This window comes from Brevibacillus sp. BC25, assembly GCF_000282075.1.
Classification (GTDB): domain Bacteria; phylum Bacillota; class Bacilli; order Brevibacillales; family Brevibacillaceae; genus Brevibacillus.
The window spans coordinates 115,343-164,771 of sequence record NZ_AKIX01000016.1; the positions used below are offsets into that span (position 1 = coordinate 115,343).

The window sequence follows — 49,429 nt, forward strand, 5'->3', positions numbered from 1 at the left end:
TCAATGCTTTTCGATTTGACGAGAGTGTCAATGGCGAAGAGTCCATCGCCGCCAAAGATATCCTCCATTTCAACATTCATATCAATTTTCAAGTCCTGCATATTACCAAGCGTAATGACTTCGACGCCATTTCCATCCTTGGAAGCGCGTTTGGCAAGAAATTGACCGACACCTTTGATAATCATTTTTTTAGACAATGAAAGTCACTCCTTCTAGATAGGGGATTTGGTTGCTGTTGCTGAATCGTGTTGGAAAGGGAATCGCGATCAGCTTGTCATAGGATAGACGGGGTTTTGAAATGTCTAACAAACTTGCAAAGTAAACTTCGTGATCAGTGTGAAGCAGTACGCAGAGGAATGGCCGGTATCGGATTCCTGCTGGGAGACAACATACGTGTCCAAACCTTCTATTCCATTCATCGATAAGCTTTTGCCGTCTAAGAGATGGAAAAGATGGTTCGCGATTTGATGCGCCAGCTCGACATCATCGGGCGTGATCACATCTAATCGGAAGAAGCTGGTGAGAAGGAGGGGATTATCGGTGTCGCGCTTTCCGGAAGTTGCGTAGAAGGAAAGGAGAGGCTTCGTAACATCAGATAGCTGAGCGAGCTTTCTTCGTTTGATAATCTGCTTGGATAGGGAGTCCTTGTCCTCTGGAGCAATTCCGAGTAATGCGAGCAACTGATTATCCGTAGACAGTAATTCATAGAGATGATGATAGAGGTCGACAACCACGAATGATTCACCCCCTTTTGCTGAGAATTTTTGGAACAAAATGTGCTCCTTCTACGTTCATAGGTTAGACAGATGAGGAAGATGTCTCCCTTGGAATACATATTCGGTCGTAAATAAGCCAGGAGGTCATAACATTGCGAAGTGATAAGATACAAATCATCATTCAACAAACGAAGGAAAAAGTTTCTGCGAAGGTGCTCGAAGATCATGAAGCCGTTGTTGGGATTATGGCGATGGCCAAGAGCTTCATGCTAAATGAAGAAAGTGTGCGTCACATTATTCACGAGGTTTTTGATGGAGATAAGGAACGAATGGCAAAGGCATTGACAGTAGCCAGCCATTTGATTGATGAAAGTTTGATTCAAAAAATCATCTCAGATGTAAAGTAAGCCCCGCAGAGGGCTTTTTCTTTTTGTAGGGAGAAAACTCATTCAAAACGGTCTATCCTATCTCAAACGAAAAAAGTGAGGGGATAAGAATGAGAGATTCCAAAAAAGCCGTATTGTATGTCGTAATTATTGCCGCATTAGCTGAATTTCTACTAGGAGAGGACATCGATCGCGAAGGCTGGGAGGAGCTTAGTGACGCGCTTGGTATGGTGGGAATGGATCTGAACGAGGTTTTCACAGAGAATGATTCATTGCTGCTTGGATTTCAAAAAGTTTGTCAGGAATTTGGGAAGATGAATATAACAAAGGAAATGATAGAGGAATTATACGTAGAGGACCAGCTGGAATAAACGGCTGGTTTTTTTTTTCGTGTAGGAAAGTTTAATCGCTTCACAGTGTGAAAGCAACCATATTTAAACTTTCCGGAGCGCATAAAAACTTTCCGTTAAAACGCGGTCGCACCTCCATGAAGAGGCCTCGATAGAGGTTTTTTTATTTTCAAAATCCGCTTAATACATCTCAATTCGCTTCGTATAGATTCGACAAGAGGCAAAAGGAGGGGAGAAACCATGTTATATCAGATTAGTTTTTCGGCAGATGGACAGCAGGTGCAGGTCATGAAATATACGTCGACCCAAGACACCCCCATAGCCGTTTTGGAAGAGTTCTTTCGCGAGCATGTTCAAGTGAATCCTGAGTCCCTAAAAGGAATCGGGATCGTCAGGATCGGTGGGTAGCATGGCCTGTCAGGGATGTGATTATGAAAATGCCTGCCAAAAGAAAATGACAGTCAATGACATCGTGATGTCAGCAAAGGAACAGGATGTTGTGCCCATGACTTGTCGTTGTGTGGTTCATGACATTTGCCGCGATTGCCACTGGTACATCAAGCGTCAGTGTGCTTCATGGAAGATTTTGAATGGAAAAGTATTCACGGCTGGTACCTTGCAAACTTGTCCGAAAAAAGTTTTGAAAACTGGTTGCTAAAACCCTCCTCCAATTACCTAGTGTGATAGAGCAACTGTGAATAGGAGCATGAGGAGGGGATGAAGTACATGACAGATCAACTTCACCAAATGGACGAGTTATTTTTCGCAGGGAAAGTCGATGATTTTTTGCAGAAGGCAAAAGAAAACTGTGAAGCCAAGCTGACCGGAATGACGTTTGCTGGAATGACCCATGATGATGTCGTTCAGGAGGTTCTCTTAAAGGTGTATCGCACGATGAAGGATTACGATCAGGAAAAAGCTAGAGTGACTACCTTTGTCGATCATGTGATTACGAATAAAATTCGCGACTGCTTGCGGAAAGCCGGCACGCAAAAAAACCTGACAAACAGTAATGCAGTTCTTGTCTCTGGTGGAGATGAGAATGAAGAGGAAACGATGATCAGCCGTATTGCTGCTCCGAGCGAGGAGTTTCGATATGAGGAAGTAGAGATGATGATCGACATCATGGAGTATATGAAGCTGTCCACGCGAGACAAGCTAATTCTCCAAATGAGAAGTGAAGGCTATTACCATGAGGAAATTGGTCAGAGATTCAATATCAGCAAGGAAAGAGTGTGCCAAATCATCAAGGCGATTTTGAAGCAGTACGGTGAGTTGTAGGCATACACAAATAATCGATGAAAAGGAATGATCCAGCATGGCAGTTTTGTTGAAAAAGATGAATGAGGAATTGACCGAGGAGCTCTCTCATCAGGTCATTGGAAAATATGTACACGTTCCGACCAATATGCATACAACACCTACAGCTGAAGGTGGAGAAGAAGAGGTAAATATTTGGTTCGGCGGTTGCGTAGCGGGCATTGAAAAAGCAGTCATTGCCTTCGATTACGAAAAGCAGGAGTTTCGTGAGGAGCCGTTGACCTACACTAACTTTTTACTGACCGACGGTATGGGATACACGGTGAACCGACTCCATTCCGAGATTTATGAGATTACAAAGGAAGAATTCGAGCAAATGCTAGCAGAGCATTTGGCTACTCAGGCTGCTGAGCTTGAAGCAGAGAAACAGCTTCGTGAAGCAGCAGAGGAAATCTCGACAAATGAGGAGACGATGTAGTGCCATGAGACAGCCCACGATTGTCGCTTTTGAAGGAATTGACGCCAATGTGAAGGAAGCCCAAGCGGCGTTGCTGGAAGAAAATTTGAGGTGCCTCGGATATAAAGTGCGGAGAGTATCGTTTCCACGTTTAGATACCCCAATCGGAGCGGTCATTGGTATGTGGCTTCGCTGCGAAATTGAGCTAGATGAGAAAGCGGTAGGAAAGCTTTTTGAAGCGGATTTTCTGGACTATCAGCGAGAAATGGCGAGGATTTCGAAGGAAAACGTTGATTTTATCATCATTGATCATTACGAACTGTCCAATTATTACTACTTCTATATAAAGGATACTCCTCTTTCCTGGTATGCCACCATGAGTGATTTGACGAAGCGACCCGATGCAACCTTTTTTCTGCGGACCGAAGTAGATACGAATAATGCCATGCTGCTAAAGGTGCAGGATGCCTATCTTTCCCTTGCCCACGCTTCACGCCGATCGGTACGTACACTGGATACAGCAATCGGGGTGGAGAGAATGCAGAAAAACATTCTGCAAGCAGTCCATCAGCTACATTTGAAAAAGCGAGTTACGTGCTAACAAAACTAATCGGCATTGTTGCCGCAGTGTTCATTCCCGCAAATGCTGTTCTGCCAGCCGTAGAAAAGGGGCTGTCGGAAATTCATCCTGTGATGAAACTGGCCAGGGACACAGATAGGCAGTTGCATAGAAAAAAGGAACTTGCAAACGTAATCACACAGGTTGCGCCGAGACTTGATAAAGCTACAGTCGAGCTTTATACAGAAACAATTTTTGGATTATCCGAGCAATACGAAATAGATCCGGTATTGATCATGGCAATGATCTGGCAGGAAAGCCGTTTTCAGCACGACGCGATTTCTGGCAAGGGCGCTAGAGGATTATTACAAATCATGCCGCGCACAGGAAGATGGCTGGGAGCTCATCCTGATGACCTGTTTGATCCCGTGATCAATCTACAAACAGGTATCAAGTATTTGGATCTCTTGCAAAAGAAATATGGAAACCTTCGTTTAAGTATCATCGCCTATAACCAAGGTGAGGGAAATGTTGACCGAAATCGTTATCACGATGGCTACTATACAAAAGTCATGACCCATTACAAAAAAATGAACGGCTTATTAAGAGAATCAGAAAGATAGGCTGGGAGGAGGTATTATGAGTGATCATGTCATGTTCATAAAACAGAGAGTTGGCAAGAATAAAGAACAATACTCCTTGTATAACATGGAGAATATTCGCCGCTGCAAGGAAGATAGTGAGTATCTTGGTGAAGTGATAGTCGCAAATGAAGATCTCATTTGGCATTCTGTGCACAAATATATCGGAAAGCCAGAGACATTAGTGAGGCAATATTGCTTGGAAAAAGCGGATATCTTGCAATTGGGAAGAATGGGAATCATCAAGGCTATCAAAGCCTTTGATATAGCAAGAGGCGTGAAGTTTTCGTCCTTTGCAGTCATAACGATTGTGAGGGAGATCAACTGCTTTTTGCGAGACAGCGGAAATATTGTACGGCCGACTAGAACGGCCACAACGATTCTCCAACACATCAGTAAAATAGAAGCAGACCTGGGATATCTCCCTACAATAGAAGAGTTATCGATACTGTTGGGTGAAAATGAGGAACAGATCAAAAAAGCGCTAGATGTCGGGAGACCTGTGAAGTATTTACAGGAGCCATACTTGAAGGCATCCGCTTCGAGCAATGAAGCTGCCACCGTTATGGATGTCTTGAAGGACGATGGACGAGACGTGGAAGAGTACGTGCTGGACAAGCTATATGTTTCTGCTTTGCTTGCGCAACTGCAAAATCAAATCTCATTAAAAGAGTGGCAAGTCCTGCAACTAAGGATGGCAGGCTACAATCAGACGCAAACAGCAGATTTTTTAAATGTATCCCAAATGTGTGTATCAAGAACCATGAAAAAAATTCAGAATATTTCGAAAAATAAACTTTCTTAATCTTATTTTTCAATCCCCACCCAAATAGGAGATAATGGAAGAGCACTCCTATTATGAAAAGAGGTCGATCACAATATGAAATACTACCGACTTGGTGGCAGTGGATTGAAGGTATCAGCATTGGGATTAGGCACGAACTCATTCGGAGGGCGTGCGGATGAGCAAACGTCAGTAAGCATCATTCATACCGCAATCGAAAACGGGATTACCTTTATTGATACGGCAAATATTTACACGCAAACAGAATCGGAGCGAATCATCGGGCTGGCGCTGGAAGGGAAGCGGCACGAAGTCGTTTTGGCGACGAAGGCTGGCTTGGTAAAAGGCGAAGGACCGAATCAGAGAGGCTCATCGCGTTACCACCTGATGCTGGAGCTGGAGAACAGCTTGAAGCGTTTGCGCACCGATTATGTGGACTTATATCAAATTCATACGTTTGATCCAGAGACTCCTTTGGAAGAAACACTCCGCGCACTAGATGACATGGTTCGATCTGGGAAGGTGCGTTACATTGGGGCTTCCAACTATGCGGCTTGGGAATTGATGAAGGCAATTGGCATCAGTCAGCGGGAAGGGTTGAATCGTTACGTATCGACGCAGGTCAGCTACTCGCTGGCAGATCGGACACCGGAGCGTGAACTCGTACCGCTATGTCTGGATCAAGGGGTGGGGATCATTCCGTACTTCCCGCTTGCTGGCGGAATTTTGACAGGCAAATATACCTCCGCAGAACAGACCCCGACTGGTTCGCGGGCAGATAAGGAGCCGCGTTTCGTACGGCTACTAAGTGAAGACAAGCTGGAGTTTGGACGTAAAATCAGTCAGGTAGCGGCGGAGGTTAGTGTATCCTCTAGTGTGCTGTCCTTGGCTTGGCTCATGCACAAGCCGGCTGTCTCTTCGGTGATCGTGGGCGCGACCAGTGTAGAGCAGCTTACGGATAATTTGCAAAGTGCAGCTTTGACGTTGGATGAATCGACCTTGGCAGAGCTGGACCGATTGAGTGATGCGTACCGAAACGGGGAACCATTTGCCGTCTATCGTTTGCCGTAACAACCGTGACAGTTGTTGATTAATATAGTCAGTCCAAAAGCCTCCATTAAGGGGGCTTTTTTGTGTACAGCATAGACCCCAGAGCCATGAGGGATAGTAAACATATCCCGAACTGGAAAAAGAGTGATTTGAAATGAGCCATTCAGCAAAACAAGCTGCGCCCTTTCTTTGCTCGTTGGACGAAAATCTGGAAAAGGTGAAGCGAGAGCTGGGTAACAGCACAGACCTTGTAACGCGCCAAGTGCGTCTGGAGGCTGTCAATCAGATGCAGGTGGGGATTTTATACACCGAGGGTCTGGTCGACAAAAATATGATTAGCGGCTTCATGGAGTCTCTCATGCTTCATGCCAATAAAAACGCCTTCCTTGTAGAAGCCGATCCGTTGATGTTGATGAAGGACTTCTTGCTCACGATCGGTGGAGTGGAAGAGGTCTATGACTTTGACCATTTGTATGATGCGATATTGACGGGGGATACCGTTATTTTGGTAGATGGGTATTCGTACGGCTTTATCGCAAATACGAAGCAGTGGGAAGATCGTGGTGTTCAGGAGACTTCTGTGCAAACCGTGGTTCGGGGTTCCAGAGAAGCGTTTTCGGAAAACCTCCGGACCAATACGGCTTTGGTGCGCAGACGGATCAATAATCGCAATCTTTGGTTGGAGACCGTACCGATTGGGGAGATGACCCAAACCAAAGTCGCCATGATGTATATAAAAGGAGTCGTGCAGGATAGCGTAGTAGCAGAAGTGAGAGAGCGGCTGGGGAAGATTAAGATCGACGGTATTTTGGAGAGCGGAAACATCGAAGAAATGATTCAGGATCATACCTTCACTCCATTTCCGACGATTTACAATACGGAGCGTCCAGACTCGGTGGCAGCTGGGCTGTTGGAAGGGCGCGTCGCCATTCTGGTGGACGGTACACCGATTGTTTTGTTGGTACCAGCAGTCTTTGTCCAATTCTTCCAGTCTCCAGAGGATTATTACATGCGTGCGGATTTTGGGATCCTGCGTATTTTGCGGCTCATTTCTTTCTTTATCGCTTTGCTAGGTCCATCCCTTTATGTCGCCATTACCACCTTTCATCAGGAAATGCTGCAAACCAACCTGATCATGAGCATTGCTGCCCAGCGTGAAGGAGTGCCATTCCCTGCTGCAGTCGAGGCGATGTTAATGGAGTTTACTTTTGAAATGCTGCGAGAAGCAGGGGTACGCATGCCGAGGGCGGTTGGGTCCGCGATTTCCATCGTGGGAGCACTCGTGTTGGGGGAAGCTGCCGTGCAGGCAGGACTGGTTTCACCCGCTACCGTCATCGTCGTTTCCATAACGGCTATCACCAGCTTTGTCTTCCCTTCCTTTTCCATGTCCATTCCGATTCGCCTGTTGCGGTTCGGCTTGATAGCACTTGCCGCCAGCTTTGGTTTTATCGGCATATTTGTGGGAATGATCGCCTTGTGCATTCACCTGTGCACTTTGCGCTCGTTTGGTGTCCCGTATATGGCTCCGCTTGCCCCTGTGAATCTGTCTGATCAAAAGGATACGCTGCTTCGGATTCCGATCTGGATGATGCATACGCGTCCCCATTTTTTGCGCCAGAAAAATAGCGTCAGAGAACGAAAAAGTAAAATATAGCGCAAGTATCGTGCCGATGTGATGAGAAATTAATAGCCGAGGTGGATACGGCATGAAGCGAATAGGTATGTTCCTCCTGGCCCTGACTCTTCTCGTTTTGTTGACAGGCTGCTGGAACCGCAGAGAATTGAATGATTTGGCGATCGTCATGGGAACAGGTATTGACAAGATTGACGGGCAATATGTGATTTCCGCCCAAATCGTCAATCCCGGAGCGGTAGCATCAAAAGAGAGCGGGAAGATAAGCCAATCAGCTGTTGCCACTTACAGCATGCGGGCATCGAGCATTTTTGAGGGAATTCGGAGAATGACAACGGAAACGCCCAGAAGGCTGTATTTTTCCCATATCCAGGTGCTGGTTTTGGGGGAGCAGGTAGCAAGAGAAGGGATAAAAGAGTCGCTGGACTTATTATTTCGCGATCATGAGGTTCGACCTGATTTTTATGTCATTCTGGCGAAGGATACAACAGCGCTTCAAATCCTCAGCATGATCGACCCGTTGGAAAAAATCCCTGCAACGAAGCTCTATAAAAGCTTGGAAACGGCAGAAAAGTCCTGGGGATCGATTGTCTCTATGCAATTGGATGAAGTTATTGCTGATTTGCTCCGGGAAGGTGTAGAGCCGGTACTGGTAGGTGCTACGCTGAAAGGCAAGGTACATATGGGTACATCCGATATGAGTTCCCAAAAAAATAGCCAGCCCAATCTGTTGAAGTATCAGGACATTGGGGTCTTCAAAAAAGATAAGCTGCTGGGTTGGTTGAACGAAGAGGAAAGTATCGGATTCAGCTATATCACAGACAGAGTGGACAGTACAGTAGAAGAAATTCCTTGTGACAAAAAACATAAAATCGTCATTGAGATTATTCGGAGCAAAACAACGGTCAACGGGAAGGTGAAGAATGGCAACCCGCAAATAGAAGTGAGTGTTTCGGCAGAAGGAAATGTAGGCGAGGTGGCGTGTCCGAAAGATTTGTCCAATCCCCAAACCATGTACAAATTGGAGGAGGATGTGGAAAAGAGAATCAGAGAGAAAATCGTAAGTGCCGTTCATAAAGCGCAAAAGCAATATCACTCGGATGTTTTCGGATTTGGGCAGTCGATCTACCGAAATGACCCCAAAGGGTGGGAAAAGGTGAAAGAGGATTGGGATTCTCAATTCTCCAATCTGAAAGTGAAAATCAAAACAGACGTGAAGCTCAGGCGGACAGGAAAGGTGGGTAATTCGTTTATTCCTTTCATAAAAAAGGATTAGAGCATAACTTTTTCCATCTGGGGAAATGGTAAAGGTATTCCAGCGAAAAAGTAGGTGCACTGCACAGCATGTGGATCATCATACTGATTTTGCTGATCAGCCTACTCATTGCCCTCTTTGAGGTGCCTTATATGAGAAGGAACGCGATGAAAAAGGAAATGCTGGTTTTCTTCATTTTCCTTGTAGTTGGGACGGGACTTGGCATAGCCGAATCGCTTGAGGCGAATATTCCGAACCCGTTGGACTGGATCACATTTGTCTATAAACCATTCAGCGACTTCATTTTTGGAACTGTGGAATGAAACAGTATCCAGCAATGAGGCGGGGGAGCGAGAGGAATTGATAGACAACGGTCATATTAGCGCAAGGCAATTCATGATAATCGTGGCGCTTTTTGGGATTGGTGATGCGATTTTGTACGTACCATCCCTTACTGCTACCGCTGCCAAGCAAGACGCCTGGATCTCCGCCCTCATCGGGTGGGGGGAAGGCTTTCTTTTAACCTATCTGTATGTTTCGCTGAGTATGCGGTATCCGAACAAGTGGATCTTTCAGTACAGCGAGGAAATATTGGGAAAGTGGATGGGGAAAGTGGTAGCTGTTCTGTTCATCAGCTATTTCTTCATCGACGCTTCACTCATGCTGATGGAAATTGGCGATTTTGTCACGACGCAGATTATGCAGGAGACCCCCATTGAAATTATTCTTGTCCTTTTTCTAGTGATCATCGTCATGGGGGTCCGCAGTGGAGCAGAAGCCTTTTCTCGAGTGAGCGAGCTGTTGTTTCCGTATTTTCTGTTGCTTTTTTTTATCTTGATTGCATTTATCTCCCCCCAGATCAAAATAGAAAATGTGAAGCCCGTGCTTGCGCATGGATTTGCTCCTGTTTTCGGGGGGAACTTCAGGTACATGGGTTATTTGCTGGAAACAGTCATTCTGATCGTGCTGTTTCCCTTGGTAAAAAGGCCAGCGCGTGCGGCAAAAGCTTATATCTTGGGCATCCTCTTGGTTAATTTCTTCCTTGCGGTGATTACTGCTGTGGCAATCTTGGTTTTAGGTGCCGATATTACCGTACTGCTCGCCTACCCAAGCTACACACTTGCGCAAAAAATCAGTATCGGCAATTTTTTGGAGCGAATAGAAGTGATGATGGCCGTCATCTGGTTTATCACGCTCTTTGTCAAAATTACCATTTGCTATTATGCGACGAGCTGTGGGATCGCATATACAGTGGGGTTGCGGGATTACCGCCAATTGACACTGCCACTGGGGATGATCATGATTGTGGTGGCATTGTCGACGATGCCTAACCGCTCTTATTTTGATACTTTCGTTTCAGAAATTTGGATGCCTTATTCCTTGACCTACGGTTTGTTCTTGCCCGTTCTCTTACTGAGTGTGGGTGCCCTAAGAAAAAAACCAATCTGCTAGCATTGTGAGCTGCAGACTGGTTTTTTGTGTTTACGCGTCGATTGTATTACTCAGCAGCCATGCTGCTTTCTTTCAAGATAACGTCATGTGCGCCGCCTTCTACCAAGCTAGTAGCAGAGATGACGGTGATTCGCGCTTTTTGCTGAAGCTCTGAGATGGAGAGCGATCCGCAATTGCACATGGTTGATTTAATTTTGCTCAAGGTACGGTCGATGTTCTCGCGCAGGCTTCCTGCGTATGGTACGTAGGAGTCTACGCCTTCTTCAAAGACGAGACTGCTTTTGCCGCCAGTGTCATAGCGTTGCCAGTTGCGAGCGCGGTTGGAGCCTTCTCCCCAGTATTCTTTCACGAAGTTGTTGCCGATCTTCACTTTTTTGGTCGGGCTTTCGTCGAAGCGAGCGAAGTAACGTCCCAGCATGACAAAGTCTGCACCCATAGCCAGAGCCATTGTCACGTGGTAGTCGTGTACGATTCCGCCGTCGGAGCAGAGCGGAACGTAAATGCCTGTTTCCTTGAAGTACTCGTCGCGAGCTGCTGCCACTTCAATGAGGGAAGAAGCTTGGCCGCGTCCGATTCCTTTTTGCTCGCGGGTAATGCAGATGGAGCCGCCGCCAATTCCTACTTTTATGAAATCTGCGCCCGATTCCACGAGGTAGCGGAAGCCTTCCTTATCTACTACGTTACCTGCACCGATCGGAACATTGAAGTTTTCTTTTACATATTGAACCGTCTCGCTTTGCCATTCGCTGAAGCCGTCGGAGGAGTCGATGACCAGAATATCAACGCCTGCTTCTACCAACGCAGGGACGCGCTCTTTGTAGTCTTTTGTATTGATACCGGCACCTACGATATAGCTCTTGTTCGCGTCCAAGAGGGACAGCGGATTGTTTTTGCGGGAATCGTAGTCCTTGCGGAAAACGAGGAAGTCGAGATTTTGATTTTCGTCTACGATTGGCAAGCAGTTCAGCTTGTGCTCCCAGATCAGGTCGTTGGCTTCGGAGAGTGAGATGCCGGATTTGCCATAGATCAGCTTCGAGAATGGCGTCATGATGTCGCTGACGAGTTTGTCCTGAGAGTCGCGGCTGATGCGATAATCGCGACCTGTTACGATTCCGAGCAGCTTGCCTTTTGCCGTACCATCTTCCGTAATGGCAACGGTGGAGTGGCCTGTCGCCTCTTTCAAATCCAAAATGTCTTTCAGCGTATGGCTTGGTGTCAGGTTGGAGCGGCTAACGACGAAACCAGCCTTGTAGCCTTTTGCTTTGCGAACCATGGTTGCCTGGCTCTCGATGGACTGGGAGCCAAAAATAAACGAAATACCGCCACATCTAGCCAATGCGACCGCCATATGATGGTCGGAAACTGCTTGCATGACTGCGGATGAGAACGGTATGTTTAGTGAGATGGCAGGCTTTTCACCTTTTTTATACTTGGTAATCGGAGTGGATAAGTCCACATTGTTCGGAGTGCATTCTTTTGTGGTGAGATTTGGCAACAACAAAAATTCATTAAACGTCCGAGATGGTTCTGTGTAATAAAAAGCCACGATTCTCTCCTCCTAGGTGAAGTTGGTCTCGATTTTTTGAATTGCCTCTTTAATAGAGAAATTTTTACCATGGTAACCGTGAAGTACGACAACGTCAATAGGGAATCGTTAGAAGGAGTGATTTCTTTGCTAAAATTGCGAACAGGTCATGAACAACGCAAGCTTTTGGAATAAAATTCGTTAGAAAATTCGTGCATTTTATACGGGAATATGTACTTGCGAACGGACAGGCGCGGCGTCGTAGCGGACAGTGTCCAAGGAGAAGTAACTGCCATCGGGTCTTACTTGAAAGGGATGCCGTTTCACGCGTTTTCTCTTCATGTGGTAGAGAGGGGGGAGAATTACGAGGTGGTGCAGATGCTCTCCTATCTGAAAGAAGTGCTAGATGGCAGCCTGCCAGATGGACAAAAGGGCGTGATCGCATTAGCAGAGCCTCTCCTGTCGCGCGTACAGATTCCGAATATACTTGCCACACGTACCATGTATTTGATGAAACTAACTAATCCTGAGCGTCTTTTACCTGTGGGAGAATCACGAATACTAGAGTTATCCGAAGCATAGATCGTGGAGAATATGGCGGCAGAGCTCGGCATGATTAGTTTTCGAGCAGAGGAAGTAGCAGAAATGCCACACATCACACTCTTTTTGGAAGGAAAGGAACCGATGGCTGTAGCAGGCTTTCATGTCTATGACGAAGCCTACGTAGAAATCGGGACATTGGAACATCTGTTCATCATCGGCAAAAAGGGTTGGGTACGCAAATCAGCTCAGATATTTCCCGGATAGGCTTGGCGAAGTCTGCGAATGTTTATTTGATGGTCTTTGCCGATAATCCTACGGCGGTACACGTGTATGAGAAGCTCGGTTTTGTCACGGTATCTTCTTACGCTATTATTGAATTTCTTTTTTAGAATAGTAAAAGAGAGGACAAGTGTCCCCTCCTGTAAGTGCAATCGTCATTTGAGCTCTTTAACGAGTATTACCTGAAGAGAGAGTTGAGAAAAAGGATTTTTCTGTCTCCCTAGTTACATTTTGTATGTTGAGAGTCCGATTTGAAACATAATCGAAACTACTGATGATAAGCGTATTTATCTTGTTTACCAGCCGGGATCAGGGTAGTAACTTGGTTTTGTTGGTTGTGGTTCCATTGATGGTTCAGCCGTCAATGGCACTACAAATAGCGCAGAAAAGACACATAAAGACAGAATCAATTTTTTCATGAGTACCCACCTTTCATGATTGGAAATTGATTCCATTATACACTTTTGACAAATTTTGGAGTAGATCAAGAGAAAATTTCTTTCCGTTTATGATGTGGTATTCCAGAAGTGTAGTGAAGCTCCGATTCACTTCTTCCAGCGCACCGATTTTCCCAAAATAATTTAGGCTTTCTATAAGACTGTTCACGCCCAACTCTTCAGAGTCTTGTTGAAGATAAAAAACACCTTTAGCTCGGTAATATAAGCCCAATTGTTCATATTTGCTTGGAGTGTTTGGGGCTGCAGGTATCAACGTAGACTCTGTTGAAAAAATATTCTGCATACCTTCTTTGTTGTTCATCGTTAAATAGATTGCCAGTAGGTCATTTGCGATAGGAAGTCGGTCATTTTGATCTTGGCGCTCCAAGCACTCTTGTAGAGCGGGTATCGCTTTAGTGAACTTTTCAGTCTTTACATATAGTTTCGCTCGAAGATATTGTGCGTTTTTACGCACTTGAGGGAAATTGAACTCATCGTATTTGTCTAGGTACACGGTCGCGAGGATATAGTCTCCCAGTTCCATATACGATGTGATAATTGTTAGGATAGCCGCCGCTTTTCTCTCACTCTGACTCGGATCTTGGTCTATTCCTTGTTTGCAGAGCTGGATACATTCTTCGTACAATTTACGGCACCATGCATGTACTCCTAACTTGTAATTAGCAAGAATACGCTCGTCCCTATGTAAGTAGCCCATGTAATGCAGTAACTCTTTACCCTCTATGTAGGTTTGATCTAATTCTTTGAAATTCTCGCGTCGAATCATGTACTTTTGGTACAAAGAACGGGCTAAATATACAGGAATTCCATGTTCACGGGAGTAGTGAGAAATGATATCGTAGATCGCCACGCGCAATTCTCCCTTTTCCATGTTGCCAGCTAGTTGGTATAGGTAATCCAGTGACAAAAACGTATTATTTTTAGGGCATTCAAGGAGTCGCAGTGCGACTTTTTGTATAAGGCTGGTATTCCCCTGTTCTAGTACAATTTCTAATAAAAATTCAAGAGTTTCTATACGCTTGATCTTATCTAAATACGGTGTAATTGCCTGAAATAAAGGTATCTTTAATTCTTTCGCTAACTCGATAACATTACGCATGTTTGGACGAGTGAGAGAATCTGTTTCGATTTTACTAATTGTAGCGGTCGATATCTCTGTCTTGTTTGACAATTCAGCCAACGTTAGATTAGCTCTTTCTCGATAAGTTTTTAGTACGTTGCCAAATGTTTTGACTTCTAACACAACTACATATCCCCCCTTAGTAAATTTCTTTTTATGGATACTATAGCATGTGGTTTTGACCAAAAGTTACATATTTAACCATTTTTTCTAATTGGATTATATTTTCTAGAAAAACCGAAATAAGGTTAATATTGGAAATTGCGATATAGTTATTCCTATCAATATAATAAGGAGTGAAAGGCTATGAAAAGATTCAAATGAGTGTTAGTTCCTTTTGTCACGTTCTCAATGTTACTAGCTCCCGTATTAGTAGTATCGACACCTGTGTCTGCTGAAAGTGCAGAGAAAATCGCTAAGATCTCGGAACATGTAACTAAGAGTACCGAGGACGCAATTGATTTTGAGAAATTAGCAGAGGGTGTAAGCTGAGATGTATACGGAATTGAATGAATTTTTATAATCGACATTAAGTAAATGAGGATTGTAGTTTGAAAAAATGAAAAAATATAGGAGGTAAATTTAATGTTAACCAAAAAAATTATTACATCATTTTTGGCTGGTATTCTATTGGTGTCTGGAGGAAGTTCTGCGTTTGCAGAAGCGCCAACTATCAAATACGAGAAAGTAGGAAACGTGAAAGTTAAAGAAATAACTTGGAATACGCCTGTCGAGTATGATTTTGAACCGTTACCCATTAATAATGGGAGTGCAAAGCCTACGGCAATTCCTGATGAAATTGTATATGAAGTAGATAGAAACGTAAGATACAAAGTTCCAGGTAAAACATTCGAGTTTAGGAACGAGGGTTCATTACCGGATGCTTTAAGTAGGAGTGTTTCAAGGAAAACATTCCTAACTTTTAAGGGAAGTGCACAGTATGAGGCTAAGGTTAATTGGGGATTAATTGAGGGGAAAGTTGGGGTCAGCGCAGAGGTTTCATTCGGAACAGAGACTACGGAAACCACCACAATGACTTGGAATATTGCGCCTATGACGATCACTACTATCGAGTACGGTTCAAAGGCAATACAATCTATCGGGAACCTTGTCACGTACTCAGGTACAAAAGTGAAAAAGAAGCCATATGTAGATGCTAAATATTCTTATATTGAATACAGCGATAAGAAAGAAAGAAAACTCTGATGAAACCCTTCCTTACACTAATTACATCTAGTTTATTTCTGACAGTATCACTCCTCATTAGTGGTTGTGTATCAGACCAGCCACCCGGTTTAGTTGAAAAAAAAGCAGAGCCAACAGGTATTGGAGAAAAAAAAACTGAAAACGATGCTCCAACTAGCCCGATAAAAAACAAACCCTACCTATCAGTTACGGACTACTCAGAAGAAATAAGCGGACACCAGATAAAAAACTCCTTACTCAAAATTACAAGAAAAGATAACATTGCTACTTTAGAAATGACCATTAACATCTCAGATTATTTAATTGAAAAATTGTTAAGTACTGAAAAACCTTACTACTTCACTTTTGGAGATATGCTTGGAGAAAAAACAATCGCTAACTTATTGGTTGAATCCCCTTCAGTAGTTACAATTGTGCTAAATAGGGTAGACAACAACTATATTATTTCACAACAGCTAAAGCTAAAAGAAAATCTAACACATGAAGAGGAACAAGCGCTCCTTTCCCCAAAGAATTATGTGTTTCAAGTGTTAAATGAAGAAAAGCTTGCAGTTTCGACCTTTATCGGTCTTGAAATTGCAACTATAATCAACGATGAGTAAATTAATTGCAGCCCCATAGACTGTTCCCAAAGTAGTATTTCGAAAAAGAAACACGTCCATGAACCAGACGTGTTTCTTTTTTTATACATACTCTTTTACATTTGCACGTGTCCTCTTCTTTCAGTTCAATCGGCCTTTAAACTCAACAGGTACGATCATCGTAAAGCAAGGTCCATCTGGATCGTTGCGGGCATCGATCGTTCCTTTATGTGCTTCCAAGACAGCACGGGCAATAGCGAGTCCAAGCCCATGCTTGCCCGACTTTCCTTTACGGAAACGCTGGAACAAATTCGGCAACAGCGCCTCCTCAATGAGTGGCCCATCATTGGAAATCGCGATGACGACGCTTTTTCCTGCGTGTCTTCCTGTGATGGTAAGTCGGCTTTTGGCGTAGCGCAGTTGATTTTCCATGATATTGACGAACGCAGTGCTCAATTGCTCGCCGTCTCCCTCCACGATCAAGTCAGCTGCTAGATTTAATTCCCACTCGATTTGTGGATTGAGCACGGAGAGCCGCTGCTTCAACAGGTGCATCATCTCTGACAGGTCGACGCGGTCGACTTGCATCATTTGCGAGACAGACTCGATCTTCGTGATATACAAGAGCTGTCCGACAACCTTTTCGAGGCGCTTGCTCTCTTCCATGATGATGGAAAGCCCTTTTTCCGCCTGAGGGCCCTGGAAGACGCCTTCTATAAGTCCTTGCGTGTATCCTTGAATCGCCATGATCGGTGTTTTGAGCTCATGGGAAATATTTTGGACAAAATGTTGCTGCGACTCGTCGTATTCCTTCAGTTGGTTTTTCATCATATCGAAAGAGCGGGCGAGCTGTCCGATCTCATCTCCGCGATCCATTGCAAGCGGGATATCGAACTGACGACGAGCGATTTTCTTACACAGCTCTTCAAGTGTGCGCAGCGGTCTGCTCAAATACCCGCTAAACCACACGGCCAACAACCAGCTTACGAGCAGCAGCAGACCAAAAATGAACAAAAACTGACGTGTCAAAATCGAGTTGATCTGGTTGAGCTCCTGTTCCTTGGAGAAGAGCACCATGTAGTAGGGAAAGCCATGGTAATCCATTTTTTTGCTGACGAACAAATAGCTCTCGGCTCCACGGTCCAACGAACCATGCTGGAGCTTGTTGCTTGGATACGAGGCAGCTTGTTGGAACAACTCCTTGGCATCCTCGTACGGAATGCGGCCATTGCTTCGGCTGCCCAGCTCTCGTCCGTTTTCAGCATAGACGATCATATCAAATGAGTACTCATAACGTTGGAGCAAGAGCTGTAAAAAGTAAGGGGCCGCAGCCGGAACAGGCAGCAGCTCATTATGCTCATTGAAGGAGATATGCTGGGATAATGTGTAAAACTCATCTTCCAAGAGCGAGTAGGTGTTGGATACCAGATACTGTTTGACAGCCAGTGGATACCCGACGCCAAGGCCAACCCCGAGGACGCTTGTCAGGATCATGAACAAAATGAGGATTTGCCTGGATATCGGCAGGTTTTTCAGCCGGAATTTGCTCATATACGCGTCATTCGGTAGCCGAAGCCATAGACCGTCTCCAATGGAAACTTGGGCATTTTCTTGCGGATGCGCTTCACCAAGTCATCGACAGCTCTGTCTGAGCCGATGTAGTCTTCTCCCCAGATGGAGGTCAGAATCTGCTCGCGATTCAAGGCCAGGCCTTGATTGTGCAAAAGGTACACGATGAGCTCGAATTCTTTTGTGGTTAAATCAATGAGTTCGTCGCCTTCTTTTACTTGTCTGCCTTTTTCTGAGATCATATAAGGATCAACCGTTACCCAATCTTGGAAAGTTTGGGTAGAGGAAGCAGTGGCACCGGGCTTCTCATAGGTGCGCTGTAGCAGCTTTTTCGCACGGATGACCAGCTCACGGGGGAGAAAAGGCTTCGCCAAGTAGTCGTCGCTGCCCAGTTCCAGTCCGATGATTTTATCGACATCTTGATCGCGAGCAGAGATGAAGATGATCGGGACATTTGATTTTTCACGGATGAGACGCAAGAGCTCATAGCCGTCGATGTCGGGCATCATGATGTCCAATATCCACAAATGTGGCTGTGTTTCTTCATCAAGTAACGGCAAGACGTCCTTGCCGCTAGAAAACGCTTTCACCTGCAATCCGGCACTTTGCAAATACGATTGCAAGAGCTCCAACAGGTTCGTTTCATCGTCCACCAGATAGACGAGGTAGGGAGTATTCATAGATTTCGGCCTCGCTTTGCATCTGTTTTATATCAGTATTGTAGCATAGCCAAAAACGAGATGTGTGGCATGGACGTATGAGAATCGTGGAAAACGTGTGGAAGCAGGATTCCTCTGTATCCTTCTGGAAAAAGAAACAGGGAAAAAAAGACAACGAGAGATGGAAAGGAGCGATTTATATGAAACGAACAGTCAAATCGTCTCTCATGGTACTAGCCTTCATGCTCTTAACGACGGCCTGCGGTCAAAAGCCGGTGGACACCCAACCGAGTCCGCAGATACCTGATCCGATTGTGCAAACGCCACCGGAAACGAATCAGCCCATCGAATATGCGTACAAGGCACCGATGACAGGACTTGGCAGTCACGAAAATCTGGGAAGCAAGCGACCGATCATGGTGATGATCAACAACGCTCCGCCCGCCCGTCCACAAACAGGCGTCAACAAAGCGGACATGATTTATGAGGTATTGTCCGAAGGGGAAATGACCCGCTTTCTTGCGATATTCCAAAGCCAAAAACCGGAAGTAATTGGACCCGTCCGCAGTATCCGTCCTTATTTTATCCAGATCGGGACTGGTTTTGATGCGGTCCTCGTCCACGCGGGAGGCAGTCCGGATGCGCTGGAAACCTTGGCGCGAAAAGACCTCAGCCATCTGGATGAAATCCCGAACGGTCAATACTTTTGGCGAGAAAAATTCCGCAAAATGCCGCATAACCTGTACACTAAGCCAGAGCTCTTGGAAAAAGCGATGCAGGATAAAGGGATGCGTCAATCGGCAGAGGTGCCTCACTTCACGTTCTTGCCGGAGGGTGCCGAGATCAAGGAAGGCGAGCCTGCTACACAGGTAGATCTGACTTTCCACTCATTGAATAAAGCTGCTTTTACATATGATGCCGAGCAAAAGAAATACATGCGCTTCACGGCAGGCAAGCCGCACTTGGACTTGAGCGACAAGAAACAGTTGTCCACGACCAATCTGTTGGTCATCTCCGCCAAACACCGCGTGCTGGATAAAGAAGGGCGTCTATCAGTCGATGTAATCGGCCCGGGGGACGGTTATTTATTCCAGCAAGGAAAAACGCGCAAGGTCAAATGGAAGCGCAGCAATGGTGTCATCCGTGCCTATGAGGACGCGGCTTTAACGCAAGAAGCACCGCTTTTGCCAGGAAATACATGGGTGGCTATATTGCCAAACTCACCGGGCCTGTCGAAGTCGCTCAAGTTCCAGTAAGGATTAGGGCTTGCGGATGAAGGCGGTTTCTTCTAAGATAATTGTTGAAGCTTTAGTGCTTAAAAATTGTACAGTGAGAAACCGCTCGAAAGACGGACTATATAACAGAGGTGACAGACATGCAATTGGAAAAATTAAAAGGAAAAGGGCTGGAACAGTTATTTGAAGCTGTTCTTTCCCTAGAAACGATGGAAGAGTGCTATCAATTTTTTGACGATCTGTGCACGGTGAACGAAATGCAGTCGCTCGCACAGCGCCTGGAAGTAGCGAGAATGCTCCGCAAAGGCTTTACTTACAATCAGATTGAAGCAGAGACTGGCGCAAGTACGGCGACCATTTCCCGTGTCAAACGCTGTTTGAACTATGGAAATGATGGATACCAGATGGCGCTTGAGCGGATCGGAAAATAGCTAGGAGGCAGGCAACGTTGATTGACTATCGTGGCTGGCGCCATACATTTAAACTAGACCCGGATAAAACAATCGATGACGAGGCCTTGGAGACGATTTGCGAGTCCGGAACAGATGGGATCATTGTAGGCGGCACGTACGGTGTGACCTATGACAATACACTCGAATTGATGTCGCGATTGCGTCGTTACGCAGTGCCGGCTGTCCTGGAGATTTCCTCGTTGGATGCAGTTGTGCCGGGATTTGATTCGTACTTGATCCCGCTCGTACTGAACGCTGGCGATCCAGACTGGATTTTTGCTCCGCATGTATCGGGGCTCCAAGCGTTTGGCGCTTATATTCATTGGGATGAGATCATTACAGAAGGATATATCATTGCAAATCCAGAAGCGGGCGTAGCACAGCTGACGAAAGCACGTCCGATTGCGGATGCCTCGCAGGCCAAAGCGTACGCACAAGTAGCGACGAACATTTGTCGTTTGCCGATTGTCTACATGGAGTACAGCGGTACATACGGCGATCCGGCAATCGTAAAGGCTGCCAAGGCAGGCGCGGGCGAAGCCCACCTCTTTTATGGCGGCGGGATTCGTAACCCGGAGCAAGCGGCAGAAATGGCTGCGATTGCAGATACGGTTGTCGTAGGGAATGTCATCTATGACGATCTAGCTGCTGCATTGGCAACTGTGAAGGCCGTTAAGGGAACAAGCAACTAAAAAAACCACCTCCCCAACTTATGATTGGGCGAGGTGGTTTTTCATGTCTGCTTTAGTTTTTCAAGGGAATGGTTGCATCCAGTTGCATCGTTGCACCCATTCTCTTCTCGTTCCTAATCGTTTCTTTTTTGTACTACGAATGCTAAAATCAGGGTTATTTTCCAAAAAGAATATAAACACTTCCCAAAGAGAAGGAAGTTTAAGATTTTTTATAGAAAATGGAAGGAAAATCCTATTGCATACGAAATAAATAGTCAAATATTATCAAAATATATAATTTTTTGCTAATATTTGTAGATTTCTGTAAATTCATGAAATATAATGAACTTGTCTTAATTTTCGATCATAGAGAGGAGGAACTATCCATGAAAATCCAAGCGAAAAAAGTTGAAAGCGTTCGCACTACTGCAGTAGCAGCTTAATTCTCTTAAGAAGAGGGGGGAATAGCACACGAGCTATTCCCTTTTTTCATCTAAAATAAGCCGGGTTAGCGAACCCCACTATTGGGAGGTGTTTTTATGGAACGTCGTCCTTTATTTAAACCAGTGCATCCCGTCTATGAAGTGACAGAGCAGATGATCCGCTTGGGAGAGGCTCCTGGCTATACCTTCGAATTGGAAGACGAGAATGGGTCCATCCGCAAGATGATCAAACTGATGGATGGCACTCGTACTGTCGGTGAAATACATACATTATTGGCTGTTGATCACCCCGAAATTACGTATGAAGAAATATCGGAAGCAGTGGAATCACTGAGTGGATTGGGCTTCCTGATGGATCAGGCAAAAGAAGAGGCTTCCGTTCTGACTTCGGAACAAAAGGAAAGATATAAAGCGAATATCCGCTACTTCTCTTTGTTTACCGATCTCAATCAAAGTCCAAGCGAGCTACAGGAACAGGTAAGTAGAAAAAAAGTGACGATCTTAGGGATGGGTGCCTTTGGTTCTACGCTACTGGTCAATCTGGTAGGTGCGGGAATCCAGCATATCAAGCTCGTGGATTTTGATAGAGTAGAGCTCAGCAATTTGAACAGGCAAATGGTCTTTAACGAGCATGATCTGGGTCGCCTGAAGGTGGAAGCGGCACGTGATTTCATCGGAAGGCTTCATTCTGAGGTATTAATTGAAACGGAGACGATGCAAATCAAGTCCAGCGAAGACGTGGAGCGGGTTATTGCGGGAAGTGACCTCGTGATGCTAGCAGCCGATCAGCCCTTTTTCTTTTTGCAGAGATGGGTGAATCATGCCTGCACCAAGCTGCAAATCCCGTTCATTGCTGGGGGATTCAATCTCATCGAAGGACAGTTCTTCATGGTAGAGCCGGGCAAGACAGGCTGTATCGATTGCATGCATTTACATCGATCTACACAGATCGAGGACTATCCGCAGTTGATCCAAAGGCTGCTCGATACCAACTTTGTTCTGCCTACCGCTACCATTGCACCCAACACCATGATGATTACGGGAATGATGGCTTCCGATGCAATCAGGTATTTGACAGGAATCGCTCCGGTACAATCAGCGGGCAAATTTATCATTTTCGATTTCAACACGTTGGAAAAGAGCGTGTTTTTTGAGTGGGAGCGAAATGAAGCCGAATGCCCGACTTGCGGAGGCGGCAGCGGAACGGAGCCGATTTTTCATATCAAGAGAAATGAAGTGCTCGCAAAGTAAGGAGTCGTTCCTGTAAGAGAGGAAGGTGTCTGTCAATTGAATATCTCGGGAGATAGCATTCTCAAGATGCACCCGCTTGCGCGTCGGGCGGAAAACGAGGAAGAGATCCTCATTGGACGAACGGATATCAGCAATTTCATTGTGCTTCCGGCCATTGGTGTCGAGATCATCGATATGCTGGATGAAGGGAAGAGCATCAATGAAGTCGCGACGATCATGGAAGAACGATTGGGAGAACCGGTGGATGTGCTGGACTTTGCGCAGGATTTAATTGCTTCTTATCAATTTGTGTTCATGGTAGATGGAGAAGTTGTCAACGAGCCAGTACCGGTTGTGGATCATTTCTCTTGGATCAAGCAGGGTACGGGTCAGTTTTTCTTTAATCGTGTTGCCTTTGGATTATACGGTATCTTATTTTTCACAGGTCTTTTGATTTGTGTATTTACGGGCAAGTATATCCCGGTCTATTCCGATATTTTTGTTTCTTCTTCCGTGACGGTTTCGGTTGTGGTTTCTTTCGTGGCCACTTGGGTTTTTCTATTTTTCCATGAGATGGCCCACTTAATGGCGGCGCGATCATTGGGAATCGGCAGTCGTATTGGTCTGGGACATCGACTTGTTTTTGCCGTAGCAGAGACGAATATGTCTAATATTGTTCTCGTCGAGCCACAGCGCAGATACAGGGCGTTTTTGGCTGGAATGTCCTGGGATGCGATGTTTATGGGAATCGGTGTGATTCTGTTGTTTGCCAATGATCAAGGCTGGCTGACGCTTGTGCCCTTCATGGAAGCATTCATTCGTATGCTGAATGTGATCCTGTTCATGGCTTTGGCCTTTCAGTTCATGGTTTTCATGCAAACCGACTTGTATTACGTGTTGGCAACCAAGTTCCAATGCTCTAATCTGATGGTGAATACACGACTGTTTCTTAAAGCGAAATTCCGTTCCTTGACGCAGGATGAGCAGGAGGAATGGGAGTACATAGCCGACCATGAAAAAAGAGTCATCCGCTGGTATAGCTGGGTCTACTTGATTGGATCGGTGTGGGGAATCTGGTTCTTTGTCCAGTATCAGCTGCGCATGGCGCTTGATTTTATCCGGATCATCGCCGACGACATGAAAAATGCTTCGCTTCACTCGTGGGAGTTTTGGGACGGCATCCTGTTGATCCTGTTGGTTCTGGTTCCGTTTCTCATTTTGGGCTGGTCGTGGATGAGAGCGTACCGACAAAGGAGAAGCGAAAGAGAGCGGGCAAAATCCTTGCAGGGCACATAATTTGGCTTCACCTTGCCAAGCTGCCCTGTTACGCTAGGGGGAAGAGAGATACTCAGGCAAAGGAAGTGCTCACATGAACCCGATGATCCAAAATATCATTCATCTGCGAAAAGAAGGGCATCTGGACGAAGCGATCCAGCTTGCCCTTCAGCTCGTCAGCCAATCCCCGACTGATCCTGTCGCCCATTATCAATGTGCTTGGTGCCACGACGCAGCCGGATTGGAGAAGGAAGCTGTTCCCTTTTACGAAAAAGCGATTGAGCTCGGACTGTCTGTCGAAGACGACCTGCAAGGAGCATTACTGGGTCTGGGCAGTACGTATCGCACGCTGGGACAATACGAGCAGGCAGCAGCTACGCTCGCGAAGGGGATGCGACAATTCCCCTGCGACCGTTCCTTTCCGATATTTCTTTCCATGGCGTATTACAATCTCGGGAAGCACCACGAAGCCATGAATCTCCTCCTGAAAAACCTCGCAGAAACCTCAAGCGATCCTACGATATTGGCCTATCAAAAAGCGATTCTGTTCTATGCAGATGATTTGAATAAGACTTGGTAGCACCATACTAATTCCATTTGCAGGAAAACAATCGCCTCCCGTTGTACAAGTACAACAGCGGGAGGTGCCTATGTATAAGCTGATATTGGTAGATGACGAAGAAGATGTAAGAGAAGGGGTTAGCCAAGAAATTGACTGGCATAGCCACGGATACGAGGTGGTTGCCAAAGCAGAAAACGGCAGAGAGGCATTGGAACTGGTCGAGAGACTGCGACCGGACGTCGTCGTAACCGACATCAAGATGCCCTTTATGAACGGACTTCAGCTGGCGGAGTCCATCGGGCGCGAGTACCCTGCCATTCGCATCATTATCCTGACTGGGTTTGATGAGTTCGAGTACGCGCAAAAGGCCGTGAAGCTGCAAATTGATGAATATGTGCTCAAGCCGTTTTCCGCGAGTGAGCTGATGGAAGCGCTGGACAAGGTCAAGCGACGGATGGACGAAGAGGCGGCTCATCGGGAAAACGTTCAGCTGCTGCGCGATAGCTATCGAAAAAGCTTGCCGGTTTTGCGGGAAGTTTTTTTATCATCTTTGTTGAGTCGTCAGCTCGTACAGAACGATGTTTTTTCAAGAGCTTGCGAATATGGGATAGAGCTCAGGAGTCCCGAATATCTCGTGGCGGTTATCTGTGTAGACCAGCCCAAGCAGGAGGAGCAGCAGCTGTTTCTTTTTGCTGTGAAAAATATCGCAGAAGAGCAGCTGAACGCAGGTAAGCAGGAGGGGATCGTGTTTCTCCATGAAGATCAGGTCGTGCTGCTCATGCGAACAAAAGCAGACGACGCGCAGCGAATCGAAGTACGAACACAAAATATCGCAGAAGAAATCAGGCGAACGATTGAAAAATACATGAGCATCACGGTAACAATTGGAATCGGCAACGTTGTGACAGATGTAGCGGCACTCCCTTACTCGTATGAAGACGCCATGCAGGCACACGATTACAAAAGTATCCTCGGCTGCAACAGGATGATTGTGATCAATGACGTGGAAAAGCAAGCGAGTGAGCAGATACGCCTCGATGAGAGAAGAGAACATGAGTTGGTTCGGTGCATCAAAATGGGGACGAGTGCGGAGCTTCGGACCGTGATTGATGATTTATTTGATCTAGTGGCGCGTGTCTCTGTATCCATTGAGGACTACCGAATTTATTTGTTGGAGATTATGACGACCATTTTGAAGACGGCCCATCGTGCCGAAGTTGACATGGATCAACTGTTTGGCGGGCAACGCTATCTGTTGCAGGTCATGACGACTTTTACCAGTAGGGAGGATGCTCGAGACCAGATCACAGAAATCTGTGAGCGCATCATGGCGAATATCGCAAGCGGACGGCAAACGACGTACAGGAGATTGATCACCCAAGCATTGGACTACACCCACGCGCATTATCATTCTCCCGACATATCCATCCACAAGGTGTGCGATCATCTGCACATCAGCCTCGGTTATTTTAGCGGTATTTTCAAGAAAGAGACGAAAACCACCTTTGTGTCCTATCTTTTGTCATTGCGCATGGAAAAGGCCAAGGAGCTTTTGCGGACGACCGATTTGAAGTCCTTTGAAATCGCGGAGAAAGTAGGATATACCGATCCCAATTACTTTAGTTTCAGCTTTCGCAAGTATGCAGGCATGTCCGCTAAAGAGTATCGAAGTCAGAGCGAGCAGGAAGGTTAACCGATGAAACGATTGCTCGCGGTGATCAAGGTCAAAAGGATTCAATTTATCATTACCACTTCCTTTACACTCGTGACGGTACTCGTCATGCTGTTTGTCGGGGTGATGCTGTACGGAAAATTTGCGCAGACGGCAGAGCAAAACGCCTATCTGCACACGCAGCAAATCCTGGAGCAGGTGAAATACAATCTGGACAGCTATTTGAATGGGATGACGCAAATTTTCGAACTCGTCGATGACAAGATCAGAAGAAGCAAGGGGCTCACGGCAGACAAGCTGAGCGAACAGCTTGAGACAGTCGTAGAAACGAGAAAGGACATCGTCTCCATCGCGGTTTTTACACGAGACGGAACGTTATTGGCCACAACTCCTTCCAAAGTACTGAGGAAAAACACTCGATTGACCGAACAGAGCTGGTTTCAAAAGGCGATCGAGGACCCGACGAACCTCTCCTTTTCGCTCCCGCATATCCAGAACTTGTTTAAAGGGGAGTACACTTGGGTCGTCTCGATGAGTCGGGAAATTCTTCTTCACGGACCAGACGGAGAAATTCCTGCCGTACTTTTGGTCGATGTGAATTTCAAAGAGATCGATGACCTGTGCCAGAGAGTGGGCTTGGGGAAAAAGGGGTACGTCTACATCATCGATTTAGTCGGGAACATCGTCTACCATCCGCAGCAGCAGTTGATTTACGCCGGATTGAAAAATGAAAACCGTTCCTTGCCGCTGAAGCATTCCTACGGCAGCTATGTAGAAGAGACACAGGACGAAACGCGCTTGATTACCATCAAGACAATCGATCAGCTAGGCTGGAAAATCATTGGGGTGTCCTACATGGACGAGATTGTAACGACCAAAAAAGAAATCAGTCGCTTCATTTTTTGGCTGCTCATCTTTGTGATTGTCATTGTGTTGTTCGTGCTGCACTATCTCTCTGCGAAAATATCACGACCGATCAAGCTGCTGGAGCGATCCATGGAAAAGGTGGAGCAGGGAGACTTTTCGGAGAGTGAGCCGATCCGGGGAAGCCATGAGGTCGAACAGCTTTCCTTGCGTTTTCATCTAATGGTCGCGAAGGTCAGGGAATTGATGCACCAGATCATTCGGGAACAGGAAGCGAAACGGAAAAGCGAGCTGGAGGTGCTACAGGCACAGATCAATCCGCATTTTCTGTACAACACGTTGAACTCTGTGGTCAGAATGGTCGGCAACGGAAAAAACGAGGATGTCATCACCACGATTACGTCGTTGTCAAAGCTGTTTCGGATTAGCCTGAGCAGAGGCAAGAACATTATCACGGTGCGGGAAGAGCTGGAGCATGTGCGTCATTATCTCATTATTCAAAAAATGAGGTACAAGCAAAAATTTGAGTATGAGATCGTGGTCGAGGATGAAGATGAGGTGCTCAACTGTCTGACGCTGAAGTTACTGCTCCAGCCGATTGTGGAAAACGCCATCTACCACGGGATTGAGCATTTGGCTGATCCGGGCCGGATTCGCATATATGCAGCACTCATCGACGGTAAGGTGTTACTTCAGGTAAGTGACAATGGCTTAGGCATGTCCTCTGATGTTCTTGCACAAGTAAAAGCTGGCTTTTACAAAAGCGAAGAAGGCTCGGGCGTTGGGATTCAAAACGTACAAGAGCGCATCCGCTTGACCTTCGGCGAAGAGTACGGTTTGGAAATCGCGAGCGAGCTGGAAGAGGGGACTGTTGTGCGTGTATGGATTCCGTGCCAGGCTGCAGAGGAGCGAGATCGTTTATGAGGAGAGCAGCGGTGAAACGATTTAGCGTATACGGACTGTTCGTTTTGGTAGCAGTGACGCTTCTTTACTCGTTTAGTGCTCCGCTAACGAATGTGGAAGTAGACAAGAAAAAGACAGTGGCGCTGATCGTCCGTATGAAGCACGGCGATTATTGGCGAACGGTCAAGCTCGGGGCGGAGATGGCTGCCAAGGAATATGAGCGAAACCTGAATTTTTACGCGCCGGACTATGAGGAGGATGCCAGCAGGCAAATGGAGCTGGTGCAGCAGGCAATCGCAGATGGCTCCGAGACAATCGTGGTGGCACCTAGTGACGAGCAAGTTTTGCGAGAAGCCATCAAGCTGACGAGGGAGCGGGCCATCCCGATCCTCGTACTCGACACAGTCGGAAAAGATTCAGCCGTCAAAAGCTACATTGGGACAGATAACTACGATATGGGCATGAAGGCATTCGAAAAAATGGTGTACCTGATCGGAAAAAAGGGACAAATCGCATTGCTCGGCACAGATCGGCTAAAGGCAAATGCCAAACGAAGAGAACAGGGCGTCCTCGATTTGCTCCCACGGGAAACGCAGGTTGAATTGGTTGCCAACGAAAATGTCCCCTTGGATAAAAAGCAGATCGGTGAGTGGACTCGTGAACTGATCCGCAAGCATCCGCAGTTGAAAGGAGTGATTGCACTCGATGCCAGTACAGCGATCGGTGTAGCCGAGGAAATGGAAAACAGTGGACAGCGGGACAAAGTCAAAATCGTAGCAATCGACAGTCCGCCGGAAGTGCTGGAGTATTTGCAGGAAGGAATCATTTCCGCGACGATCATCCAGAAGCCGCTATCGATGGGATATCTAGGCGTCAAGTACGCAGTCGAAGCGAGCAACGGAGAAGCAGTGCCCAATCTGGTCGACACCGGAACAAAAGTAATCGATCGGGAGAATATGTTCTGGTCGGAGAATCAAAAGCTCCTCTTCCCCTTCGTTAAATAGGCCACCGAAAAACAGATGAGAATTTTGATAAAAATGCGTAGGATTTTCGATGGAACACAATCTGGAAAACGCTTACATTTGGTGTATATCAGATGTAAACATAGGGGATAAAGGGGGATTTTCGAATGAGAAAGCTGATTGCTACTACACTGGTAGCCGCAGTAACACTCTCGGTGGTTGGATGCTCACAATCTGGCGGTTCGCAGCCGGCAGCTTCCGGGGGAGGCTCGGCTCCTGCGGGGAATCCTAAAATCGGCGTCGCCATCTACAAGTTCGATGATACGTTCATGACAGGAGTGCGCAATGCGATTTCGAAAGCCGCGGAGGGCAAAGCGGAAGTGGACATTGTAGACAGCCAAAATGCCCAGCCTACGCAAAATGACAAAGTGGATTTGTTTATTAACAAAAAGGTCAATGCCCTCGCCATCAATCCGGTGGATCGCACAGCTGCTGGCGTCCTTATCGACAAGGCGAAGCAAGCCAATATTCCCGTCGTCTTCTTCAACCGTGAGCCGATGCCTGAGGATATGCAGAAGTGGGATAAGGTCTACTACGTGGGAGCAAAAGCGGAGGAATCTGGCACGATCTCTGGGCAGTTGATCGTCGATTACTGGAAGGCAAATCCGGAGGCCGATAAAAACAAGGATGGTGTCCTCCAATACGTCATGTTAAAAGGCGAGCCAGGGCATCAGGATGCTGAGCTGCGGACGAAGTTTTCGGTGAAGGCGATTGAAGATGCAGGGATTAAGGTAGAGAAGGTCGCGGAAGATACGGCCATGTGGGATCGCGTAAAAGGGCAGGAAAAGATGGCAGCCTTCCTCGCAGCTTCCGGTGACAAGATCGAAGCGGTTCTTGCCAACAATGACGATATGGCACTGGGGGCAATCGAAGCGCTGAAGGCATCTGGCTATTTTGCGAATGGCAAGTACATGCCCGTTGTTGGCGTGGATGCCACAGCGCCTGCACTGAAGGAGCTGGAGGTGGGAACCTTGCTCGGAACGGTTCTCAACGATGCAAATAACCAAGGAAAGGCAACGCTTAGTATCGCGGCGTCTTTAGCGAAGGGTGAAACGCCAACAAAGGATTCCACAGGTTTTGACATTACGGACGGCAAGTACGTGTGGGTGCCCTACAAAAAAATCACCAAAGAGAACATGAACGAAGCGAAATAGAAAGCAGGAGAGTCGGTGAAGAGACGAATCCGACTCTCCTTTTTCGGTGATGGGGATGATTTTGCAAAAAGGAGGGCATTCGCATGGGCCAGCATGCGTTTTTGTTGGAAATGAACCACATTCATAAAGAATTTCCAGGGGTCAAGGCACTCGATGATGTCACGCTAAAAGTCCGTCCCGGAACAGTCCATGCACTGATGGGAGAGAATGGAGCAGGCAAATCGACCCTGATGAAGTGTCTCTTCGGAATTTATCGACCAGATGCGGGAGAAATCGTGTTAAACAATGAGCAGGTGACGATGAGCAGCTCAAAGGACGCTCTGTCACATGGCATTTCCATGATTCATCAAGAGCTGCATCCGGTGCCCTTTCGTAATGTCATGGAAAACATATGGCTAGGACGTTTTCCGGTCAAAAGAATCGGTCCTTTTCCGTTTGTGGATGAGAAAAAAATGCTTGCGGATACAGAGAAGCTGTTTGCTGATCTGGGTATGGACCTGAATCCGCACGCTGTTGTCCGTGACCTATCTGTATCCAAGGTACAGTCGCTTGAAATTGCCAAAGCTGTCTCCTACCAATCCAAAGTGATCATTATGGACGAACCGACGTCTTCACTGACGGGAAACGAGGTGGAGCAGCTATTTGCGATCATCCGTGAACTGAAGAGCAGAGGTGTTGCCATCATCTATATTTCACACAAGATGGAAGAAATTTTACGGATTGCGGATGACGTGACGATCATGCGCGATGGCAAGCTCATTGGAACCTGGCGGGCCGCTGAGCTGACGACAGACCTGATCATCTCCAAAATGGTCGGACGGGACTTGACGCAGCGCTTCCCGAGTCGATCCAATACGCCAGGAGAACCGATTTTGAAGGTAGAGGGACTGACCTCCCCATTTTCCCAATCATTTCAGCACGTGTCGTTTGAATTATGCAAAGGAGAAATCTTGGGCATAGGCGGCCTCGTGGGCGCACAACGAACCGAGCTAATTGAGGCATTGTTTGGATTGCGGGCGGTGTCAGCAGGAAAAGTGTCGATCAACGGTCAGGAGGTACGGATCAAATCACCGAAGGATGCGAAGAAGTACAAAATGGCGCTTTTGACGGAGGAGCGGCGTGTCACCGGCATCATTCCTGTCTTATCGATTCTGGAAAATACGGTCATCGCGAATTTGGCCAGTTACCAAACCCCTTTTCTGCTCCTCAATGAGCGCAAGCGAAGAGCGGATGTCAGCCGCAGCATCGAGATGCTCCGCGTCAAGACGCCCTCTATGAAAGCCATGATCAAAAACCTGTCAGGAGGCAATCAGCAGAAGGTTCTGCTGGCGCGGTGGCTTTTGACTGATCCGGATATTTTATTGCTGGACGAACCTACGCGTGGGGTCGATGTCGGCGCCAAGTACGAAATCTATACCATCATCGCGGAGCTGGCGAGCCAGGGAAAAGGCATCATCATGATTTCCTCGGAAATGCCGGAGTTGCTTGGGATGTCAGATCGAATCATGGTCATGTGCGAGGGTAAGCTCTCCGGTTTTTTGTCAGGCCCAGCGGCAACCGAAGAAGAGATCATGCGGCTGGCTACCAAACATCTTGCATGAGAAAGGAGGGGAACAGGTATGTCTCAGTTGTCTGCTAAACAGGTGCAAGGCTTTGTTACGCAAAATGCCATCTATATCGTTCTGGTTTTGTTGATAGCGGGAATTGCGATTTACGATCCCAATTTTCTTTCCATTACAACGCTTCGGGATATTTTGGTGCAATCCTCAACTCGCGCCATTATTGCCTTGGGTGCTGCGTTTGTTCTTATTACAGGCGGAACGGATCTTTCAGCGGGGCGAGTCGTCGGATTGACGGCTGTCATCTCCGCCTCGATGCTGCAAAGCCAAGACTATCCGCGGAGGTTTTTTCCGGATTTACCCGATTTGCCGTTGCTTATCCCTATTCTCATTGCAATTGCTGCGGGCTTGTTAGTTGGCCTGATCAACGGCATTATTGTGTCTCGTTTTAGTGTGCCCCCTTTTATCGCCACGTTGGGCATGATGGTCATCGTGTACGGGTTCAACTCCATCTATTTTGATATGGAGCCCAATCAATCGCAGCCAATAGCTGGACTACGCAGTGACTTCAATCATCTTGGGACAGGGTACATCGGCCCTAGTGGCCCGTATTCGATTCCGTATATCGTCATCATTGCGATCATGGTTGCGTTCATCGTCTGGGTGATCTTCAACAAAACACGGCTTGGTAAAAACATGTACGCCATCGGAGGCAACATGCAGGCCGCAACTGTTTCCGGGATCAACGTCGCTTTCAACCTCATGATTATCTATGCCATTGCTGGTGCCTTGTATGGACTCGGCGGTGTTCTGGAGGCAGCTCGTACAGGTGGCGCGACGAACAACTACGGAAACATGTACGAGCTGGACGCCATTGCAGCCTGTGTGGTAGGTGGAGTCTCGACGTCTGGCGGAATTGGTACCGTTCCAGGTGTGCTTGCGGGTGTCCTTATTTTTGGCGTCATCAACTACGGTCTTACGTTTATTGGAGTCAGCCCGTATTGGCAGCTCATCATCAAAGGGCTGATCATCGTCGCGGCAGTTGCTTTTGACATTCGCAAATACTTGGCGAAAAAATAAAAAGAGACCCCGAGCAGCTGCCAGGCAGCTTTTCTGGGGTCTTTGATTGTTTATTTTCGCAACGGTGTGATTTTCATATACGTAAATAATCGCCATACCCACTCAAGTGGCCCCGTTCGGAAGACAGACAGCCAGAGTACGCTAAATACCATTTGCACCATGTAGATACCGAGGCAGATCAGTGTCGTTTGCAGGTAGCCGAGATTGCCAAACCAATCGAATAAATAGCTTCCCACAAGGATTAATACGGTTTGTCCGACGTAGTTTGTCAAAGCCATGCGCCCATAGCTGGTTAGTGGAGAGAGGATGGTCTGGACGGTTTTATTTTGCAGCAACCGAATCAAGGTCGTCGTGTAAAAGGCAGCCATGACAAGACCAGTGGAGGTCAAGGCAACCGTGTAGTTCATCAACTGCTGAAGGGTTTCTTCTGACACGGTATCGTCTACAACCAGATTCGCCCCACCCATTGCCGGATCCGCTGGAGTCAGTCGGTATTGGATGAACAAGCCAATTAACGAAAGGACGAAGGTCACGCCCTGTACTTTTTTAATCACTGGTAAAAATCTCGGAATGTCCTGAAAGACCCCGTACTGCCCGACGGCAAGACCCAAAATAAACAGCGGAAGCACCAAAAGTGGCTTGAAGCCGGTGGCACAGACAGCAATTGAAAGAATAAGGCCGATGATTAGATTGGTTCGCGCCTTCAATCGATAAAAAGGCAGTAAGATGAATCCGAAGATGGCATAGATGAAGAGTGCTTCGCCAGGGTGAAACATTTTATGCACATAGCCAAGAGCGAGCAACGCAATCAGACGCCGAATGAATAAAACCGTGCTGTTGGCCCCTTTTGCTTTTGCTCGACTGATGAAAATATAGAAGCCGACCCCAAACAAGAAGGAAAAGATCACGAAGAAGCGAGATTCCACAAAGAAATTGAAAAACTGGAACAGCCAGTGGTCCACACTTCCGATCTCAGGCGTTTGTGCATACAGCAACGCCACGATGTTGACGAGGAGAATGCCCATTAAGGCGAAGCCCCGTACGGTATCTAATGTATCAATTCGTTGGTTCAAGGTAGGTGCGTTCTCTTTCAATCCCATCACTTCCTTCTCTCGTTGTTAGTCGTCCGATCGCGCACTTTTCCTATCCTAGTTCATCCGGGGATGGAGGAGAAATGGCATTTGCTTACGTCTCGCTTACAAAAGTGTAAGAAGTGAGGGGATCTCCCGTATTCGACCGCAACTTCATCCCAAATTCCTGCGTCTATTGTAATAATCAGGAAGTCGGGGTGCACAATGAAACCGATCGCACGGGGCAAATGGCGGCTTGCGGCAGGCATGGCGTTTTATCGTTGGAAAAGGTATGTACAATGGACATTTGGTCAAACGAGATTCGCTCATGAGAAAAGAAGCGATTTGTTGCGTTATGTCCATTATTCTCATCAAACGATTTTGTTACGCCCGTTGCAGAACGTGGAAATGTGGATGCAGTACAACAAAGTGATCAATTTGCGTCTGGCGATTGCACGACTGAACGGATTACTCATCCATCCTGGGGAAACCTTTTCGTACTGGAAGCAGATTGGCAAGCCGACCCGTAGCAAAGGCTATGTAGAGGGCATGCTGCTCTCACATGGACGCGTTACAGCCGGAGTTGGCGGAGGGCTTTGTCAGCTCTCGAATCTGTTGTACTGGATGACCCTGCATACGCCATTGACAGTGACGGAAAGACATCGTCATAGCTACGATGTTTTTCCCGATTCGAATCGGACACAGCCGTTCGGAAGTGGAGCGACTTGTTTCTATAACTATCTGGATTTGCAGATCGCCAACCGTAAGAGTCAGCCCTTTCAACTGCATGTCTACTTGACCGATACACATTTGGTAGGGGAATGGCGTTCAGACATGCCACCGACACGGACGTATGTCATTATCGAGAAAGAACATGAGATTCATCCTTCGATTTGGGGAGGGTATGAACGGAAAAATGAATTGTATCGTGATGTTTACACGCTTGCAGGAGAATGGGTGGAGCAAGAATGGCTGACGCAGAATCGGGCTTATTTGATGTACGAGCCATTGCTGCCGAAAGGATGATGTTTCCTGTTCGGGATACGAACTGGAACTCCACTGCGATCTGTGCGAAAATAGGAACATATGCTTTCGTCTAGGGAACGTGGAAAGGTGGATTTATACATATGTCTTTTGCAGATCGTATCACAGCAGGCCTGAACCCAGAGCAACGGGAAGCAGTCCTTACAACAGAAGGCCCCGTCTTGATTTTGGCCGGTGCGGGTAGCGGCAAGACCAAAGTACTGACACAGCGAATCGCATACCTGATCAGTGCCAAACAGGTAGCGCCTTGGAGCATTTTGGCGATCACCTTCACCAACAAAGCAGCGCGGGAGATGCAAAATCGTGTGCCTGCCATTATTGGCGGAGCGGCAGCGCAGGATGCATGGCTGTCAACGTTTCACTCCTTGTGTGTGCGGATTTTGCGCAGGGATATCGACCGACTCGGCATCAATCGCAGCTTTTCCATATTGGATGCCGGTGACCAGTTGTCTGTCGTCAAGCAATGTTTAAAAGAATTGAACATCGATCCGAAGCAGTATGAGCCGCGTTCGATTTTGGCAGCGATCAGCGGAGCGAAAAACGAGCTGACCGATCCAGAAACCTATACGCGTCTTGCAGGCGATCCGTTTGCACAAGTGGCAGCCAAGGTTTACACGGCTTATCAGAAAAAGCTGAGAAACAACCAATCGCTGGACTTCGACGATTTGATCATGACGACAGTTCGTCTGTTTAAAGAAGTGCCGGAGGTATTGGAGTTTTATCAAAAGAAATTCCGTTACATACACGTTGACGAGTATCAGGATACAAACCGGGCGCAATACCTTTTGATTTCCATGCTGGCGGACAAGTCTCGAAATGTATGCTGCGTGGGGGATGCTGACCAAAGTATTTATAAATGGCGCGGTGCCGACATCTCGATCATTTTAAACTTTGAAAAAGACTATCCCGAAGCCAAGCTTATTAAGCTCGAGCAAAACTATCGCTCTACCAAAACGATTTTGCAGGCGGCGAACCAGGTCATTGCCAACAACAAGCTGCGCAAGGAAAAGAAGCTCTGGACAGAGAATCAGGGCGGCGACAAGATCATGTGCTTCCAGGGTGATTCCGAGCACGACGAGGCGTATTTCATCGTCGATACGATTCGCAAGCAGATGGCACAGTACAAGAGCTACGACAAATTCGCGATCCTGTATCGGACGAATGCACAGTCTCGCGTGGTCGAGGAAGTTTTCATCAAATCGAACATGCCGTACACCATCGTCGGCGGAACCAAGTTCTACGATCGCAAAGAGATCAAGGACATCTTGGCTTATTTGCGTCTCATCTCCAATCCGGATGACGATATCAGCTTGCAGCGCATCATCAACGTACCGAAGCGTAATATCGGGGATACGACGGTAGATAAGCTACAAGCGTATGCGAACGCAAATGGTCAGTCCCTTTTCCAAGCGATTCAGGAGACGGCTTACATGGGACTGCCTTCACGTACGACGAATGCGATCCTGTCCTTTAATGATCTCATTTCGAATTTGATGCAAATGACTGATTACTTGAGTGTGACTGAGCTGGTGGAAGAAGTGCTGAAGCGCTCTGGATACCGTGATTCTTTAAAAGAAGAAAAGACACTGGAAGCACAGGCTCGTCTGGAGAATATCGAGGAGTTCCTGTCTGTAACCCAGGAGTTCGAGCGCAAAAATGAAGACAAGAGCTTGCTAGCCTTCCTGACGGACCTCGCGCTGGTGGCAGACATCGATTCTTTGGGAGATGATGGTGCCCAGGAGGAAGTATCGGCAGAGGGGCAGGTTGTATTAATGACCCTTCACAGCGCCAAAGGGCTGGAGTTCCCTGTCGTGTTCCTGGTTGGTTGCGAGGAAGGTGTCTTCCCGCATAGCCGCTCTTTGTTTGACGATGCCGAGATGGAGGAAGAGCGCCGACTGGCTTATGTAGGAATTACACGGGCAGAGGAACGTCTGTACATGACATGTGCCCGTATGCGGACGTTGTTTGGACGGACCAATGTGAATGCGCCGTCTCGTTTCCTGCAAGAAATTCCAGCTGAGCTGTTGGAAGGAAATCCAGCGACAGCGGACCGAAGCTTTGGCGGTGGACGCAGCAATGCATTTGGACAGCGTGATGGCAGTGCATTCGGACGTGACACGGGAGCGAGACCATTTGGAGCGTCCTCTTCACAAGCAGGCTCTGCTCCGAAAATTGGCATGGGTCAGCGAACCCCAAGCAGCACACCTGCTACGTTTACTCGTCCGGCGGGTGAAAAACTGCCGGGACATGGTCAAGGAGCAAGCGTTGATTGGAAGGTTGGCGACAGAGTGGCGCATGGCAAATGGGGCAACGGTACGGTTGTCAAAGTAAAAGGAACAGGCGACGACATGGAGCTCGACATTGCTTTCCCAAGCCCGACTGGCATTAAAAAGCTATTAGCGAAGTTCGCCCCTATTCAAAAAGGATAGTGTGCAAATACAGGCCAATCGCAAAAGTAAAGGATGAACGACATGGATCGATTGACGGCGGAAACAAAAATTAAAGAATTAGCGAAACGAATTGAGCGGCATAATCGTCTTTACCATGAAGAGGATCGACCTGAGATTTCTGACCAGGAATACGATCAATTGATGCGGGAGCTAAAGGAGCTTGAAACGAGCTTCCCTGATTTGCAGTCACCGGATTCTCCTTCCTTGCGTGTAGGGGGAGAACCGCTGCCCTTCTTTGAAAAGGTCGTTCATAAGACACCGATGCTCAGTCTCGGCAATGCCTTTAATGAGGAGGACATCAGGGATTTTGACCGCCGGGTGCGTCAGGCTGTTGGCAGTCAGGCTGTTCGCTATGTAGCTGAACTGAAAATTGATGGTCTGGCCGTGTCGCTTCATTATGAAAATGGGCTGTTCGTCCGCGGGGCTACCCGTGGAGACGGAACAACAGGCGAAGACATCACACAAAACCTGAAAACGATTCGTTCCATTCCTTTGCGGCTGACGAAGCCGGTAACCCTTGAGGTTCGCGGTGAAGCTTATATGTCCAAAGGAGCATTTGAAAAACTGAACAAAGAGCGCGAGGAGCGTGGAGAAGCGTTATTTGCCAATCCGCGCAATTCCGCAGCGGGCTCGCTGCGACAGCTCGATCCGAAGATTGCCGCATCCCGTCAACTGGATACGTTTATTTACGGCATTGGCGATTTGCAAGGGGAGACAGTAGAATCCCACAGTGAAGGGCTTGATTTGCTAGAGACGCTCGGCTTCATGGTGAATCAGGAGCGACGTGTATTTGACGACGTTGATGAACTGCTCGCTTTTATTGCGGGCTGGACAGAAAAGCGTCCTCATTTGCCTTATGAAATCGATGGCATGGTGATCAAGGTCGACAGCTACGCTCAGCAGGAGGAGCTCGGATTTACTGCGAAAAGTCCACGTTGGGCCATCGCATACAAGTTCCCTGCCGAAGAAGCGGTTACGATTCTCGAAGGTATTGAAGTATCTGTGGGGCGTACAGGGAATGTTACCCCGACTGCTTTATTGAAGCCAGTCAGTCTGGCAGGTACGACCGTGAAGCGTGCTTCCTTGCACAACGAAGATATTATTCGGGAAAAAGGTCTCCTTATCGGCGATCATGTTGTTGTCAAAAAAGCAGGGGACATTATCCCGGAGATTATCGCAGTCTTGCCTGAGCGTCGTACTGGAAATGAAGTACCGTTTGCCATGCCAACGCATTGCCCCGAATGTGGGAGTGAGCTGGTACGCTTGGAGGAAGAAGTGGCTCTGCGCTGCATCAATCCAATGTGTCCGGCCCTAATCCGTGAAGGCATGATTCATTTCGTGTCCCGTACGGCCATGAACATTGACGGCTTGGGAGAAAAGGTTGTGGCCCAGCTGTATCATGACGGTATTATCCACAGTGTCGCTGACCTGTATTATTTGCACCAGCAGCGCGATGTTCTACTGGGCATGGAGCGCATGGGTGAAAAGTCCGTAGATAATTTGCTCGCGGCTATTGAAGCGAGCAAGGAGAACTCTCTGGAGCGTGTCTTGTTTGGTCTTGGTATTCGCTTGGTCGGAGCCAAAGCAGCACGTGTTCTCGCGGAGCATTTTGGCAATATCGATGCGATTATGCAGGCATCCGAAGAAGAGATTACGCAAATCGATGAGATCGGGCCGAAAATGGCTGCGAGTCTCGTGAACTACTTCACACAGCCGCAGGCCCAGGCAGTTATTGAGAGACTGCGAGCGGCTGGAGTGAACATGGAGTACAAAGGAATCCGCATTGAAAGTGGCGCAGACCTCCCATTCTCAGGAAAAACAATCGTTTTGACCGGCACCTTGACGCAAATGTCGCGACAAGAAGCAGAGGAAGCGATTGCGCGCATGGGTGGGAAGGTAACAGGCAGCGTCAGCAAGAAGACAGACCTGGTGATTGCAGGCGAAAAAGCCGGCTCCAAGCTGGAGAAGGCAGAAAAACTAGGCGTGGCTGTTATGGACGAAGCGGGCTTCCTGCAAGTATTGGAGAGCAACGCCTAAGAAAACGGTGGCGACAACGGATGAGTAAGGGAAGGGACGTGAAGAGCATGAATAGCTTTCTGAAATGGGGAATCGGTGTAATAGCCATGCTGCAATTGGTTGGCTGTGGAAGTAACAGCAGTACTGGCAGTGAACAACCCAATACGAATCCTCGAACAGTTACAGCTGCTGCTCTACAAGGGAACTTGACCTATCAGGACGTATTGGAGCAGGGAGCAACCATTCACAATCTGATGATGACAGATGATGCTAAGCAAATATGGGTGGGTACCAATTCGGGGCTGTATAGCTCGGTTGGGGGTGGATCGTGGGGATCTCTCTCGACAGATTTAGAGGATTATACGATCGAGGGTTGGTTTGTGGACCCGGATGATCCGAAGCAAATATTTGTCGGCGGGATTGATGGGGTTCTTCATTCGACAGATGGCGGTAAAAAGTGGACTTCTGTCAACAAAGGGTTGCCAGAGCCTGCGAATATCAGCAGCTTTGTGGGGAATCGCCAAGGAGACGAAGTACGTCTGTTTGCCTTTGTCTCGGGTGAAGGCATTTATCAATCGACGGACGAGGCCCAATCTTGGAGCCTGTGGCAGCCGATGGATCAGGAAGTATTTGCCATGGACTTTGATCCCGAACAAGACCGACTCTATGTAGCGGCCCAATTCAGCTTGCTCTATAATGAAGAGGGGCAGTGGAAGACAGAGGAGATTCCCGGAGCACAGCAGATCTATTCGCTTGCCATTAACAGACGAACTGGCACTCTCGCTGTCGCAACCGAAAAAGGTATCTATGAGAAAAACAAGGGCGAATGGCGTTTGCTTGATGCTCGCTCACCAGAAAAGCTGATTGTCATTGCTTCAGGTGGCGAGGATACAAAATGGGTGGGAATTGGCGAATCGGCATTGATCTACAAGCTTGAGGACAATCGATGGATCAAGTGGAACGAATGATTTGTACATCGCCCACTTTTGGATACGAAAAGGAGTAATCTATGAAAGTGAAGTTTTTGACAGGATGCAGGTTCTTGACAGCTGTACTTCTTGTGATGGCATTGACTGGCTGCTCGTTGATACCTGGGGGCAAGGACAAAGCTCCTGAGCCTACTACACCGTCCTTGTCGGAGGTAGTGGAAGTATCCGAGGATTACTACGGCAGCATTACCCCGTACCAGCCGAACCAGACACGAGGAATGCTTGCTGATACGAAATATCGCATCGATTTCAGTCACCTTGAATTAGGCCTAATGGAGTTTGCTCGGGAGACATTCCCGACATCCGATTATTATTTCCAAGAAGGTCAAGTGATCAAAAAAGAGCAAGTCACCCAGTGGATCGCACAGGAAAAGACGGCTGGGGCAAACGGGAAAAAGAAAAACGGGATTCTCGTGCACGTATTGGAGCATGATTACCTGAACAAAAAGGATAAGAGCTTGGCTGGCATGGTGTTGGGCTTGTCGCTTTCGCCGAACTATCAGGATGCAACCGGTCAGGACAAGGTGTATACGACACAAGAACTGCAAGCAAAAGGCCAGCAGGTTGCAGCACGTATCGTGCAATCTGTACGTGGCACCAGTCCGGAAGTTCCGATCCTGGTTTTGATGTATCAAGTACCGGAGGTGAATTCTACTCTGGTGCCGGGGCACTTCATCATGTCAGGAACAGTAGGGGCGAATGAAGCAACGATATCCAAGTGGCTGCCGATCGAAGAGGAGTATTTCCTGTTCCCGAGTCCAGAGGTTGAGCAGAAATACCCAGAGCAGTCATTGCAGTACGACAAGCTCATGCGCCAATCCAAGGGCTATTTCCCTGAATATATCGGGATGACGGGTCTGGGACGATTCATGGACGGCAGGCTCACGGAAATTACGATTACCGCCACGGCAGAGTATGACTCCAGAACAGAGGTTTTGCAGTTTACGCAATTTGCAGCAGGAAGCATTAATCAGCTCTTCGACAAAAGCGTTCACGTCAACCTGTACGTACAGTCGATGAACAAACCATTGTCGCTCTACATTCGACCGACAAGTGGAGAGCCGTATATGCATATTTACAGACAATAAGGAAAAGCATAAAACACCCGAATGATCGTCTGAGAAGGTGAGGAGGTCGGGTGTTTTTTTGTACACAAAAGACAGTGAGTTGAACAAATGTGTAGAGTGTTGGACGATGTGTGTACAAAAGTGTTCGAAATACTTCTTGAATCTTGTCGGTGATTTTTCTGCAAAAATGCAAACACTAATAGAGTCGAGCTTTTAATTGTTTTGTTGGTATGATCCTTGCATATGTTTTATGAGTGATCCGAACATGGAAGATATCGATAAGGAGGCGTCACAGATGCAAGTGGAATTCAAAAACGAGGCGTTTACCAATTTTAGTCTGCCAGAAAATAAAAAGGCATTTGAAGAAGCGCTCGCTAAGGTAGAAAGTGAGCTTGGCCGTGAGTATCCGCTTATCATCGGCGGAGAACGCATCACAACTGAAAAGAAATCCAACTCCTTCAACCCTTCTAATAAAGAACAAGTAGTGGGCGTTGTTTCCCAGGCTGATCAAGCACTGGCTGAGAAAGCGATCCAAACAGCTGCTAGCACTTTCGAAACTTGGAAAAAGGTGCCTGCACAAGCACGTTCCCGCTATCTGTATAAAGCATCAGCAATCCTGCGTCGCCGCAAGCATGAGTTCTCTGCTTGGCTCGTAAAAGAAGCAGGAAAAAGCTGGGCAGAGGCTGATGCTGACACAGCAGAAGCAATCGACTTCATGGAATACTATGGCCGTCAAATGGATAAGCTGTCGCAGCGCCATGACCTGCCTCGTATCCCGGATGAGGACAACGAATTGTACTACGTTCCACTCGGCGTAGGTATCGTTATCCCGCCTTGGAACTTCCCGTTGGCAATCATGGTTGGTATGACGACAGCAGCTCTCGTAGCGGGTAACACTGTCGTATTGAAGCCTGCTTCTACGACACCAGTTATCGCTGCGAAATTCATGGAAATCCTCGAAGACGCTGGCGTACCAGCTGGTGTTGTGAACTTCGTACCAGGTTCCGGTAGCCAAATCGGAGATTACCTCGTAGAGCACAACCTGACTCGTTTCATCAGCTTCACTGGTTCCCGTGACGTAGGTCTGCGTATCAACGAACTGGCTGCGAAACATCGTCCAGGTCAAAAATGGATGAAGCGTCTGGTTGCTGAAATGGGCGGTAAAGACTCCATCGTGGTTGACAACGACTGCGACATCGAGTTGGCTGCACAGTCCATCGTGGCTTCTGCATTCGGCTTCTCCGGTCAAAAATGTTCCGCTTGCTCCCGTGCTATCGTTCACCAAGACGTGTACGATCAAGTACTGGGCCGCGTAGTAGAACTGACCAAACAACTGACAGTAGGCGACATCAGAACCAACGATTTCTACACAGGTCCTGTGGTTGACGAGAAAGCTTACAACAAAATCCTCGAGTACATCGAGATTGGTAAAGCAGAAGGCAAACTGGTTGCAGGTGGCGAAAAAGGTCCAGAATCCGGCTACTTCATCATGCCAACTGTATTTGCAGATGTAGATCCACAAGCTCGCATCATGCAAGAAGAAATCTTCGGCCCAGTGGTAGCGTTCGCGAAAGCCAATGATTTCGATCATGCAATGGAAATTGCGAACAACACCGAGTACGGTTTGACTGGTGCTGTCATCAGCCGCAACCGTGAGAACTTGGAGCGCGCTCGCGAAGAGTTCCACGTAGGTAACCTGTACTTCAACCGCAAGTGCACAGGCGCTTTGGTAGGCGTACATCCATTCGGAGGCTTCAACATGTCTGGTACAGACTCCAAAGCGGGTGGACCAGACTACCTCTTGCTCTTCACACAAGCAAAAATGGTTTCTGAGAAACTGTAAGCTTCGTAATAAAAAAAGCCGCCTCTTTTACAGAGGTGGCTTTTTTGTTCCCATTTTGTCCACACTAAAGACAAAATGAAGGGCAAAGCAGGTGAGGGTAACTGTTTACTTATATCGTGTCAGGACTCTCCTCGTTTTTTGTTGTGTATTTGTTAATGCCAGTAGCAAATTGGCTGGCTTGGAAAACAAAGCTGCTGGATATGCCAAAGGGGAGAAAGGAACACAGCAGACCGATCCCATTATCTGGTGGTTTAGCCATGTTCGTTGGTCTCTTGTTGGTGTCAACTTTTTTTGCAGGGGCGCAAAAAACCGTTGCAGTTTTGGCAGTTGGAGGGGCTATGCTGGTGGCCATTGGATGGGTAGACGATACGTACAAGTCGAAGAAAAAAGAATTTCCAGCAATGCCGAAGCTAATGGTGCAGTTATTGGTAGCGACGCTGACATTCCTCATGGATATTCGCTTTCGGGGAATCAATTTCATGTGGCTGGGGGGAGAGGAAGGGATGTATGTCTCATTTCCAATCCTGGTTTCCCTGCTGATGACCGTGCTGTGGATCGTCGGCTTAATCAATATGGTGAATTTTTTGGATGGGGTGGACGGACTCGCTGCAGGTGCTACCGTGATCTCAGCGGTGACCTTATTCTTTTTGTCGATGCTCAAGGGTCAAGAATTAACGGCATTATTGGCAGTTGCACTGGCAGGTGCTGCACTCGCCTTTCTACGTTTTAATTTCTATCCTGCGAAAATTTTTATGGGTGATGCGGGATCGATGTTTTTGGGATTCGCTCTCGGCGTGATTTCGTTGGAAGGTACGATGAAAGGGGCTACGCTCATTTCATTAGTCGTGACTGTGCTGGCAGTAGGCTTGCCCATCATAGACACTGTACAGGTCATGATCAGTCGGCTTTTGGCAGGCTCCCCCATGTACCAAGCGGATCGTCGACATGTTCATCATCGGCTCATGTCCCGGGGGTTGTCTACGAAGCAGACGGTCATCATTCTGTATGTGGTGAGTTTGCTGTTCTCCGTCTTAGCAGTGTTTTTGTTTTACAGTCAATAATCAGATGGGGTCAAAGAAAAAGAAACGATTGCGCCCTGTATTTTTGGCTTGATAAAGTGCTTTGTCTGCATTGCTCAACAGTTGTTCGGCTTCGCTTGCAGATGCCGGGTAGAGGGCAATGCCTATGCTCGTCGAAAACGGTATGGCCCGGTCCTCGATCATCCACGGCTCTTGAGTCGCAAGCAGGATACGGTTCGCAATTTTTTCAACCTGACGTTCGGAGTGAATGCCGGTCAGGACGATGACAAACTCGTCTCCACCCAGACGCGCGACGGTATCTCCATCTCGAACGGATGACTTGAGGCGGGTAGCCAGCATTTGCAAAAACAAATCTCCGGTGTCATGACCCCATGTATCGTTGATTTCTTTAAAGCGGTCACAGTCCAGATAGAGGGCAGCGACCATCTCCTCTTTTGATTGGGCTGCACGAAGAGCTTGCTGGAGCTTTTCGGAGAGTAGGCGTCTGTTCGGCAATCCTGTGAGCACATCATGATACGCCATATAGGCCAGCTGCGACTCCAGGTTTGTGCGCTCGGTAACATCGCGGGTAATAGAAAAGACATGCGTGCATACGCCATTACTATCGTAGACAGGAGAAAGAATGGATTCGCCAATGATGTCACCATTTGCTGTAAAGTGGATCGGACTCCCGCTTTTTACTGCTTGTGTGTACATGTGTTGTAATAAGCTGGCTTTTTCATGAGGATACACGTCCTCAAACGTTTTTCCGTATGCTTCCTCGCACAATTGGCCAACGTGCATAGCGGAAGGATTCATCAAGACATAGCGAAACTGATACTCCCCGTCCGCATCTTGTTCGACAGCCATGAGAAAGAACATGTCCGACATATGATCGAATAGACTGGTTAGGATATCACCATGCTGACTGATAAGTGTAGTAATATCGAGTTTCTTCACCATAACCGATATCTCCTGATAAGTGGCTTCTTAGAATGATTATAGTATAGCAAGACTGCCGAAGAAAATGATGAACCTCTGGTAATAGTGCGGGGTTTACTGGCTGTTAGCAGAAGTGGTAAAGTAAGGGTATTGTTGTTTTACGAAGGAGCATTTCTTATGGGCAAAAAGCTGCTCCCAGGTCTCATCCATCGCTTGCCACAAAACGCGATGTCACGGACTATGGGCAAAATTACCGCTACTCCCTTTAGTCGATTAGCCATTCAACGATACATAAAGCACTATCAAATTGATACGTCGATCATAGAAAAGCCGGCGTCAGAATACCGAACGCTGAAGGAGTTCTTCTCCCGACGCCTGAAGCCCGCAGCGAGACCGATTGCACCTGGCCCAGATACCGTCGTCAGCCCGGTAGATGGAACCGTTTCGCAGCTGGGGGATATTTGCGAAGGTACCTTAATTCAAGCAAAGGGAAAAGATTTCAGTGTGAGTGAGCTGTTGGGCGGTTCGGAGGAAGAGGCCAAGCGTTACTACGGTGGTAAATTTATCACCATTTATTTGAGTCCAAGAGACTACCACCGGATTCACATGCCGGTAACGGGCGATTTGAGCAGTTACTGCTATTTGCCTGGCAGACTCTATCCAGTCAACCAGCTGGGGATTGAAAACGTAGACCGTTTGTTTGCCCGCAATGAACGCTTGGTAACTCACATCAAAACAGATAGCCTGGGCGATATGGCTTTGGTAAAAGTAGGAGCCTTGTTTGTAGGCAGCGTGAAGGTCTGCTACAACACAGCTACGACGAATATCAAGCACGGTCGCCAAACCCACGAGAAGATTGCTGGGACACCTCGTTATGAAAAAGGGGCGGAGCTGGGCTGGTTCGAATTTGGATCCACCGTCATTTTGTTGTTGGAGTCCAACGAGCTCGAATGGGCAACAGGCGTTGAAAAAGGAAGGTCTCTCTTGATGGGGCAGGCGCTCGCAAAAAAGAAGGCGGAATAGCAAGAGATAGAAGACGCACAGTCCAGGGCAAATGCCTTGGGCTTATTTTTTCTTAGGAGATGAAGATTTCTAGTAGATGTGGCTGTGGTGGGGAGAAGAATATTTCCAGACTAGGCTCAGTGCTCCGTCCCGCGGGGAAGTATGGACTGCACGCTCCGAAGGGCTTAGCGGGGAAACGCAAAAGTGGTAGCCGCTACGTAGCTCGGGCACGTTGCGTTTCTATTTCCCGCTAATCCCTTCTCCGCTCGGTAGGACTCCACAAGTCGCTACGTCTGGAAATATTCATCTCTAGCGTAACTTCTTACATTCTTCAATCTTTTAAGTCGTTAAAAGATCGGTAAACACGGAAAGCTCGTAGAGGAAACAGGAGAAAACAGCGAAGATCTTTGGTACACCGACCGAGACGGGATGCGAAAAGCGAAACACGCTCTTAAGCGTCCACCTCTGAAACACATCCTGAATGGACCACTTTGGACGCGGTTTCGCTTTTTGCATGGAGTCGTACAGTGAATCCCTCAGCGGGTGGGACAAGAAGCTGAGCGTTTTCTCCTGTTTCCTCCCCAGCACTACAGCAACAACTTAAGGTCTCTAAAAATGCAGCTGCGGTGGGGAGAAGAATATTTCCAGTCTAGGCTCAGTGCTCCGTCCCGCTGAGGGTTGGGACTGTCCGCTCCGAAGGAATTCGTGGGGAAACGCAAAAGTGGTAGCCGCTACGTTGTATGGGCACGGTTGCGTTTCTTTTGCCCGCAAATCCCTTCTCTGCTGGGTCGGACTCCACAAGTCGCTACGTCTGGAAATATTCTTCTCTGGCGTAACTTCTCACATTCTTTCATCTTTATAAAGCATTAAAAAATCGAATCACACGGAAAGCTCGTAGAGGAAACAGGAGAAAACAGCGAAGATCTTAGGGACACCGCCCGAGGCGCAATGAAAAAAAGAGAAACAAGCCCTTAGCGTCCACCTCTGAGACGCTCCCAGAATGGACGACTTTGGACGCGGGTTTCGCTTTTTTTCATGGAGACGGGCAGTCAATCCCCCAGCGGGTGGACCTAGAAGCTGAGCGTTTTCTCCTGTTTTCTCCCCACCACAACAGCCGGACGAAGTTTTTAATTGTTTAATAATCGATCAACTTTTTTTGGTCGAAAACATTATTTGTTTTCTCTGTCGAAATCCCTGTGAAAATTGACTGAACCTGCTCTTTTCAAGTAAGATCAAAGTTATGTGATACGATTCGGAGGTGGAAAGAATGAGTGCCATTACTCGCAAAGAAGTAGAACACGTAGCTAATTTGGCCCGCTTGCAACTCACTGAGGAAGAAGCGGAGCGATATACGAAAGACCTGAATGCGATTCTTGATTTTGCAGCCAAGCTGAATGAGCTCGATACGTCCAATATTGAGCCAACCAGCCACGCTACAGACGTGAAAAACGTGATGCGCGAAGACGTAAACAGACCGTCCCTGCCGCGTGAGGACGTGCTGAAAAACGCACCGGATCACGAAGACGGACAGTTTAAAGTACCGGCTGTATTCGAATAACCTACTGGATAACGAGAAGGGAGGAACCCACTGTGTCGCTGTTTGACAAGCGATTGTCTGAGATACATAGCGCCCTGCGCGCAAAAGAGATTTCGGTAACGGATCTGGTGCAGGCTTCCATCGCTAGCATCAAGGAGCATGACGGAGAAATCAAATCCGTCCTGCATGTAGATGAAGAGGGAGCCTTGGCTCATGCCCGTCAATTGGACGAGCGTCTGGTCAAGGGAAATGAGGAGCTGGGTCTTCTCTACGGCTTGCCTGCCGGATTGAAGGACAACCTGGTTACAAAAGACGTTCGCACGACTTGCGCGAGCAAATTTTTGGTGAACTACGATCCTGTCCATGACGGGACTGTTTCCAAAAAGGTGAAGGATGCCGATGCGGTCATCGTTGCGAAGCTGAACATGGACGAGTTTGCGATGGGCGGCTCCAACGAAAATTCCGGCTTTTTCCCAGCGAAAAACCCGTGGAACACCGACTACGTTCCGGGAGGCTCTTCCGGTGGCTCTGCAGCGGCAATGGCTGCCCGTCATTTTTACTTCACACTTGGCTCTGATACAGGTGGCTCGATCCGTCAACCTGCTGCTTTTTGTGGCGTTGTCGGCTTGAAGCCTACATATGGACGCGTATCCCGTTTCGGGCTGGTTGCGTTCGCGTCCTCGCTGGATCAAATCGGACCTGTGACGAAAAACGTTGAGGATTCCGCTTATGTGCTGCAAGCGATTGCGGGACATGATGAATTCGACTCTACCTCTGCCAATGTGGACGTACCGGATTACTTGTCCGCATTGACTGGAGATGTAAAAGGACTGCGTATCGGGGTACCGAAAGAGTTGATCGGAGAAGGGATTGACCCTGAGGTTCGCGATGCTGTTCTGGCAGCATTGAAACAGTTGGAGAGCATGGGTGCTACATGGAGCGAGGTTTCCATGCCGCACACGGAATATGCAGTGCCAGCTTACTATCTCTTGTCTTCGTCTGAGGCTTCTTCCAACCTGGCTCGTTTTGACGGCGTACGTTATGGTGTGCGTGCAGACAATGCAGCAAACCTGATCGAGCTGTACAAGGAATCCCGTAGTCAAGGCTTTGGCCCAGAAGTGAAGCGCCGCATCATGCTCGGAACCTACGCGCTCTCGTCTGGTTATTACGATGCTTACTACAAAAAGGCGCAGCAGGTACGTACCCTGATCATTCAGGACTTCAACAGCATTTTTGCTGACTACGATGTCATCCTGCACCCAACGACGCCTTCTACGGCTTTCAAAGTAGGCGAAAACGTAGATGATCCGGTGAAAATGTATCTGGAAGATATTTGTACCGTTCCTGTAAACCTGGCTGGACTGCCAGCAATCAGCGTGCCGTGCGGATTCTCCAAAAACGGTCTGCCGATCGGTTTGCAGATCGTAGGTCGTGCATTTGACGAATCTACCGTATTGCGCGTAGCCCATGCGTATGAGCAAACCGCAGGCTTCTACGGTCGCAAACCGGAATGGGTGAGGGGGTAAGAGCATGAGCAAGTACGAAACCGTCATCGGCTTGGAGGTTCACGCCGAGCTATCGACCAACAGTAAAATCTTTTGCGGCTGCCCGACTGAATTTGGTGCACCGCCGAATACACATACATGCCCGATCTGCTTGGGACATCCAGGTGTACTGCCTGTAACGAACAAGCAAGCGGTAGAATTCGCGATGAAAGCGGCACTCGCCCTCAACTGCGAGATTTCCCGCGAAACCAAGTTCGACCGCAAGAACTACTTTTATCCAGACTCGCCAAAAGCGTACCAAATCTCGCAGTTTGACCAGCCGATCGGCTACAATGGCTGG

49 protein-coding genes and 1 pseudogene (1 of these 50 only partly in view) are annotated in these 49,429 nt (G+C 47.6%); 41 read left to right on the top strand and 9 right to left on the bottom strand.

From position 1 onward, the window contains the following. Together PMI05_RS03875 and PMI05_RS03880 are read right to left on the bottom strand one after the other, a co-directional pair. On the bottom strand, positions 1-197 hold the beginning of the coding sequence (locus tag PMI05_RS03875; protein ID WP_007717435.1) for a hypothetical protein. 655 nt of this gene lie to the left of the window's left edge; the window shows 197 of its 852 coding nt (coding positions 1-197); its start codon is at positions 195-197; its stop codon lies off the left edge, out of view. 105 nt (positions 198-302) lie between these two features. Next, on the bottom strand, positions 303-734 hold the full coding sequence (locus PMI05_RS03880; protein WP_007717437.1) for a hypothetical protein: 432 nt from the start codon (positions 732-734) through the stop codon (positions 303-305). Between the two features lie 134 nt (positions 735-868). Here PMI05_RS03880 and PMI05_RS03885 point away from each other — a divergent pair, with 134 nt between their 5' ends. The 13 genes from PMI05_RS03885 to PMI05_RS03945 all read left to right on the top strand — a co-directional run bounded on the left by PMI05_RS03885 (position 869) and on the right by PMI05_RS03945 (position 10,543). Then, positions 869-1,123, top strand: a complete 255-nt coding sequence (locus PMI05_RS03885) for a hypothetical protein (protein WP_007717438.1) — start codon at positions 869-871, stop codon at positions 1,121-1,123. A gap of 89 nt (positions 1,124-1,212) precedes the next feature. Next, positions 1,213-1,473 carry a hypothetical protein gene (locus tag PMI05_RS03890; RefSeq protein WP_007717439.1) on the top strand — a complete coding sequence of 87 codons (261 nt, stop codon included), beginning with the start codon at positions 1,213-1,215 and terminating at the stop codon, positions 1,471-1,473. Positions 1,474-1,692: 219 nt separating this feature from the next. Then, positions 1,693-1,860: a hypothetical protein gene (locus tag PMI05_RS30960; RefSeq protein WP_007717440.1), complete on the top strand. Its 168-nt coding sequence runs from the start codon at positions 1,693-1,695 to the stop codon at positions 1,858-1,860. A 318-nt stretch (positions 1,861-2,178) separates the two neighbouring features. Beyond that, a complete protein-coding gene (locus PMI05_RS03900) occupies positions 2,179-2,733 on the top strand; it encodes a sigma-70 family RNA polymerase sigma factor (RefSeq protein WP_007717443.1) in 555 nt (184 codons plus the stop codon). A gap of 37 nt (positions 2,734-2,770) precedes the next feature. Next, the gene (locus PMI05_RS03905; protein ID WP_007717445.1) at positions 2,771-3,190 is read left to right on the top strand and encodes a hypothetical protein; all 420 of its coding nucleotides are present in this window, start codon (positions 2,771-2,773) and stop codon (positions 3,188-3,190) included. 4 nt (positions 3,191-3,194) lie between these two features. Continuing rightward, positions 3,195-3,770: a thymidylate kinase gene (locus tag PMI05_RS03910; protein ID WP_007717447.1), complete on the top strand. Its 576-nt coding sequence runs from the start codon at positions 3,195-3,197 to the stop codon at positions 3,768-3,770. Then, positions 3,764-4,351 (top strand): lytic transglycosylase domain-containing protein, encoded by a 588-nt coding sequence (locus PMI05_RS03915; protein WP_007717449.1) that lies wholly within the window; start codon positions 3,764-3,766, stop codon positions 4,349-4,351. Before PMI05_RS03910 ends, PMI05_RS03915 begins: the two co-directional genes overlap by 7 nt. Positions 4,352-4,367: 16 nt before the next feature. Further along, on the top strand, positions 4,368-5,174 hold the full coding sequence (locus tag PMI05_RS03920) for a sigma-70 family RNA polymerase sigma factor (protein ID WP_007717452.1): 807 nt from the start codon (positions 4,368-4,370) through the stop codon (positions 5,172-5,174). A gap of 75 nt (positions 5,175-5,249) precedes the next feature. Next, positions 5,250-6,224 carry an aldo/keto reductase gene (locus tag PMI05_RS03925; protein ID WP_007717455.1) on the top strand — a complete coding sequence of 325 codons (975 nt, stop codon included), beginning with the start codon at positions 5,250-5,252 and terminating at the stop codon, positions 6,222-6,224. 133 nt (positions 6,225-6,357) lie between these two features. Beyond that, positions 6,358-7,857: a spore germination protein gene (locus tag PMI05_RS03930; protein WP_007717457.1), complete on the top strand. Its 1,500-nt coding sequence runs from the start codon at positions 6,358-6,360 to the stop codon at positions 7,855-7,857. A 52-nt stretch (positions 7,858-7,909) separates the two neighbouring features. Beyond that, positions 7,910-9,112, top strand: coding sequence for a Ger(x)C family spore germination protein (locus PMI05_RS03935; protein WP_007717458.1), 1,203 nt, complete (start codon positions 7,910-7,912; stop codon positions 9,110-9,112). Between the two features lie 68 nt (positions 9,113-9,180). After that, entirely contained in the window at positions 9,181-9,414 is a 234-nt protein-coding gene (locus tag PMI05_RS03940) for a hypothetical protein (protein WP_007717460.1), read from the top strand. Positions 9,415-9,451: 37 nt separating this feature from the next. Then, a complete protein-coding gene (locus tag PMI05_RS03945; protein ID WP_039960184.1) occupies positions 9,452-10,543 on the top strand; it encodes an endospore germination permease in 1,092 nt (363 codons plus the stop codon). Positions 10,544-10,589: 46 nt separating this feature from the next. Here the strand turns inward: PMI05_RS03945 and PMI05_RS03950 are convergent, their stop codons facing one another. Continuing rightward, positions 10,590-12,089 carry an IMP dehydrogenase gene (locus tag PMI05_RS03950; protein ID WP_007717464.1) on the bottom strand — a complete coding sequence of 500 codons (1,500 nt, stop codon included), beginning with the start codon at positions 12,087-12,089 and terminating at the stop codon, positions 10,590-10,592. 216 nt (positions 12,090-12,305) lie between these two features. On the opposite strand from PMI05_RS03950, the gene PMI05_RS31265 reads away from it, so the two are divergent. The 3 genes from PMI05_RS31265 to PMI05_RS31275 are packed head-to-tail and all read left to right on the top strand — an operon-like array spanning position 12,306 to position 13,000. Next, complete coding sequence (locus tag PMI05_RS31265; RefSeq protein WP_007717466.1) at positions 12,306-12,650, top strand: hypothetical protein; 345 nt, start codon at positions 12,306-12,308, stop codon at positions 12,648-12,650. 30 nt (positions 12,651-12,680) lie between these two features. Next, a complete protein-coding gene (locus tag PMI05_RS31270) occupies positions 12,681-12,875 on the top strand; it encodes a hypothetical protein (RefSeq protein WP_007717468.1) in 195 nt (64 codons plus the stop codon). Further along, positions 12,839-13,000 (top strand): GNAT family N-acetyltransferase, encoded by a 162-nt coding sequence (locus PMI05_RS31275; RefSeq protein WP_238543244.1) that lies wholly within the window; start codon positions 12,839-12,841, stop codon positions 12,998-13,000. Before PMI05_RS31270 ends, PMI05_RS31275 begins: the two co-directional genes overlap by 37 nt. A 186-nt stretch (positions 13,001-13,186) precedes the next feature. On the opposite strand, the gene PMI05_RS31585 is transcribed toward PMI05_RS31275, so the two are convergent. Together PMI05_RS31585 and PMI05_RS03960 are read right to left on the bottom strand one after the other, a co-directional pair. Next, complete coding sequence (locus tag PMI05_RS31585) at positions 13,187-13,309, bottom strand: hypothetical protein (protein ID WP_007717470.1); 123 nt, start codon at positions 13,307-13,309, stop codon at positions 13,187-13,189. A 13-nt stretch (positions 13,310-13,322) separates the two neighbouring features. Further along, positions 13,323-14,591 (bottom strand): helix-turn-helix domain-containing protein, encoded by a 1,269-nt coding sequence (locus tag PMI05_RS03960; protein WP_007717472.1) that lies wholly within the window; start codon positions 14,589-14,591, stop codon positions 13,323-13,325. A gap of 462 nt (positions 14,592-15,053) precedes the next feature. Here PMI05_RS03960 and PMI05_RS03965 point away from each other — a divergent pair, with 462 nt between their 5' ends. After that, complete coding sequence (locus tag PMI05_RS03965; RefSeq protein WP_007717474.1) at positions 15,054-15,674, top strand: hypothetical protein; 621 nt, start codon at positions 15,054-15,056, stop codon at positions 15,672-15,674. Next, positions 15,674-16,276 (top strand): hypothetical protein, encoded by a 603-nt coding sequence (locus tag PMI05_RS03970; RefSeq protein WP_007717476.1) that lies wholly within the window; start codon positions 15,674-15,676, stop codon positions 16,274-16,276. Before PMI05_RS03965 ends, PMI05_RS03970 begins: the two co-directional genes overlap by 1 nt. A 120-nt stretch (positions 16,277-16,396) precedes the next feature. On the opposite strand, the gene PMI05_RS03975 is transcribed toward PMI05_RS03970, so the two are convergent. Both PMI05_RS03975 and PMI05_RS03980 read right to left on the bottom strand, forming a co-directional pair. Further along, positions 16,397-17,806 carry a HAMP domain-containing sensor histidine kinase gene (locus tag PMI05_RS03975; protein ID WP_007717478.1) on the bottom strand — a complete coding sequence of 470 codons (1,410 nt, stop codon included), beginning with the start codon at positions 17,804-17,806 and terminating at the stop codon, positions 16,397-16,399. Beyond that, positions 17,803-18,504, bottom strand: coding sequence for a response regulator transcription factor (locus tag PMI05_RS03980; RefSeq protein ID WP_007717481.1), 702 nt, complete (start codon positions 18,502-18,504; stop codon positions 17,803-17,805). The genes PMI05_RS03975 and PMI05_RS03980 overlap by 4 nt, the downstream gene beginning before the upstream one ends. 179 nt (positions 18,505-18,683) lie before the next feature. On the opposite strand from PMI05_RS03980, the gene PMI05_RS03985 reads away from it, so the two are divergent. The 12 genes from PMI05_RS03985 to mglC all read left to right on the top strand — a co-directional run bounded on the left by PMI05_RS03985 (position 18,684) and on the right by mglC (position 32,605). Continuing rightward, positions 18,684-19,739: a DUF3048 domain-containing protein gene (locus tag PMI05_RS03985; protein ID WP_007717483.1), complete on the top strand. Its 1,056-nt coding sequence runs from the start codon at positions 18,684-18,686 to the stop codon at positions 19,737-19,739. Positions 19,740-19,858: 119 nt separating this feature from the next. Further along, positions 19,859-20,149 carry a YerC/YecD family TrpR-related protein gene (locus PMI05_RS03990; RefSeq protein ID WP_007717484.1) on the top strand — a complete coding sequence of 97 codons (291 nt, stop codon included), beginning with the start codon at positions 19,859-19,861 and terminating at the stop codon, positions 20,147-20,149. Positions 20,150-20,166: 17 nt separating this feature from the next. After that, on the top strand, positions 20,167-20,862 hold the full coding sequence (locus tag PMI05_RS03995) for a heptaprenylglyceryl phosphate synthase (protein ID WP_007717485.1): 696 nt from the start codon (positions 20,167-20,169) through the stop codon (positions 20,860-20,862). Between the two features lie 518 nt (positions 20,863-21,380). Continuing rightward, positions 21,381-22,535, top strand: a complete 1,155-nt coding sequence (locus PMI05_RS04000) for a ThiF family adenylyltransferase (protein WP_007717487.1) — start codon at positions 21,381-21,383, stop codon at positions 22,533-22,535. Positions 22,536-22,571: 36 nt separating this feature from the next. Continuing rightward, positions 22,572-23,810 carry a hypothetical protein gene (locus tag PMI05_RS04005; protein ID WP_007717489.1) on the top strand — a complete coding sequence of 413 codons (1,239 nt, stop codon included), beginning with the start codon at positions 22,572-22,574 and terminating at the stop codon, positions 23,808-23,810. A 73-nt stretch (positions 23,811-23,883) separates the two neighbouring features. After that, the gene (locus PMI05_RS04010) at positions 23,884-24,369 is read left to right on the top strand and encodes a tetratricopeptide repeat protein (protein WP_007717491.1); all 486 of its coding nucleotides are present in this window, start codon (positions 23,884-23,886) and stop codon (positions 24,367-24,369) included. A gap of 70 nt (positions 24,370-24,439) precedes the next feature. After that, the gene (locus PMI05_RS04015) at positions 24,440-26,044 is read left to right on the top strand and encodes a response regulator (protein ID WP_007717493.1); all 1,605 of its coding nucleotides are present in this window, start codon (positions 24,440-24,442) and stop codon (positions 26,042-26,044) included. Positions 26,045-26,047: 3 nt separating this feature from the next. Further along, a complete protein-coding gene (locus PMI05_RS04020; RefSeq protein ID WP_007717495.1) occupies positions 26,048-27,811 on the top strand; it encodes a sensor histidine kinase in 1,764 nt (587 codons plus the stop codon). 11 nt (positions 27,812-27,822) lie between these two features. Next, positions 27,823-28,794 carry a substrate-binding domain-containing protein gene (locus PMI05_RS04025; RefSeq protein ID WP_238543245.1) on the top strand — a complete coding sequence of 324 codons (972 nt, stop codon included), beginning with the start codon at positions 27,823-27,825 and terminating at the stop codon, positions 28,792-28,794. Positions 28,795-28,919: 125 nt separating this feature from the next. After that, entirely contained in the window at positions 28,920-29,966 is a 1,047-nt protein-coding gene (locus tag PMI05_RS04030) for a galactose ABC transporter substrate-binding protein (protein WP_007717501.1), read from the top strand. A gap of 83 nt (positions 29,967-30,049) precedes the next feature. Continuing rightward, entirely contained in the window at positions 30,050-31,567 is a 1,518-nt protein-coding gene (locus tag PMI05_RS04035) for a sugar ABC transporter ATP-binding protein (RefSeq protein WP_007717502.1), read from the top strand. Positions 31,568-31,585: 18 nt separating this feature from the next. After that, positions 31,586-32,605, top strand: a complete 1,020-nt coding sequence (gene mglC / locus PMI05_RS04040; RefSeq protein ID WP_007717503.1) for a galactose/methyl galactoside ABC transporter permease MglC — start codon at positions 31,586-31,588, stop codon at positions 32,603-32,605. 50 nt (positions 32,606-32,655) lie between these two features. Here the strand turns inward: mglC and PMI05_RS04045 are convergent, their stop codons facing one another. Then, positions 32,656-33,705 carry a DUF418 domain-containing protein gene (locus PMI05_RS04045; RefSeq protein WP_007717504.1) on the bottom strand — a complete coding sequence of 350 codons (1,050 nt, stop codon included), beginning with the start codon at positions 33,703-33,705 and terminating at the stop codon, positions 32,656-32,658. Positions 33,706-33,900: 195 nt separating this feature from the next. On the opposite strand from PMI05_RS04045, the gene PMI05_RS04050 reads away from it, so the two are divergent. From PMI05_RS04050 to PMI05_RS04080, 7 genes are all read left to right on the top strand, one after another. Beyond that, a complete protein-coding gene (locus tag PMI05_RS04050) occupies positions 33,901-34,701 on the top strand; it encodes a VanW family protein (protein ID WP_007717506.1) in 801 nt (266 codons plus the stop codon). 101 nt (positions 34,702-34,802) lie between these two features. Continuing rightward, on the top strand, positions 34,803-37,148 hold the full coding sequence (pcrA, locus tag PMI05_RS04055; protein WP_007717518.1) for a DNA helicase PcrA: 2,346 nt from the start codon (positions 34,803-34,805) through the stop codon (positions 37,146-37,148). A gap of 42 nt (positions 37,149-37,190) precedes the next feature. Next, entirely contained in the window at positions 37,191-39,206 is a 2,016-nt protein-coding gene (gene ligA, locus PMI05_RS04060; RefSeq protein ID WP_007717522.1) for an NAD-dependent DNA ligase LigA, read from the top strand. 47 nt (positions 39,207-39,253) lie between these two features. Beyond that, the gene (locus tag PMI05_RS04065) at positions 39,254-40,153 is read left to right on the top strand and encodes a YCF48-related protein (RefSeq protein WP_238543246.1); all 900 of its coding nucleotides are present in this window, start codon (positions 39,254-39,256) and stop codon (positions 40,151-40,153) included. Between the two features lie 41 nt (positions 40,154-40,194). Then, entirely contained in the window at positions 40,195-41,262 is a 1,068-nt protein-coding gene (locus tag PMI05_RS04070; RefSeq protein ID WP_007717525.1) for a CamS family sex pheromone protein, read from the top strand. A 274-nt stretch (positions 41,263-41,536) separates the two neighbouring features. After that, complete coding sequence (gene pruA, locus PMI05_RS04075) at positions 41,537-43,084, top strand: L-glutamate gamma-semialdehyde dehydrogenase (RefSeq protein ID WP_007717527.1); 1,548 nt, start codon at positions 41,537-41,539, stop codon at positions 43,082-43,084. Between the two features lie 257 nt (positions 43,085-43,341). Then, on the top strand, positions 43,342-44,145 hold the full coding sequence (locus PMI05_RS04080) for an MraY family glycosyltransferase (protein WP_007717533.1): 804 nt from the start codon (positions 43,342-43,344) through the stop codon (positions 44,143-44,145). Here the strand turns inward: PMI05_RS04080 and PMI05_RS04085 are convergent, their stop codons facing one another. Next, positions 44,146-45,066: a GGDEF domain-containing protein gene (locus PMI05_RS04085; RefSeq protein ID WP_007717536.1), complete on the bottom strand. Its 921-nt coding sequence runs from the start codon at positions 45,064-45,066 to the stop codon at positions 44,146-44,148. A gap of 156 nt (positions 45,067-45,222) precedes the next feature. Between PMI05_RS04085 and asd the strand changes: the two genes are divergently transcribed. From asd to PMI05_RS04105, 4 genes and pseudogenes are all read left to right on the top strand, one after another. Beyond that, complete coding sequence (gene asd, locus PMI05_RS04090; protein ID WP_007717538.1) at positions 45,223-46,068, top strand: archaetidylserine decarboxylase; 846 nt, start codon at positions 45,223-45,225, stop codon at positions 46,066-46,068. 1,246 nt (positions 46,069-47,314) lie between these two features. After that, entirely contained in the window at positions 47,315-47,605 is a 291-nt protein-coding gene (gatC, locus tag PMI05_RS04095) for an Asp-tRNA(Asn)/Glu-tRNA(Gln) amidotransferase subunit GatC (protein ID WP_007717539.1), read from the top strand. Positions 47,606-47,637: 32 nt separating this feature from the next. Then, positions 47,638-49,110, top strand: coding sequence for an Asp-tRNA(Asn)/Glu-tRNA(Gln) amidotransferase subunit GatA (gatA, locus tag PMI05_RS04100; RefSeq protein WP_007717543.1), 1,473 nt, complete (start codon positions 47,638-47,640; stop codon positions 49,108-49,110). Positions 49,111-49,114: 4 nt separating this feature from the next. Beyond that, positions 49,115-49,429 (top strand): annotated as a pseudogene (locus PMI05_RS04105) (Asp-tRNA(Asn)/Glu-tRNA(Gln) amidotransferase GatCAB subunit B); the annotation flags it as partial.

What these genes read in the sequence shown, in the direction of transcription:
- PMI05_RS03890 (WP_007717439.1), top strand. Translation starts at nt 1,213, where the DNA reads ATGAGAGATTCCAAAAAAGCCGTATTGTATGTCGTAATTATTGCCGCA.
- PMI05_RS30960 (WP_007717440.1), top strand. Translation starts at nt 1,693, where the DNA reads ATGTTATATCAGATTAGTTTTTCGGCAGATGGACAGCAGGTGCAGGTC.
- PMI05_RS03900 (WP_007717443.1), top strand. Translation starts at nt 2,179, where the DNA reads ATGACAGATCAACTTCACCAAATGGACGAGTTATTTTTCGCAGGGAAA.
- PMI05_RS03905 (WP_007717445.1), top strand. Translation starts at nt 2,771, where the DNA reads ATGGCAGTTTTGTTGAAAAAGATGAATGAGGAATTGACCGAGGAGCTC.
- PMI05_RS03910 (WP_007717447.1), top strand. Translation starts at nt 3,195, where the DNA reads ATGAGACAGCCCACGATTGTCGCTTTTGAAGGAATTGACGCCAATGTG.
- PMI05_RS03920 (WP_007717452.1), top strand. Translation starts at nt 4,368, where the DNA reads ATGAGTGATCATGTCATGTTCATAAAACAGAGAGTTGGCAAGAATAAA.
- PMI05_RS03925 (WP_007717455.1), top strand. Translation starts at nt 5,250, where the DNA reads ATGAAATACTACCGACTTGGTGGCAGTGGATTGAAGGTATCAGCATTG.
- PMI05_RS03930 (WP_007717457.1), top strand. Translation starts at nt 6,358, where the DNA reads ATGAGCCATTCAGCAAAACAAGCTGCGCCCTTTCTTTGCTCGTTGGAC.
- PMI05_RS03935 (WP_007717458.1), top strand. Translation starts at nt 7,910, where the DNA reads ATGAAGCGAATAGGTATGTTCCTCCTGGCCCTGACTCTTCTCGTTTTG.
- PMI05_RS03940 (WP_007717460.1), top strand. Translation starts at nt 9,181, where the DNA reads ATGTGGATCATCATACTGATTTTGCTGATCAGCCTACTCATTGCCCTC.
- PMI05_RS31270 (WP_007717468.1), top strand. Translation starts at nt 12,681, where the DNA reads ATGATTAGTTTTCGAGCAGAGGAAGTAGCAGAAATGCCACACATCACA.
- PMI05_RS31585 (WP_007717470.1), bottom strand. Translation starts at nt 13,309, where the DNA reads ATGAAAAAATTGATTCTGTCTTTATGTGTCTTTTCTGCGCTATTTGTA.
- PMI05_RS03965 (WP_007717474.1), top strand. Translation starts at nt 15,054, where the DNA reads ATGTTAACCAAAAAAATTATTACATCATTTTTGGCTGGTATTCTATTG.
- PMI05_RS03970 (WP_007717476.1), top strand. Translation starts at nt 15,674, where the DNA reads ATGAAACCCTTCCTTACACTAATTACATCTAGTTTATTTCTGACAGTA.
- PMI05_RS03975 (WP_007717478.1), bottom strand. Translation starts at nt 17,806, where the DNA reads ATGAGCAAATTCCGGCTGAAAAACCTGCCGATATCCAGGCAAATCCTC.
- PMI05_RS03980 (WP_007717481.1), bottom strand. Translation starts at nt 18,504, where the DNA reads ATGAATACTCCCTACCTCGTCTATCTGGTGGACGATGAAACGAACCTG.
- PMI05_RS03985 (WP_007717483.1), top strand. Translation starts at nt 18,684, where the DNA reads ATGAAACGAACAGTCAAATCGTCTCTCATGGTACTAGCCTTCATGCTC.
- PMI05_RS03990 (WP_007717484.1), top strand. Translation starts at nt 19,859, where the DNA reads ATGCAATTGGAAAAATTAAAAGGAAAAGGGCTGGAACAGTTATTTGAA.
- PMI05_RS04000 (WP_007717487.1), top strand. Translation starts at nt 21,381, where the DNA reads ATGGAACGTCGTCCTTTATTTAAACCAGTGCATCCCGTCTATGAAGTG.
- PMI05_RS04010 (WP_007717491.1), top strand. Translation starts at nt 23,884, where the DNA reads ATGAACCCGATGATCCAAAATATCATTCATCTGCGAAAAGAAGGGCAT.
- PMI05_RS04015 (WP_007717493.1), top strand. Translation starts at nt 24,440, where the DNA reads ATGTATAAGCTGATATTGGTAGATGACGAAGAAGATGTAAGAGAAGGG.
- PMI05_RS04020 (WP_007717495.1), top strand. Translation starts at nt 26,048, where the DNA reads ATGAAACGATTGCTCGCGGTGATCAAGGTCAAAAGGATTCAATTTATC.
- PMI05_RS04030 (WP_007717501.1), top strand. Translation starts at nt 28,920, where the DNA reads ATGAGAAAGCTGATTGCTACTACACTGGTAGCCGCAGTAACACTCTCG.
- PMI05_RS04035 (WP_007717502.1), top strand. Translation starts at nt 30,050, where the DNA reads ATGGGCCAGCATGCGTTTTTGTTGGAAATGAACCACATTCATAAAGAA.
- mglC (WP_007717503.1), top strand. Translation starts at nt 31,586, where the DNA reads ATGTCTCAGTTGTCTGCTAAACAGGTGCAAGGCTTTGTTACGCAAAAT.
- PMI05_RS04045 (WP_007717504.1), bottom strand. Translation starts at nt 33,705, where the DNA reads ATGGGATTGAAAGAGAACGCACCTACCTTGAACCAACGAATTGATACA.
- PMI05_RS04050 (WP_007717506.1), top strand. Translation starts at nt 33,901, where the DNA reads ATGAAACCGATCGCACGGGGCAAATGGCGGCTTGCGGCAGGCATGGCG.
- pcrA (WP_007717518.1), top strand. Translation starts at nt 34,803, where the DNA reads ATGTCTTTTGCAGATCGTATCACAGCAGGCCTGAACCCAGAGCAACGG.
- ligA (WP_007717522.1), top strand. Translation starts at nt 37,191, where the DNA reads ATGGATCGATTGACGGCGGAAACAAAAATTAAAGAATTAGCGAAACGA.
- PMI05_RS04065 (WP_238543246.1), top strand. Translation starts at nt 39,254, where the DNA reads ATGAATAGCTTTCTGAAATGGGGAATCGGTGTAATAGCCATGCTGCAA.
- PMI05_RS04070 (WP_007717525.1), top strand. Translation starts at nt 40,195, where the DNA reads ATGAAAGTGAAGTTTTTGACAGGATGCAGGTTCTTGACAGCTGTACTT.
- pruA (WP_007717527.1), top strand. Translation starts at nt 41,537, where the DNA reads ATGCAAGTGGAATTCAAAAACGAGGCGTTTACCAATTTTAGTCTGCCA.
- PMI05_RS04080 (WP_007717533.1), top strand. Translation starts at nt 43,342, where the DNA reads ATGTTCGTTGGTCTCTTGTTGGTGTCAACTTTTTTTGCAGGGGCGCAA.
- PMI05_RS04085 (WP_007717536.1), bottom strand. Translation starts at nt 45,066, where the DNA reads ATGGTGAAGAAACTCGATATTACTACACTTATCAGTCAGCATGGTGAT.
- asd (WP_007717538.1), top strand. Translation starts at nt 45,223, where the DNA reads ATGGGCAAAAAGCTGCTCCCAGGTCTCATCCATCGCTTGCCACAAAAC.
- gatC (WP_007717539.1), top strand. Translation starts at nt 47,315, where the DNA reads ATGAGTGCCATTACTCGCAAAGAAGTAGAACACGTAGCTAATTTGGCC.